The 57,671-nt window shown below is 67.2% G+C and carries 38 protein-coding genes and 1 pseudogene (2 of these 39 only partly in view); 26 read left to right on the top strand and 13 right to left on the bottom strand.

All coding sequences use genetic code 11. The annotated features are described in order from the left end of the window. Positions 1 to 1,543, top strand: partial view of a helix-turn-helix domain-containing protein gene (locus tag AB0H21_RS19165; protein WP_358517914.1) — the 3' portion only. It extends 122 nt beyond the left edge of the window; only the last 1,543 of its 1,665 coding nucleotides appear in the window; its start codon lies beyond the left edge, outside the window; it ends in the stop codon at positions 1,541 to 1,543. 266 nt (positions 1,544 to 1,809) lie between these two features. Here AB0H21_RS19165 and AB0H21_RS19170 read toward each other — a convergent pair whose 3' ends face one another. The 5 genes from AB0H21_RS19170 to AB0H21_RS19190 all read right to left on the bottom strand — a co-directional run bounded on the left by AB0H21_RS19170 (position 1,810) and on the right by AB0H21_RS19190 (position 5,874). After that, a complete protein-coding gene (locus AB0H21_RS19170) occupies positions 1,810 to 2,481 on the bottom strand; it encodes a DUF6879 family protein (protein ID WP_358517917.1) in 672 nt (223 codons plus the stop codon). A gap of 35 nt (positions 2,482 to 2,516) precedes the next feature. Beyond that, entirely contained in the window at positions 2,517 to 3,707 is a 1,191-nt protein-coding gene (locus AB0H21_RS19175; protein ID WP_358517920.1) for a hypothetical protein, read from the bottom strand. 71 nt (positions 3,708 to 3,778) lie between these two features. After that, the gene (locus AB0H21_RS19180; protein ID WP_358517923.1) at positions 3,779 to 3,901 is read right to left on the bottom strand and encodes a hypothetical protein; all 123 of its coding nucleotides are present in this window, start codon (positions 3,899 to 3,901) and stop codon (positions 3,779 to 3,781) included. A 62-nt stretch (positions 3,902 to 3,963) separates the two neighbouring features. Beyond that, positions 3,964 to 5,043: a ThiF family adenylyltransferase gene (locus tag AB0H21_RS19185; RefSeq protein ID WP_358517926.1), complete on the bottom strand. Its 1,080-nt coding sequence runs from the start codon at positions 5,041 to 5,043 to the stop codon at positions 3,964 to 3,966. Positions 5,044 to 5,256: 213 nt separating this feature from the next. Next, positions 5,257 to 5,874 (bottom strand): ATP-binding protein, encoded by a 618-nt coding sequence (locus tag AB0H21_RS19190; protein WP_358517929.1) that lies wholly within the window; start codon positions 5,872 to 5,874, stop codon positions 5,257 to 5,259. 218 nt (positions 5,875 to 6,092) lie between these two features. Here AB0H21_RS19190 and AB0H21_RS19195 point away from each other — a divergent pair, with 218 nt between their 5' ends. From AB0H21_RS19195 to AB0H21_RS19205, 3 genes are all read left to right on the top strand, one after another. Continuing rightward, entirely contained in the window at positions 6,093 to 7,469 is a 1,377-nt protein-coding gene (locus AB0H21_RS19195) for a helix-turn-helix transcriptional regulator (RefSeq protein ID WP_358517932.1), read from the top strand. Between the two features lie 556 nt (positions 7,470 to 8,025). Continuing rightward, on the top strand, positions 8,026 to 9,429 hold the full coding sequence (locus AB0H21_RS19200; protein WP_358517935.1) for an AAA family ATPase: 1,404 nt from the start codon (positions 8,026 to 8,028) through the stop codon (positions 9,427 to 9,429). Then, on the top strand, positions 9,426 to 10,064 hold the full coding sequence (locus tag AB0H21_RS19205; protein WP_358517938.1) for a DUF4276 family protein: 639 nt from the start codon (positions 9,426 to 9,428) through the stop codon (positions 10,062 to 10,064). Before AB0H21_RS19200 ends, AB0H21_RS19205 begins: the two co-directional genes overlap by 4 nt. A 347-nt stretch (positions 10,065 to 10,411) precedes the next feature. Here the strand turns inward: AB0H21_RS19205 and AB0H21_RS19210 are convergent, their stop codons facing one another. Then, positions 10,412 to 10,633, bottom strand: coding sequence for a hypothetical protein (locus tag AB0H21_RS19210; RefSeq protein ID WP_358517941.1), 222 nt, complete (start codon positions 10,631 to 10,633; stop codon positions 10,412 to 10,414). Positions 10,634 to 10,811: 178 nt separating this feature from the next. Here AB0H21_RS19210 and AB0H21_RS19215 point away from each other — a divergent pair, with 178 nt between their 5' ends. The 5 genes from AB0H21_RS19215 (at position 10,812) to AB0H21_RS19235 (ending at position 14,062) form a co-directional block, all read left to right on the top strand. After that, the gene (locus AB0H21_RS19215) at positions 10,812 to 11,579 is read left to right on the top strand and encodes a helix-turn-helix domain-containing protein (RefSeq protein WP_358517944.1); all 768 of its coding nucleotides are present in this window, start codon (positions 10,812 to 10,814) and stop codon (positions 11,577 to 11,579) included. Positions 11,580 to 11,658: 79 nt separating this feature from the next. Beyond that, a complete protein-coding gene (locus tag AB0H21_RS19220) occupies positions 11,659 to 11,919 on the top strand; it encodes a hypothetical protein (protein ID WP_358517947.1) in 261 nt (86 codons plus the stop codon). 169 nt (positions 11,920 to 12,088) lie between these two features. Then, positions 12,089 to 12,454, top strand: a complete 366-nt coding sequence (locus AB0H21_RS19225) for a hypothetical protein (RefSeq protein ID WP_358517951.1) — start codon at positions 12,089 to 12,091, stop codon at positions 12,452 to 12,454. 36 nt (positions 12,455 to 12,490) lie between these two features. Continuing rightward, positions 12,491 to 12,949 (top strand): DUF6294 family protein, encoded by a 459-nt coding sequence (locus AB0H21_RS19230; RefSeq protein WP_358517954.1) that lies wholly within the window; start codon positions 12,491 to 12,493, stop codon positions 12,947 to 12,949. A 372-nt stretch (positions 12,950 to 13,321) separates the two neighbouring features. After that, on the top strand, positions 13,322 to 14,062 hold the full coding sequence (locus tag AB0H21_RS19235) for a hypothetical protein (RefSeq protein ID WP_358517957.1): 741 nt from the start codon (positions 13,322 to 13,324) through the stop codon (positions 14,060 to 14,062). Here the strand turns inward: AB0H21_RS19235 and AB0H21_RS19240 are convergent. Next, on the bottom strand, positions 14,050 to 14,904 hold the full coding sequence (locus AB0H21_RS19240) for an aminoglycoside phosphotransferase (protein ID WP_358517960.1): 855 nt from the start codon (positions 14,902 to 14,904) through the stop codon (positions 14,050 to 14,052). The genes AB0H21_RS19235 and AB0H21_RS19240 overlap by 13 nt on opposite strands. Positions 14,905 to 15,440: 536 nt before the next feature. On the opposite strand from AB0H21_RS19240, the gene AB0H21_RS19245 reads away from it, so the two are divergent. The 9 genes from AB0H21_RS19245 (at position 15,441) to AB0H21_RS19285 (ending at position 42,426) form a co-directional block, all read left to right on the top strand. Next, entirely contained in the window at positions 15,441 to 17,249 is a 1,809-nt protein-coding gene (locus AB0H21_RS19245) for a DUF2075 domain-containing protein (RefSeq protein ID WP_358517963.1), read from the top strand. Positions 17,250 to 17,300: 51 nt separating this feature from the next. Next, a complete protein-coding gene (locus tag AB0H21_RS19250) occupies positions 17,301 to 18,893 on the top strand; it encodes a serine/threonine-protein kinase (protein WP_358518052.1) in 1,593 nt (530 codons plus the stop codon). Positions 18,894 to 19,363: 470 nt separating this feature from the next. Further along, entirely contained in the window at positions 19,364 to 22,879 is a 3,516-nt protein-coding gene (locus AB0H21_RS19255; RefSeq protein WP_358517966.1) for a helicase-related protein, read from the top strand. Next, positions 22,876 to 25,668, top strand: coding sequence for a DUF1156 domain-containing protein (locus AB0H21_RS19260; RefSeq protein WP_358517969.1), 2,793 nt, complete (start codon positions 22,876 to 22,878; stop codon positions 25,666 to 25,668). Before AB0H21_RS19255 ends, AB0H21_RS19260 begins: the two co-directional genes overlap by 4 nt. Before the next feature lie 10 nt (positions 25,669 to 25,678). Next, on the top strand, positions 25,679 to 29,056 hold the full coding sequence (locus AB0H21_RS19265) for a Swt1 family HEPN domain-containing protein (protein ID WP_358517972.1): 3,378 nt from the start codon (positions 25,679 to 25,681) through the stop codon (positions 29,054 to 29,056). A gap of 213 nt (positions 29,057 to 29,269) precedes the next feature. Continuing rightward, positions 29,270 to 31,270: a DUF262 domain-containing protein gene (locus AB0H21_RS19270; RefSeq protein ID WP_358517975.1), complete on the top strand. Its 2,001-nt coding sequence runs from the start codon at positions 29,270 to 29,272 to the stop codon at positions 31,268 to 31,270. A 48-nt stretch (positions 31,271 to 31,318) separates the two neighbouring features. Next, the gene (locus AB0H21_RS19275; RefSeq protein ID WP_358517978.1) at positions 31,319 to 34,660 is read left to right on the top strand and encodes a hypothetical protein; all 3,342 of its coding nucleotides are present in this window, start codon (positions 31,319 to 31,321) and stop codon (positions 34,658 to 34,660) included. Then, positions 34,657 to 39,312 carry a DEAD/DEAH box helicase gene (locus AB0H21_RS19280; protein ID WP_358517980.1) on the top strand — a complete coding sequence of 1,552 codons (4,656 nt, stop codon included), beginning with the start codon at positions 34,657 to 34,659 and terminating at the stop codon, positions 39,310 to 39,312. Before AB0H21_RS19275 ends, AB0H21_RS19280 begins: the two co-directional genes overlap by 4 nt. A 549-nt stretch (positions 39,313 to 39,861) precedes the next feature. Beyond that, entirely contained in the window at positions 39,862 to 42,426 is a 2,565-nt protein-coding gene (locus tag AB0H21_RS19285) for a hypothetical protein (RefSeq protein WP_358517983.1), read from the top strand. Between the two features lie 110 nt (positions 42,427 to 42,536). Here the strand turns inward: AB0H21_RS19285 and AB0H21_RS19290 are convergent, their stop codons facing one another. The 3 genes and pseudogenes from AB0H21_RS19290 to AB0H21_RS19300 form a co-directional block, all read right to left on the bottom strand. Continuing rightward, entirely contained in the window at positions 42,537 to 42,695 is a 159-nt protein-coding gene (locus AB0H21_RS19290) for a hypothetical protein (RefSeq protein WP_358517986.1), read from the bottom strand. A gap of 111 nt (positions 42,696 to 42,806) precedes the next feature. Continuing rightward, on the bottom strand, positions 42,807 to 44,174 hold the full coding sequence (locus AB0H21_RS19295; protein ID WP_358517988.1) for a helix-turn-helix transcriptional regulator: 1,368 nt from the start codon (positions 44,172 to 44,174) through the stop codon (positions 42,807 to 42,809). Between the two features lie 359 nt (positions 44,175 to 44,533). Next, positions 44,534 to 44,725: pseudogene (locus tag AB0H21_RS19300) on the bottom strand (transposase); the annotation flags it as partial. Between the two features lie 261 nt (positions 44,726 to 44,986). On the opposite strand from AB0H21_RS19300, the gene AB0H21_RS19305 reads away from it, so the two are divergent. Next, positions 44,987 to 46,282, top strand: coding sequence for a PP2C family protein-serine/threonine phosphatase (locus AB0H21_RS19305; protein ID WP_358518054.1), 1,296 nt, complete (start codon positions 44,987 to 44,989; stop codon positions 46,280 to 46,282). Continuing rightward, entirely contained in the window at positions 46,282 to 47,316 is a 1,035-nt protein-coding gene (locus AB0H21_RS19310) for a cobalamin-dependent protein (protein WP_358517991.1), read from the top strand. Before AB0H21_RS19305 ends, AB0H21_RS19310 begins: the two co-directional genes overlap by 1 nt. 459 nt (positions 47,317 to 47,775) lie before the next feature. Here the strand turns inward: AB0H21_RS19310 and AB0H21_RS19315 are convergent, their stop codons facing one another. The 3 genes from AB0H21_RS19315 to AB0H21_RS19325 all read right to left on the bottom strand — a co-directional run bounded on the left by AB0H21_RS19315 (position 47,776) and on the right by AB0H21_RS19325 (position 50,750). Then, complete coding sequence (locus tag AB0H21_RS19315) at positions 47,776 to 48,132, bottom strand: nucleotide pyrophosphohydrolase (RefSeq protein ID WP_358517993.1); 357 nt, start codon at positions 48,130 to 48,132, stop codon at positions 47,776 to 47,778. Between the two features lie 20 nt (positions 48,133 to 48,152). Further along, entirely contained in the window at positions 48,153 to 49,469 is a 1,317-nt protein-coding gene (locus AB0H21_RS19320; RefSeq protein ID WP_358517996.1) for an ADP-ribosylglycohydrolase family protein, read from the bottom strand. A gap of 246 nt (positions 49,470 to 49,715) precedes the next feature. After that, positions 49,716 to 50,750, bottom strand: coding sequence for a serine hydrolase domain-containing protein (locus AB0H21_RS19325; RefSeq protein WP_358517999.1), 1,035 nt, complete (start codon positions 50,748 to 50,750; stop codon positions 49,716 to 49,718). Positions 50,751 to 51,077: 327 nt separating this feature from the next. On the opposite strand from AB0H21_RS19325, the gene AB0H21_RS19330 reads away from it, so the two are divergent. From AB0H21_RS19330 to AB0H21_RS19355, 6 genes are all read left to right on the top strand, one after another. Beyond that, entirely contained in the window at positions 51,078 to 51,941 is an 864-nt protein-coding gene (locus AB0H21_RS19330) for a MurR/RpiR family transcriptional regulator (protein WP_358518002.1), read from the top strand. Positions 51,942 to 52,036: 95 nt separating this feature from the next. Further along, entirely contained in the window at positions 52,037 to 53,497 is a 1,461-nt protein-coding gene (locus tag AB0H21_RS19335) for an APC family permease (RefSeq protein ID WP_358518004.1), read from the top strand. Next, entirely contained in the window at positions 53,494 to 54,732 is a 1,239-nt protein-coding gene (locus AB0H21_RS19340; RefSeq protein ID WP_358518007.1) for an aspartate aminotransferase family protein, read from the top strand. Before AB0H21_RS19335 ends, AB0H21_RS19340 begins: the two co-directional genes overlap by 4 nt. A gap of 7 nt (positions 54,733 to 54,739) precedes the next feature. Beyond that, positions 54,740 to 56,026 (top strand): glutamine synthetase family protein, encoded by a 1,287-nt coding sequence (locus tag AB0H21_RS19345; RefSeq protein WP_358518009.1) that lies wholly within the window; start codon positions 54,740 to 54,742, stop codon positions 56,024 to 56,026. Further along, a complete protein-coding gene (locus AB0H21_RS19350) occupies positions 56,016 to 57,158 on the top strand; it encodes an amidohydrolase family protein (protein WP_358518012.1) in 1,143 nt (380 codons plus the stop codon). Before AB0H21_RS19345 ends, AB0H21_RS19350 begins: the two co-directional genes overlap by 11 nt. Next, on the top strand, positions 57,155 to 57,671 hold the beginning of the coding sequence (locus AB0H21_RS19355) for a M20 family metallopeptidase (protein WP_358518014.1). The gene runs 635 nt beyond the window's last position; 517 of the gene's 1,152 nt are visible here — the first part of the coding sequence; the start codon lies at positions 57,155 to 57,157; its stop codon lies off the right edge, out of view. Before AB0H21_RS19350 ends, AB0H21_RS19355 begins: the two co-directional genes overlap by 4 nt.

Genomic DNA, 57,671 nt, shown 5'->3' on the forward strand with positions numbered 1-57,671 from the left:
GGTCATTCACGACCCGCTGGATCAGCCGATGCTGCCGCCCCACGCGCTCGTGCTCGGCATCGGGGTGAACGCACCCGGCGAGATCGCGGCGCTGCTGCGCGCGCTCGGCGGGCGGCGGGCGGCGGCGCTGGTGCTCAGGGCGCCGGTCTCGCTCACCGACGAGGTGCGGGTCGCCGCCGACGAGGCGGGCGTGGCCGTGCTCGGGCTCAGCCGGGGCGCGCCGTGGGGCCACCTGAGTGAGATGCTGCGCTCCCTGCTCGTCGGCGTGGATCCGGCGGAGTCGCTCGGCGGGCTGCCCGCGGGCGACCTGTTCGCGGTCGCCAACGCGGTCGCGTCGCTGCTCGACGCGCCGATCACCATCGAGGACCGCGACTCCCGGGTGCTCGCCTTCTCCGTCCGCCAGGACGAGGCCGACCCGTCCCGGGTCGAGACAATCCTGGGCCGGCAGGTGCCGGAGCGGTACTTCCGGAATCTCCGCGAGCGCGGAGTCTTCCAAGACCTGCTTCGCGACGACCGGCCCATCTACATCGAGCCCGTCCCCGGCGACAACAGCGGCCTGACGATGCCCCGCGTGGCCATCGGGGTGCGCGCCGGCGACCAGATGCTGGGCTCGATCTGGGCGGCGGTGCCCGGGCCGCTGAGCGAGGAGCGCCACGAGGCGCTGCGGGAGTCGGCCAAGCTGGTCGCCCTGCACCTACTGCGGGTCCGGGCCGGCGCCGACGTGCAGCGGCGGCTGCGGGCCGACCTGCTGCGCTCGGCGCTGGAGGGCGGCGCGGGCGCGGGCGCGGCGCTGGAGCGGCTGGGGCTCGCGGGCCGCCCGCTGCTCGTGCTGGGGGTGGCCCTCGACGAGCGCGACCGGCACCGCGACGGCGACGGCGGCGCGGCCGTGGTCCACGACCGGCAGCGGCTCGGCGACGCGTTCGCCCTGCACCTGTCCGCCTTCCACCCGATCTCGGCGGTCGCCGAGATCGGCGAGGTCACCTACGGCCTGGTGCCGGTGGCCGGCACCGGGGACCGGGCCGGGACGCGCGCGGAGCGGACCCTGCAGGACTTCCTGGACCGAGTCGGCGACCGGCTGCCCGCGGTCGCCGCCGTGGGACCGGCCGCGCTGGACCTCTCGGGCGTGGCCCACAGCCGCTCCTGGGTGGACCGGGTCCTGCGAGTGCTGCGCGAGCGGCGCGGCCACCGGCGCATCGGCAGCCTCGACGAGCTGCAGGGCGAGGCCCTGATCATCGAGATGCGCGACCTCGCCGCCGCCCGCGGCGACGAACCGACCGGCGCCCTGGCCCGCCTGGTCGACTACGACCGCCGGCACCACGCCTGCCTGGTCCAGACGCTGCGCGCCTGGCTCGACGCCTTCGGCGACGTCGTCGCGGCCGCCGACTCGGTCTTCGTCCACCAGAACACCTTCCGCTACCGGCTGCGGCGGGTCGCCGAGGTCGGCCGGATCGACCTGGCCGACCCCGACCAGCGCTTCGCCGTGATGCTCCAGCTCCGGGTGCTCCGCGTCGGTTCCCTGCCCGACCCGGTCGCCGACGCGTGACGACCACCGCCGCCGATTCCGCATGCCGCCGCTGTCGCGCCCAGCGGACCCGCCCGGCCGTTCGTCGCCGTCGCGATCGTGCTGCCGCTCATCGTGGTCGGCGCCGAGGAAGACGCCCGGTTCAGCTTCACCGGCGTGGACGAGGGCTGCCGCGAGCGGATCCGGTCCTACGCCGACCGGCAGGAGGACCGGCGGCGTCTACCCCGGCCGTTCCACGAAGAAGATCGTCCACCACCTGTGGCGGTGACCGGTCAGCCGCCACGCGCTCAGTCGCCGAAGGCGCCCTTAGGGCGAGTGGGCGGAGGAGGAGCGGCCGGGCAGTGCGGCTGCTTCTCCTCGCTGATCGCCGGTGGTGCCAGCGGCATGATCTCCCGTTCGTGGTAAGCGATCAGGTCCTCCGCCTGGTCGTACAGGCGTATGAGCGCGTCCAGGCACGGCCCGATCACCTGGGGATCGCTCACCCTGCGCGCCCCGGTATGCGCGCCGGCCGCGTTGTAGAGCACTTCGTAGCAGAGCGAGCGAGAGAAGATGACAAGTTCCGGCAGCGGGGAACTCCGCTCGAAGTCGCGTACGGCGTCCGCGGGGAGGACTCTTACCCGCTCACCTGTCGACACCCGTATCGCCAGTCCATTGATCTCCCACTGCAGGTAAGGCGTGATCGGGCTCTCGACGATACGCAGCCGGCGGAACTCGGCATGGGTGGCGTACTGCTCCTCCAGCGGCAAGCGCCACTCTTCGAGCAGCGCCATGGAGCGTTCCCAGTCGCCGTCCATCATGGCCTGCCAGCTCTCGACGTCGGGCTCGTGGAACTCCTGGGCTCGCTCCAGCTTCCAGACGGTGTCGCCCGCCTCGGCGTAGACCTTGTCGAACTCCTCCTGATATTCGGCGACGGGCAGGTCCTCGCCCCCGGCGGTCCGAAGGTGGTGGAACGGGTCCAAGACTCCTCCGATTTCTGTCGTTATCACGGTCGATGTCACTTTCGTTGCGCGGTCGCCGGGCGCGAGATGGTGACGGCGCGCCGGACTCGCCGGCCATGCCGTCGCCACCAGGCCCTCGCCCAGAGCGACTGGAAGAACACGATGACGAACAGGGTCACCAGCGCGTCGGCGAACTGGGCGGGGCCAGGCGGACGTGACAGAGTTTCGAACGCCCGGGTCAGCAGGGCCAGGGTGGCGGGAAGCGTGATGAGGAGCGCGATCGAGAGGCATCCCGCCGTCCCCAGCGCGGCCAGGGGCGTGTACCAGCGCAGCGCGCGGCGTTCCGCCACGGGCAGAGCGGCGAGAGGGTTCGGCCGTCGGCGGCCTGAGACGAGATGGAGCAGGTAGGCGCCCGCGTCGCGGTACATGTTCCGGCAGCCGGTGAGGTCCTGCAGAACGAAGTACAGGTCGGTACGCATGAACACCAGGAACTGCGTCGCCACCATCGTCAGTGCCGTCAGCATGACGACCGCCAGGATGGGGTGCCTGCCGGTGGTGGCCGTCAGGATCACGCAGACCCCGCACACAGCGCAGTCCACGGCCATGCCGGCCAGATAGACCGTCATCCGGATCCGGCGTTCGGCCAGCCAGATGCCCGAGACGTCCGTCTGCGCCGCGAGGAACTGCAGCCGGGTCCCGAGCCGGATACGTCCCGGAACCCCCGCCGCCCGGGCGGTAGAGAGATGGGCCAGTTCATGAAGGAGGATGAGGGTCCAGCCCACCGCTATCTGGGTCAGCAGCACGGCCGTGCCATGGCTGCTCCACAGCAGATCTCGCCAGCCGGGCATGAGCTCCGGACGGTAGACGAGTGTGCCCGCCCCGACCAGAATGACCAACGCCACGGCTATGTGAAGGCTTGGGCTGAGGGCCCAGCGCACGTGCCGGGCCGTGAGGCGTGGCAGCGTAGGGGGAGGCGGCACCGGGGAGCCGGTCGCGCGGCCGTCGACTGCGGCGACCAGGCCCGCTTCGGTCAGCCCGGCGACGAAGCCCGCGACGTCGAGCCGTGTGCCGGTCTCCTCGAAGAGGCGACGCTCGGTCTCCTCGACCGATCCGTACTCCTGAAGCAACTGGATCGCCCGTAGTCCCGCGGACGGTACGGCCACGAAGTCACCGGAATCGACGCGGCCGACGATCCACTCGTCCCTGTCGCGGCGGAATCCGACCTCATGAAGTTCTACCAAGGTCATGCCGGCGCCGTTCCTCTACATGCGAGAGACCGGTAGGCGGATGTGCGCCTTGCCTACCGGTCAGCGCCTGATCAGTTGGAGTTGCCAGCGCTGTCAGCGGTGGTTTCGATCTTGTCGAGTCGGCGAATGGTGATCGTCGCCTTCGCCTCACCCTCGTTCTCGGAGGGCTGGAACTCGTTCTCCGCGTGAGACATGGCGCACCTTCCGTTAGAGGTTTCTGCGGACTTCCAGATCATCCAGTCAGTTGAGGAGGCGGTCAAGGTCTGTTGGGCGAATCTGTCTGGGCGCACACCGGGCATCCCTCGCGCGCGGGGTGGCGAATGTCGATGAGCTGGTCGGGCGCGATCAGATTCATGCCGCCGATGCGTCCCGGCGGGATGGCGGGAACACCGGTGAGCTGGGTGATCACTGCGTGGGCCACAAGATGCCCGGAGATTCCCGCCGAGGTGGCGATCACCCCTGGCCCACCCAGGTCGACGGGTGTTCCCGGGCGACGCCGGGCCTGCTCGCCCGCACTGACACACTCGTAGCACGGTCCGCCCGGTCCGTACACCCCCACCGTCACCAGCGGACCGCTGTAGCCGCCGCCCGCCCAGGGGATACCCGCCTGCGCGCACGCCCGGTTGGCCCAGACGCGCAGGCCGTGGCCGCGAGGTTCGTCGGCGCAGAGCGCGAGCATGTCGGCTCCGGAGACGAGTTCCGCGAGTTCCTCCTGGCTGGTGACTCGCCCGCGGTCACCGGTGATCGTCACATCGGAGTTGATCCCGCGTAGCCGGCGCACGGCCAGGTCCGCCTTGGACTGGCCGACATCCGCCTCGCTGTAGAGGACCTGACGGCTGAGGTTCGACAGCTCCACCACATCGGGGTCCACGCAGTGCAACCGGCCGACGCCCGCGGCGGCGAGCGCCCAGGCCGCGTGGCTGCCCGTGCCACCCAGCCCAAGCATCACCACCCTGGCGTTCCTCAGCCTGAGCTGCGCCTCCCAGCCATGCTCGCGGGGAGTCAGGTCGATCCGCCGGAAGAAGGCGCGATTCCTGCTGTAGCGGTCAAGCTCTCGGGGGCTGAGCTCGCCCGGGGGCGCCGACTCTGCGTCTTCGAGATAACCGGAGCCGATGAGCTGGGCGACCACCGACTCCGCCTGCCCCGCGGACAGTTCGGGGAAGGCTCCGCCCAGCCGCGACACGATCTCCTCCACCGGGCGGGTCCCATCCATGAGCGAGAGTGCCGCCCAAGCCCATCCGTTCGGATCGTCGATCTCGGCGGCGAGTCCGTAGATCTCGCCACCGACACGGACGGTACCGTCCGGATACCGGTGCGGACGATGCTCCGGCTTCACCCGGGGACAGCGCATGGACATCCTCCCGAAAGACCACGGATCGGACGAACGTGTCAACCCAGGGGTGGTCTCAGGTGATGGGAGCTCGATAGTAGGAGAGCCGTACTATCTGTGTTTGTTTTGCTGGGAATCCCGAGCAGGCGAACACGACGGCGAGGGCGGATGGCCTGGTCAGCCGCCGTTGACAACCGTCGGCCGCTGAGAGTGGTGGTGCTATGCCTGGGTGTCCGGAATGGGGCGGTGGAGCCGCCACTGGCGGAGGGGGGCGAGGCCGGGGCGGAGGTCGGGGAGGGCGGAGTAGGGCAGCCGGGTTCCGGAGGCGGTGGGGAGGGCGAAGGCGACGGCCTTGCCGGGGGAGTCGGTGGTGGTCGTGATCGTTCGGTACGCCTGGCAGTGGCCCTGCGACAGCTCGTAGGTCAGCAGCAGGCCGCGCCCGTTTTCGGCGAGGAGCGATAGGTCCGGCTCGGGGAGCGTCGCGAGCCGCTGGAAGGCGTCGCGGATCTTGTCCGGCTCGGGGTCGCCGTCGACCACCTCACACCAGGTGGGAACGCCGTCGATGCGGAAGATACGCAGCTCGTACGGCCGCCGACCGTGCCGCTCCGCGTTCGCGGCCAGCTCGGCGACGACGATCTCGGCATCGGTGATCGCGTCGTCGCTGACCCCCGCACGCTGGAGCACCTCTCGGACGACGGTACGCGCCCGACGCGCCGCCGAGCCGGGCTGCAGGGCCTTCACGAGCACTCGGACGTCCTGATGATGCTGCTCGGTGGCGGTCTGCTGCCCGTCCGGCTGCTGAGAAGAGGTGTGCGGGGTGGAGTCGGAGGGGGGCACGACGGTGCTCCGTTCGTTGTCGGTGACGGTGCACAGCAGGAAAGGCCGCCGGGCGAGAGAAGAGAACGGCGTCGTGTGCGCGTTGATCGCGGACGCGGGGTGTCGTACGCCGGAGCTGGTCGATCTCTGGTCGTTTGACCGGAAGGGCTTGGCGTGAGGCCGAGGTCGGTGTAATCGTCATCACAGTCAGTGGTCAGACGACTACCAAGGGGGTTCGTGTGGAGGTACGGGGACAGGAGGCCGGCCGTCCGGAGTTGGTCAGGGCGCGGCGGCGGAGAGGGCTGAGCCAGGAGGCGGCGGCCGAGGCGGTCGGGGTGTCGCCGACCACGTGGGCGCGCTGGGAGCGCGGCGAGCAGGGAGTTCGCGCGCGGCATCGGGCGCGGATGGCCGCAGTGTTCGGTGTCGAGGCGATCGAGGTGGAGCGGTGGGTGGAGGGCTGGGCCTTCGTGGAGACACCTTCCTGGCCGCTCGTGGACTGTGGAGGCGGCTCGCTGGCGGCTACGGTGAAGTCGGCCGACCTGCTGTGGAGGTTCGAGATGGATCCGTCCCGCCGTCACCTGCTGGCCACGCTGCCGTTCGTCCCGGCCGCGCTGGGGGAGTGGCTGTCGTCCTGGACGTACGACACCCCCGCCGCGACGACGGCGCATGCCGGGTCGGGCCGGGCGGTCGGGATGGCGGACGTGCAGCGGATCAACGAGGCCCGTCAGGCGTTCAGCCAGATGGACCACCAGTTCGGCGCCGGCCTGGTCCGCCCGGTCGTCCTGCGCTACCTCAACAGCAACGTCACCCCACTACTCCACGGCCGCTACGACGACAAAGTCGGCGCCGAACTAATGACTGCGGCTGCGGGCATGAGCAGGATGGCCGGTTGGACCGCATTCGACATGAGCATCCACGGCCAGGCTCAGCAGCACTTCGGTCAAGCTCTGCGGTTCGCCAAGGCGGCCGACGATCCCCTGACGGCCGCCTGGATCCTGACGGCCATGACCCGGCAGGCCATCCACATCGATCAGCCCCTCTGGGCCCTGCGGCTCTCGCGCTCCGCCGTGGACGCCGCACGACAGGCCCACGCATCGCCGCGCGTCATGGCCCTGATGGCCGTCAGGGAAGCCTGGACGACGGCATTGAACGCAAAGCCTGGCGAGTCGGGGGACAAGCACGGTGCCAAGCAGGTCGAACGTCTGCTCTCCGAAGCAGAGCGCGCCTACGAGCAGGGGCCCAGTAACCGCGACCCCGCCTGGATCGCCTCCTATGAGATTGCTGAGCTGGGCTCGGAGGCCGGACAATCCTGGGGCCTGCTCGGCGAACACCAGCGAGCGGCGGCCTGCGCCGAAGGCGCCGTGAACGCGTTCCAGGACCGCCTGCCGCGCTCCGCGCAGTTCAACCGGGTGCACGCCGCCGACGCCTACCTGAGCATGGGCGAGCTCGACCAGGCCCTCGACTCCGCCCGCGCCGCCATCCCCATGGCCAAGACGCTGAGCTCCGCCCGCTCGGTCGAGTTCGTCCAGGCGTTCGCCGACCGCCTCGAACCGTACGGCACCACCGTGGCCGTCCGCGAGTTCCGCGACCACCTGCGAAGCGAGCTGGCTGCTTGACGGCCTATCGGCCTACGCGTCGGGATTCTCCGCGCACTCGATGTCGCCGGAGACGTTGACACCGACCGGTGAGTCACCCACCCTTGCGCTGATTCCGCCATAGCCCTTGCGTTCGATGTAGGGCACGTATCATCTGCGGCCCCGGGGAGCAGTGCCATCATCGTGAGGAGACGGAGCTTCGCTGGGGGGTGCGCCCGGCGAGTCATGGCCTTCGCCAAGCTTGCTGAGGCGGGGAGCGGGGATCTGGTGACATGCCGGCATCGGGCGACGGGGCCGGTCCCGGGGCGCGGCGCAAGGTCGGCCGCCTTTGACCTGATCGCGACACCGCTCGGCGCCCTCGGGTTCGTCTTCGCCCTCCCCGCCGACCGTTCACGTCAGGTGAAAGTAGGGCGGCGGTGCCTGCAAGTACTGTGCGTGGTGCATGCACGACACACGATCTCCACATGGATTTTTGAAGGTTGGCCGACGTCCATATGGGTGTTCGAGAAGCGCAGGTGCGGGTGCGCGTACCATGGGTCATGCTCAGAACTCATGGCATCCTGGGGAGGGAGGACTTATGCTGACACGGCTTGAAGTCGATGGATTCAAGAACTTGCTTGATTTCCAGGTCGAGCTGGGGCCCTTCACCTGTATCGCGGGTGAGAACGGAACCGGGAAGTCAAACGTATTCGACGCCATTCAATTTCTCAGCCTGCTCGCGGACCGCTCTCTGATGGAGGCGGCTCAGGAAGTTCGTGGAGTGCACGGGGAGCGGCTTGGGGAGCCGCGCGACTTGTTCTGGAACGGTTATGCCCCCGGCGATCGGCGAATGCGTTTCGCCGCCGAGATGATCGTTCCCAAAGACGTCCAGGACGACTTCGGTCGTCCCGCAAAACCTACCACCTCCTATCTCCGGTATGAGCTTGAGCTGGGATATCTTCCACCGGCCGGAGCCGAGAAGATCGGTCGGCTGACACTGCTGGCAGAGAATCTCCGGCACATCAAGCTGGGAGACGCGGTGACCCGATTGCGGTTCCCGCACAGCGCGGCAAAGTTTCGCAAGTCAGTGCTTTCAGGTCATCGAGGCACGGCGTTCATCTCGACCACCGTTGAGGACGGCCAACCGGTGATCAGTATTCACCAGGACGGTGGTAGCCGGGGACAGCCGAAGAAATCCGCCGCGTCAAGGGCTCCTGCGACCGTGGTGAGTACGGTGACCAGCAGCGCGGAGCCGACGGTTCTGGCTGTGCGACGGGAAATGCAATCGTGGCGCAGGCTCGCCCTTGAGCCGTCGGCTCTGCGCACGGCGGACAGATATGTGGACCCACGTGAAATGGAGTCGAATGGTCGGCATCTACCGGCCACGTTGTTCCGGATCGCCAATAATGACTTCGAACAGGATCCGGCGCGCGTCTATTCGCGGGTGACAGGCCGGCTCGCCGACCTCGCGGGAGTGACCGTCCGTGACCTCAGCGTCCAGGAAGACGATGTGCGAGAACTGCTTACGGTGCAGCTTCGGGAAGCGAGTGGCCTCACGCTGCCTGCGAGGAGTTTGTCCGAGGGCACGCTGCGCTTCCTTGCGCTCTGTGTTCTTCTGGAGGATCCGGATGTACAGGGACTGCTCTGTATGGAGGAGCCGGAGAACGGAATCCACCCCGCCAACTTGGGGGCCATGGTGGATCTGGTCAAGGATCTCGCTGTCGATGTGACGGATGCTCCCGGGCGCGACAATCCCTTCCGGCAGGTCATCGTCAACACACATTCGCCTGCCATAGTTCAACTGGTCGACCCTGACGATCTGCTTTTCGCGGACACCGTGCTGCGCCGGGGGCCCGACGGCGAACTGACGCGCGCGCTCCAGTTGCATCCGCTTGCTGGCACGTGGCGGGCGAAGGGCGGCGGCATCTCGGTGACGAGGGCGGACATCCTTCCTTATCTCACCACCCCTCCAGGAGCTCAACTGAGTGTGGAGATCGCATGACTCTGCGGGTCCTGTTCCTCGGCGAGGGGACGAGTGACAGCGGAATCGTCTCGCATATCGAACGCCATGGCCTCCGCCGTGGAATCGATGTCGTGGTGACCGACCCTGCGGTGGAGCGGCTGGGCTTGAAAGGGGATGGGACGCTCCGCGGCAAGCTTCAGGCGGTTCTCCGCTTCGGCGGTGATTACGATGTGATCGTGATTCACCGTGATGCCGACAACCAGGGACGCCAGTGTCGCGTCGATGAGGTTCGCGCAGCGGTCCGTGACGCGAAGCCGACAGCAGCCTGCGTGCCAGTGATTCCCGTGCGCATGACAGAAGCATGGCTGCTGGTGGATGAGCGGCAGATTCGTGAAGTTGCGGGCAACCCCAATGGTAAGAAGGCGCTCGGCCTGCCGGACGCGGCCAAGGTGGAAATGGTCTCCGATCCGAAGGCTCTCCTCAAGGATGTTCTGGTGAGAGCGGCAGACGTCACCGGCCGTCGCCGGGAAAAGTTCAACCAGCGCTTCCCCCAGCATCGACATCAGCTCCTCGAAAGAATCGACCCTGATGGGCAAATCTGCAAGGTGCCATCGTGGAACGCGTTCGTCCAGGACCTCGATGCCGGACTTTCTGAAGCGTCGTCAGCGAAATGAGCTGATATCGCTGCTCCAGAAAGCCGCCCACCGGTTCATCGACTTCTTGTGCGTAGGGGCCGGTCGCGATACCTGTACACCGACACCACCCGTCCCTCTCTCATCGCGAGCATCACGATCGCTGACGCGTATCGTCTCAGCAAGGTAGGTCGCGGGCGATCAAGTCGCTTTGTCGTCTGCGAGGTCGGCGATGAGTCGGTCAACGACGGTTTCCTCGAAGACGGGCCGGTCACGGGTGACCATGGCATGTTGGAGCCCGTGGTCCCAAGGAGGCGATGATTCATGCCCACCGGGGATGTGCGGGGTGAACGGCTCCTGAGTTGAAGTTCCCGTTCCCGAGGTGCCCGTCAGTTGGGGACCGAGGCGCTGATGGCGGCGCGGTAGTCGCCGAGTGCGGGAAGGCCGGCTCGTTTCTCGACGGGAACCGTGTCGAGCACCATGCGGGCCGTGTGCAGAATCATGTGGGTGAGATAGGACGGGTCGAGCGTCGAGATCACCTGTGCGGCAAGTTTCAGCCCTTCGTTGTAACCACCTTCGTTGCTGACGTGAATGGCCTCGTGCAGTCGCACGCTTGCCGCGTTCCCCTCTTCCCACTCGCCTGCTACAGGATCGTGAGCAGCGGCGACTGGTCATCGGTACTTGGGTCCATATACTTCCCATCAGGTGTGGTCGCGCCGAGTGTTCTCGTTTGCGGGGTATTCGGCTTGTTTCTTGTCTGGGGCGGACGTGGTTGATGACGGGACTGTGGTGGGGCGGGTCGCTACGATCCTGGACGCGGTCGCCTCCGCAAGCGGACCCCTGCCGCTGGCGGAACTGACCCGGCGGACGGGCATTCCCAAGCCGACGGTACGGCGGATCGCCGCCAGCCTCGTGTCGCGCGGGCTACTGAACCGGGGCGACGACGGGTACATGCTGGGCGGGACGCTAGTGCGGTACGGGCTGCATGCCCTGGCGCGGCACCCGGCAGCGCTCGCGGCGCAGCCCATCCTCGCAGACCTGCGCCAGCGGGCGCCCGGCGAGATCGCCTGGTTGAGTACCGTGCACGGCGGGGCGCTCACCCTTACCGGAGCCACCTGCGGACGGGAGCACCACGCAGCGATCCGCGCCAGGTGGCCGACGGCGGAGTTGATCGGCCCCAGCGTCGTCCTCGTCGCCGGATGCCGCCTGGAGGTCGCGCATCAACCCGAGCGAGCCGACCGGATCCTGACCGCCGGATGGCGGCGGCTCACACCGTACTCCGTCACCGACCCGCGCCGGATGCGGTCCTTGCTCGCCGAGGCCCGCGACACCGGCGTCGCACAGGAAGACGAGCAGGCGCGGCTCGGCTGGAGTTGCCTCGCAGCGGTGCTCCGCGGCCCTGGAGGAGCCGTCACCGGCATCCTCGGGATTTCCGGGCGCACCGGTTCGCTGGCCGCCCCCGCCCTGCGCGCCGCTCTGGTACGGCTGGCGGCGAACCTGGAGGCCGAACTCCGCGTGACCGGCCTTCCGCAGGAAGCGCTGCCCGCGGGTCACTGAGTGACCCGGCCGCCTTGTCGGCGTGCGGTGCCCATCCCATCCTGAATCCGGCGATGCGGCAGGGCATGGGAGGTCGAGAGTGTTTCAGGATCCGGGTCAACGGGCGGCGCGGCAGGCCCAGCAGGAACATCAGCGACAGGTCAACCAGAGGTTCAGCGACACCCGGCCGGCCCGCCCGGGAGGGTGCCTGTCCTTCCTCGTCCTGGTCGCGTTGGCTCTCGCGGCACTTGGCTGGGCCGGCGCGCACGGCTACACCCCCTCCACGATCATCCGTGACATCCAGCACTTCGTCACGACGCCGCCGACCCCGGACGTGCCAGGGGACGGGAGCGGCGGCTAACCCGTGGAGGCGGTCTTCATCGCCCTCGCCCCTCATCATCGTCATCACCGCGCTCGGCGAGACCGACTCACGATAGCTCCGCGTTCGCCACCTCAACGCCCCACGCAACAAGCGTGTCGTCTATCACGGCATCTGAGCACCGGCCAAATCGCTGAGGGGGCATTCGCCGATGATCACGCGCAAGAAATCACGTCGTCAAACCGATCGGTCAGCTCCGAAAAGCGACTCAAGCCTGCCGGTGCTGCTGCACGTCATTGGTCAGCTCATCCCGGACTCTTCGCAGCGCCGGCTGAGCTATGAGGACGCCATCGGCTGGTTCGTTGACCACCGCCCGCCCCAGCAGTCCGCCGCCCAGGGCGCCATCCTGCGTACCCCCTGCCTGACGGAAGAACCGAGAGTCCAGGACTTCCTCGACGCACGGCACCAACTGGTCTGCGATCCGAACGGCACCCCGCACGGACGGCGATTCGTCGTCAAGGAACTGGGCGAGGAGCTGACCGAGGCGTTCCGTGGCACGCGACTTCCAGCCTCCTGAACCACCGTTAACCGAACACCACCGGAAGGAAAGACCATGCGCAAGATCCGCAAGATGACGAGTGTGGCCGTGGCCGTGGCCGCGATCACGACCCTGTCGCTCGCCACCGCCGGCGCCGCCCACGCGGAGGTGTCCAAGCCCTTCAGGCTGAACCATGCGATAAGGACGGGCAACTGCACGATGTTCGAGGGCGCGAGATGGACGCTGACCGTCGAGGTCGTGGGTGGCAAGAAGGTGGGCGTCGCCAAGTTTGACGGCACGGTCACCAGCAGCCACAACAACGACGCCTGGCTGATGTGGGCCTTCCTGAAGGACGCCAACGGCGCCGTGCTCGGCGCGGTGACCAACGACCTCATCCAGGACCCGACCGACCGGGCCAAGTTCGTCATGAACCTGCCCGACCGGAGACGGCCATACCGCTATTTCCACTCCGGCAAGTTCGACGCCAGTAAGTTCAACCTCATCAAGAAAATGGAACTGGGCAAGTACTGCTGAAGGCTACGGCCCCTGGTTTCAAGGGTGAGAAGTGGCCCCATCCACGCGTGAGTTTTGGCCCCACTTGGCGAGTGCGATAGGTGTCCGCCCGGTCAGGCGTCTGCTCATCAAGGTGATGGCCGCCATGGTGAGGTGGGCCTCGCTATGGGAGTGCAGGCGCTCGTAGTCGCGGACCCGTCCTGCTCACCGGCGCAGGTTCATCAGCCGTCGGCGCGCCGTGTTCATTCTGCTCGGCCACCAATTCCCGGCCGCACCGTGATCCAGATCGGCTCCACCCGCCACGTACGTCGGCAACGCACCCCGACGAACGACAGAACCCTCACGCTGTGCTACCCACTGGCGCAGGCGGGACGGAGGCGGGAAACTGTCTCGATGCCTGCTGAGTACGCCCAGAGTGACCAGTTCCGTGGTGCCCGCATCCACCTATGCGACCTTGCCGGCCTTGAGATTCGCGATTGCGAGGTCAGCGGCCTGAAGATCGTGGACTGTTATGGGGGCGACGTCTACCTCGGTGGCGACTTCGAGCGTCTCGTTGTTAACGACGTCGACGTGACCGTCTACGTCGAGGCCGAGCTCGACCGGCAGCATCCCACGCGGGTGCTGGCGCGGGAGCACTCCCACCCCGATTCCGAGATGCTGGCGCAGGCGTGCGCGGTCTTGGCCGACGCTGCGCAGATGGGGCTGTGCGGGGGGTGGGGTGTATCGAGCTGGGATCCACGCCCGCTTGTGGACCTCGACGCACCCCGTCCTGATGTCCTCATGGTCCGGTCAGGGCTGCTGGTGGGTGTCGACGTCCTCGGAGCGGCCGAGGCCCTGGTGACGCGGTGGCGGCCGGCGCAGGTGTGGGGCATGAGCCCCTTCGGTGGCAGCACCACACAGCCCGTGTGGGAACAGTTCGACCCGCGGACTTTCCTGCGGCATTCCCCACGGGCCACGAGGGTCCAGGCGGCGTTCCGCTCCGCCTACGTCCTGCCCCGGGTCGACGCGGTCGCGGTCGGTACGGACAATGTCGACCACCTGCGGGAGCTGATCGGCGCCCTGGCGTACGAGGTCGATGACCAGGTGGTCCGGGAGTACCGGCAGCTCCTCCAGGCTCGCCGTCAGTCCGTCTGAAGTTCCTTCACCACTCGCTCCGCCGTTTCCCGGGCGGCCCCCAGTCGGGGGTCGTCCGGGTCGGCGTAGGGGCCGAGGATCTTCGCGGCGACGAACAGCGTCATCAGCTTGCCGTCCCGGCTCTCCAGATCGTCACGTCGCTCGCTGCGGACGCGGTCGGCCAGAGCCGGGACGGCAAGGGAGGCGCCCCACAGATTTGCCGCGTCCAGGCCACACGGGGCCATGCCCCAGTCCTCCCAATCGAACACGCAGAACACCGGCGCCGTCATATTCGCCCAGTTGAAATCCGCATGGGCCAGACGCCATTCGACCACGACCGGATCGACGCCAGGGAAGACGCTGTGAATCGTTCCCGTGACCAGTTCCTGCGTGAGGGTCTCGGTATCCGGTGTCGCGACCCGGTTGCTGTGCTGCGCGGCGAGAGCATCCAGGGAGGCGTTCAGCGCGGCCCACCACTCCCCGGGCAGCTGCGGATCCTCCGCCACTACGGCGCTGCCCACCGGCGCCCCCGGCAGCAGCTCCGTCTCGTCCGCCCGCCACATCACCGGCTCCGTCTCGTCCCGCCACACGACGCCAGCGAACCAGGCAGGTTTCGCGATCCCGCGCAGGGCCTCAGCGGACGCGGTGCCGTCCCCGCCCTGGACCCCGATCCGGTCGAGCCCTCGCCTCTCGATACGTACCCACGTATCGCGGTCCGTCCGCGCGCCAATCGAACGGCGCTTGCGTACTACGGTGCCCCGATTCAGGCGTGTCTGAAGCGACCGCTCCACACGATCGAGAACCTCATCAACCGGTTCAACCCGCAAATCGACGGCACGAGTTGTATAAGCCGAGCGTGTCATAGGCGTGACCGTAGCAGCGTGCCAGCCCGCAGGGCCCCATCTTGGCCACAGTGGGAAGACTCCCCGCAGGGCTCCAGCTGTCAGCGGCTGGGCCCGCGAGGGGTGGTAATCCTGCCCGGGCATCGTTTTGCCCGACCCCCGCTTGGCGACCGTGGCGATCGGCGGGCGTTCGCCGACCGCCTCGAACCGTACGGCACCACCGTGGCCGTCCGCGAGTTCCGCGACCAACTGCGAAGTGAACTGGCCGCGTAACGATTCGCCTGGCGCGTAACAGGGTTCTTCACGCCCTTGACCCTCGATACGGCCGGGATTTGTCCGGTGCTCGCTGCTAATGTGCCTGCCACATAGGTGATGCGGCCCGACGGGCTTCCGCCGATCTGACGATCGCGGACATGCCCCCATACCGCACGAGATTTCGTGCTGCGTGGGGGTAGTCCGTGACGGCGTTTCGGCATTCCGCCGAAGGTCTGGCCAAGTTAGCGTCCCAGTCGCTTCCGGAACGGCGGTTAAGTGAGCTCCTTGCCGAGCATCTACGGATGACCGTAGGCCTCACGCCGTCCCAGTCCGAGCGCCGATCGTGGGACCGTAGCCTTCCGGTCCTCGCATCGGACCTGATCGACGCCGGGCTCGGTCAGGTCGAGGTGCTGGTCGAATACCAACTGCCACTGACGAGCAAGCGGGCTGACGTGGTTCTCGCGGGCGTGGACCGGCGTACTGGCGGTGACGCGTATGTGGTCGTCGAGTTGAAGCAGTGGAGCCAGGCGGACCTGTACGAAGAGGACCAGAAGCTGGTCCTGGTGGAAGGCATGCCGGGGCGCCCTCAACTCCACCCCCTGCTTCAGGTGAAGGGGTACTGCGACTACATCGCCGACTTCGCCGCCGTCCTCGGAGGGCACCACGACGCCGTCCGTGGCGTGGCCTACCTCCACAACGCCGCCGACCTGGACGTCCGCGACCTGTACGACTTCGTCCAGGATGAGCGCACCCGGATGTTCACCAAGACCCGGCGTGGGGCCTTCCTCGACTACCTTCGCGAGCAGTTCGCTCCGAAGGCGGGTGCCGGAGCCGCCGACAGGCTGCTGACAACTGCCGTGCGCCCGTCCAAGCAGCTGCTCAAGTTGGCGGCCGCTGAGATCAAGAACCGCGAGCAGTTCGTGCTGCTCGCGGAACAGCGGTTGGCGTACGAGATCGTCCTGCACCATGTCGAGAAGGCTCGCCGGGCCCATTCCAAGGAGGTCGTCATCGTCTCGGGCGGCCCGGGCAGCGGGAAGAGCGTCATCGCGCTGTCGCTGCTCGGCGAGTTGACCCGGCAGGGCCGGGCGGCGGTGCACGCCACCGGGTCCCGATCCTTCACCCATACCATGCGCCGTTACGTCGGCAAGGGCTCGACCCGGGTGCAGAGCTTCTTCAAGTACTTCAACAACTTCACCAAGGCGGACCCGAACGACCTGGATGTGCTGATCTGCGACGAGGCGCACCGGATCCGGGAGAACTCCTCCACGCGGTACACCAAGGCAAGCGACCGTACGGACCGCCCGCAGATGGATGAGCTGATGGCCGCGGCACGCGTTCCGGTGTTCCTGCTGGACGAGCACCAGGTCGTACGGCCCGGCGAACTCGGCACGGTGGCGGACATCAGGAGGCACGCCGAGTCGCTGGGGTTCCACGTGCACGAAGTGTCGCTCGATGCCCAGTTCCGCTGCGGGGGCAGTCGCACGTACGAGAACTGGGTGCTGCGCCTCCTCGGCCTGGACGGTGATTCGCCTGAGGTCTGGACCGGTGATGATCACTTCGATGTCACGCCGGCCGATTCCCCCCACGAACTGGAGGCTCTGCTCAAGAGCAAGCTGGAGGCAGGCTACTCCGCTCGGATGACCGCCGGATTCTGCTGGAAATGGAGCGAACCCGGCAAGGACGGCACGCTTGTCCCTGACGTGCGGATCGAGGAGTGGGGCTGGTCACGGCCGTGGAACGTCAAAGGGGACAGAGCCGTGGGCGAGGCGCCGTCCAGCGCGCTGTGGGCGACAGAGTCCGGCGGGTTCGGGCAGGTCGGCTGTGTCTTCACGGCTCAGGGCTTCGAGTACGACTGGAACGGCGTCATCATCGGCCCTGACCTCGTCGCACGCGATGGCAGGCTGGTGACCGTCCGGTCCGCGAGCAAGGACCCGGCGCTCAACAGAAGCGTCAGTGACCAGCAGGCGGACCGGTTGATCCGAAACAGCTACAAGGTGCTGCTCACCCGCGGAATGGTCGGCACCGCGATATACGCGGTCGATCCGGAGACGCAGGAATTTCTGTCCACGCTGATCGAGCGGGCTGCTGTTGGTCGGCCCCCGCAGGCATAGGCGGACCCGGTGTAGTTTTGCCGCATAATGCGGTTCCGGGGAGGGGTGGGGATGGCGGGGCGGATAGTCATTGATGGCCGCTACGAACTCGACGACCTCCCGTTGGGCCGGGGCGGGATGGGAGAGGTTTACGCGGGTTACGACCGAAACCTCGATCGCAGAGTGGCCGTAAAGCTCATTCGGTTCCCCTATGGGCAGTATGACGAGGCTCTGGTGAAACGCTTCGTCCACGAGACGCGGGTGATGGCGAAGCTCGATCACCCCGGCGCTCCAGCGATATACGACGCCAACGCCTACCAGGACCCACGGCTCGGCACCCGTCCCTTCCTGGTGATGCAGTACGTGGACGGTGTGACGATCGACCACTTGGTGAGCGAACAGGGCCCACTTCCTGCCGCCTGGGCCGCGCTGATCGCGGCACAGGCGGCGGCCGTGCTGCAGGCCGCTCACGAGCGGGGCATTTTTCACCGTGACCTGAAGCCGAGCAACCTCATGCTCTGCCGCGACGGCTCGGTCAAGGTGCTCGACTTCGGCCTGGCCATGTTCCACGACCCCGAGCTCACCAGGCTGACCCGCAGCGGCACGATCCTTGGCACGCCCTCCTACATGTCACCAGAGCAGATCCGCGGTGCGACGGTGGGCCCGCAAAGCGACATCTACTCCCTTGGGCTGGTCCTGTACGAGATGCTCACCGGACGTCGCCTGTTCGAGGGCGATACCGAGTACGACACCTTCGACAAGCAGGTGAACATCCCCGCCCCGCCTGTACGGCTGGAGCGGGCGGACGTGCCGCCGGGCCTGGACAAGTACCTGCTGGGCATGCTGCAGAAGCGCGCGGAGGACCGCCCGGCCCAGGCCGGCGCGGTGGTCGACGGCCTGCTTCCATTCGCCACAGGGCTGCACCCGATCACCGGTGTCGTCACGTCCGCCCCAAGCGCGCTGCGCATGTACGCCGGCGCGGTCGGCCGGATCGGCGCAGGCGTGGAGAGCATCGTGGCGTCCCAAATGCTCGACCGGGTGGCATCGGAACAGGGCGCGGAGCCCTCTGCCGAACGATCCGCATGGGTCCCAGAAAGCAATGAAGGGTTCAGCCGAGGGGACATCGCCCGGGCGCGGACCGAGGCCAGGGCATTGGCGGAGGACTCCCGCTACGGGCAGGCCGTGGAGGTGCTGTCCGCGGTTCTCGGAACCGCCGGCCGGATTTTCGGGGCCTTGGACAGCGAGGTGCTGGACCTGCGGATTCACCTGGCCGAGGTGCTGTTCGAGGGCGGTGACTACCGCCGGGCCGCTCCAGCATTCGCGGAGCTGAGCACTGATCTGGCGAAGAGGCATGGACCCGACGACGAAGTGGTGCTGCACTGCCGCAGGCAGGAGGCGACCTGCCGCGCACTCATGGGCAAGACGGGCACGGCGCTTCAGATGCTCGAACGCCTGTTGGCGGACGAGCGGCACCTATACGGGGACGAGGACCCGCGACCGCTGGAGTTGAGGCGTCAGATCGGGCTGCTCCAACTGGGTGCCGGTGACACCGAGCAGGCCCGGGTGACTCTGTCTGAGCTGCTGCGTGATCTCACCCGGCTGTACGGCGCGGAGCATCCCGAGTCGGTACGTGTTCGCGACAGCCTTACTCGATTGTCGATGTGACGGCCCAGCCAAAGCGGCTCTCCTTGCTCACCTGACGCTCATGGCCGAGCCGGACTCGCGGGTCCGGCCGACACAGGTGCGTACGGATGCCCTTCAGCCTGACGACTTCCGCGATCTCGGCGCACGCGTGACGCGTATCTGGCTGTGACTGGCATACACAGAAATTTGCTTGTGTCCTGGCGTCAACAGTGTTACTTTTATCTCGTCCACCTGATCTACCGTCCCCCCGGCAGGTCGCCATTCTCCCTCAGCAATCAGGAGCATTCCGCTTTTGTGGCGCGGAACGCAAGTTGTGACTTGTCTGTTGCCTGGATGAATAACGGCCCAACGGTAAATCGCCTTATTGTCCAAGTTTCGGTCATTCGGTGCCGGAGGCGGCGGATCATCACGTTTCACCATTAGTGTGCGGATGAGCCGGAAGGGCTAACAAGAGTGTGGTTTCGGACGGGCCGGTATCGGTGGGTCCTGCCATGACCGGTGTCAGGCTTGAAGATCTGACTCAAGGGGCCATCGTCGGCGGGGTCACGCCCAGCGGTGATGTGACCGTCGTGGCCGTCACGTGGTACGGATCCAACGCCCTCGAACTCACCTACCGCACCGAACCCGGGCAGATCGCTGCTCAACTGCTCGACCGCGATCGCGAAAGCCGCCTCACCTTGCGCCGGCCGTCCGCCGCCTACGCCTTCGATGGCGACGGCGCACAGTTCAAATTGGCGGCCGAGGCACTGCGCATCCGCATGGCGGCCCGGTTCGACCCCATGCTCGCCGTTACCACCAGCGACCTCGAACCGTTGCCACACCAGATACAGGCCGTGTACGGCGAACTGCTCGACCGCACACCTCTCCGTTTCGTCCTGGCCGACGATCCGGGCGCCGGAAAAACGATCATGGCTGGCTTGTACATCAAGGAGCTGATGCTCCGAGGTGACTTGGAACGATGCATGATCGTCGCGCCGGGCGGGCTGGTCGAGCAATGGCAGGAAGAGCTGCTGGAGAAGTTCGGCCTGCGCTTCGAGCTGCTCACCCGGCAGCTGATCGAGGCGCAACTGGAGCAGGGCGTCTTCGAACGCTATCCGCTGCTCATCGCCCGCATGGACCAGCTCTCCCGCAGCGAGGAGCTCCAGGCGCAGCTTCAGCGGAGCGACTGGGACCTGGTCGTGGTCGACGAGGCACACCGCATGTCGGCTCGCTACTTCGGTGACGAGCTGAAGAAGACCAAGCGCTACCTGCTCGGCGAGCTGCTGGGTAAGCACACCCGCCATCTGCTGCTGATGACCGCGACCCCGCACGCGGGCAGCGAGGCCGACTTCCAGCTGTTCATGGGACTGCTCGACTCGGATCGCTTCGAAGGAAAGTACCGCGAGGGGATCAGCTCCAACGACACCGACGGCCTGATGCGCCGGATGGTCAAGGAAGACCTGCTCACTTTCGAGGGCAAGCCCCTGTTCCCGGAGCGCCGCGCTTACACCGTCCCTTACGAGCTGTCGCACGCTGAGGGCGAGTTGTACGAGGTCGTCACCGAGTACGTCCGCGAGCAGATGGGCCGGGCCCAGGAGCTGGCGACCAAGGGAGAGGCGCGGCGCGGCAACACCGTCGGCTTCGCGCTCACCGTGCTTCAGCGCCGGCTCGCCTCCAGCCCCGAGGCGATCCTGAAGTCGCTCGAACGCCGTCACAAGCGCCTCCAGCAGCTCCGACACGAGCTGGCCACTGGCGGCCAGAGCGGCGTCGAGGGCCGGCTCCGCGAGCGGCTCGCCATTCTGGCCGGACGGGCTCCGGAGGATGTCGATGCCGACCTTGACGACCTGCCCGGCAATGAGGTCGAGGAGTTGGAGGACGACGTCGTCGACGCCGCCACCACCGCGCAGACGCTCGCCGAGCTGGACAAGGAGCTCGGACTGCTCGAAGATCTGGTCGAGGTCGCCCGCCGGGTACGCAACGCGGGGACCGACCGCAAGTGGACCGAGTTGTCCGAGCTGCTCCAGAGCCACGCACTGATCCGCGATGCCGATGGCGGCCCGCGCAAGCTGATCATTTTCACCGAGCACCGGGACACCCTCGAATACCTGGTGGAACGCATCCGTGGGCTGCTCGGCCGCGAGGAGGCCGTGGTCGCCATCCACGGCGGCGTCACCCGAGACCAACGGCGCCGGATCAAGGAACTGTTCACCCAGGACAAGGACTGCCGCATCCTGGTCGCCACGGACGCGGCGGGGGAGGGCCTGAACCTCCAGCGCGCCCACCTCATGGTGAACTACGACCTTCCGTGGAACCCCAACCGCATCGAGCAGCGTTTCGGCCGGATTCACCGCATCGGGCAGACCGAGGTCTGCCACCTGTGGAACCTCGTAGCCGAGGACACCCGGGAAGGGGCGGTGTTCCGTCGCCTGCTCGACAAGATCGACGAGCAGCGCCGTGCGTACAAGGGGAAGGTCTTCGACGTCCTCGGCGAGGCGTTCCAGGGGCAGCCGCTGCGCACCCTGCTCATGCAGGCCATTCAGTACGGCGACCGGCCGGAGGTCCGTGACCGGCTGAACCAGGTGATCGACGCCTCGGTGGGCCAGGGCCTGGACAAGCTGATGGCCGAGCGGGCACTGGCCCACCAGAAGCTGGACGAGACGGACGTCGCCGAGTGGCGGCTGCGCATGGAGGAGGCCCGGGCCCGGCGCCTTCAGCCGTACTACGTCAAGGCGTTCTTCCTCGCGGCGTTCCGGCAGCTCGGCGGGCGCATCTCGGAGAGGGAGTCCGGCCGGTACGAGATCACGCACGTGCCGGGCGACGTCGTTGACCACGATCGGCAGATCAGGGTGGGCGTCCCGGTGCTGCGCCGGTACGAGCGCGTGACCTTCGACCGCGAGCTGGTACGCCCGGCCGGCCTGCCGCGCGCGGATCTGCTCGCGCCCGGCCATCCGCTGCTGGACGCGGTCGTCTCCTTGGTCATCGAGCGGTACGGCACGCAGCTCAAGCAGGGCGCCGTGCTGGTAAACCGGCGCGACGAGAGTGAGGAGCCGCACGTGCTCGTCGCGATCACGCAGGAGATCGCCGACGGCCACGACAGGGTCATCAGCAAGCGCTTCGACTTCGTCGAGATCGGCAGCAGCTCTGCTCGGGCCGCGGGGGTCGCCCCCTATCTCGACTACGCGCCGGCCACCGAGGCGGAACGGCAACTCGTCGCGGGGGTTCTGGAGGAGGGCTGGCTGGCGAGTGGCATCGACCAGCTCGCCGTCGGCTGGGCGGTCGAGAACGGCCTGGCGTCGTATGTGGGGGAGATCCGCGCCCGGGTCGCCGCGCAGACCGAGCGCACCCGCAGGCTTGTCCGGCAACGACTGCTCCAGGAGATCAACTACTGGGACACCCGGCACGCCGACCTCCTCGACGCCGAGCAGACCGGCAAGACCCTCAAGGTCCGTCCGGAGACGGCAGCGCGCCGGGCCCGCGACCTGGAAGCGCGTCTCCAGCGCCGCATGGCGGACTTGAACCAAGGCGAACTGTTGCAGATCCGCCCTCCTCGCGTGGTCGGCGGTGCCCTCGTCATCCCCGAGGGCTTGCTGGACCGGCTCACCGGACTGCGGGACGGGCCGCCGGAGGCGTACGTGCGGGACACCGCGGGGGTTGAACGGCGTGCGGTCGACCGCGTCCTCCAGGAGGAGCGGCGGCTCGGCCGCATTCCGGAGGAAATGCCGCATAACAACCCAGGCTATGACATTCGGTCCAAAACCGTCGATGATCACTGGATTTTCATCGAAGTGAAGGGCCGGGTAAACGGCGCGGATCAGTTTCACGTCACACGTACAGAAGTTCTTACCGGCAAGAACACCGGACCGAATTACCGGCTGGCGCTCGTCAGTGTCCACCCGGACGGACCGGAACACGACGAGGTCCGCTACATCGTGAACCCCTTCCGCGATGTGGACTTCGGCGACTTCGCCGCCACCGACCTCGGTGGCGACTGGCACAAGGAATGGGCACGAGGAGGAGCACCGGTATGACCCCCGACATTGGAACCGGCACACCTGGATACCGCCGCAAGCTGATCGAGGTGGCGCTTCCTCTAGAGGAGATCAACAAGCAGTCGGCCAGAGAGAAGTCCATCCGCCACGGCCACCCGTCCACCCTCCACCTATGGTGGGCCCGCCGTCCTTTGGCCGCCTGCCGGGCTGTACTTTTCGCTCAGTTGGTGGATGACCCATCCTCGCGCCCGAAGGAATTTCCGACTGAGGAGGACCGCGTTCTTGAGCGGAAGCGCCTCTTCAACATCATCGAACGCTTAGTGGACTGGGACAACATCAATGACAAGGCCCTATACGAAGAGGCCCGCAAAGAGATCTGGAAGTCCTGCGACGGCAACCCACCCCCGATCCTCGACCCTTTCGCAGGTGGCGGTTCGATTCCCCTGGAGGCCCAGCGCCTTGGCCTGGAAGCGTATGCCTCCGACCTGAACCCGGTCCCGGTTCTCATCAACAAGGCTCTCATCGAGATTCCGCCCAAGTGGGCAGGAAAAGCTCCGGTGTTTCCCGGGGTCGCCGAGTCGAAATTTGGTGAGTGGCCCGGTGCGACGGGCCTGGCCGAGGATGTCCGGCGTTACGGCCACTGGATGCGCGAGGAGGCGGAGAAGCGCGTCGGCCGACTCTATCCCAAGGCCAAGTTGGGGGATGGCTCCGAGGCCAATGTCATCGCCTGGATCTGGGCTCGCACCGTTACCTGCCCGAACCCGGCTTGCGGGGGCATCATGCCGCTGGTGCGTTCCTTCTGGCTTAGCCAGAAGAAGGGTAAGCAGTGCTTCGTCGAGCCGATCGTCGATGGTAAGCGCGTCCGCTTCGAGATTCGTGGCCCCAAGGGGAAGCCCCAGGAAGGCACAGTTGGACGAACAGGTGCGACCTGTCTGCTTTGTGGAGATCCTGCTCCTCTGGAATATATTCGTGATGAGTCCAGGGAAGGACGAATGGGTGCTCAGCTTATGGCGACGGTGGCTGAGGGCTCGCGGACCCGTTACTACGTTGCCCCTACTGAAGAACATGAGCAAGCCGCTAATATCTCTCGGCCGGAGAATATGCCAGATGGGGAGTTGCCGGAGAGGGCACTTAGCTTCCGGGTTCAAGCGTATGGAATGACTCAGTGGGTTGATCTGTTTACCAATCGGCAACTCGTGGCGCTTACCGAAATCAGCGATCTGGTGGCCGAGGCTCGGAATAAGGCGCTTGCTGATGCTCGTGATGCTGGCTCGATCCAGGGAGATCCGCTCGCCAAGGGAGGAACTGGTGCGGCTGCTTATGCAGATTCAATCGCAATCTATCTAGCATTAGCATTTAGTCGGACTGTAGATCTTAACAATAGGATTGCGACATGGTCGAGTAGTCGTGATCAGGCGAGAAACCTATTCGCTCGGCAGGCTGTACCGATGGCTTGGGACTTCGTTGAAGTAAGCCCCTTTGCCGAAGCGGCGGGAGACCTTGGTGTCTCTGTTGAAACCGCCCGCAAGGTGCTGGATAATATCCCTAGCCAACCGTCGGGGTCATCGACTCAGGTCAGTGCCGCTGATCGTCCTTATAAAGGTGTCGTTGTCTCTACCGACCCGCCGTACTATGACAATATTGGGTACGCGGATCTGTCGGACTTTTTCTATATCTGGTTGCGTCGTTCGCTTGGGTGGGTTCTCCCAGATTTACTCGGGACGCTGTTGACACCTAAAAGCGATGAGCTGATTGCCAGTCCTTATCGTCATGGCGGCAAGGAAGGTGCTACCCGGTTTTTCGAGGAAGGCTTCCACCGAGTCTTTGCACGTATCCGAGAAGGTGCACCCGCAGCATACCCGATGACCGTTTTCTATGCCTTTAAGCAGTCCGAGGCTGATGATAATGGTGAGGCCTCGACAGGATGGGAAACTCTATTGGAGGGCATGATCCGCTCCGGGTGGACCATCACTGCCACCTGGCCGCTTCGCACAGAGCGGGGAGGGCGCATGCTCAGCGTTGGAACCAACGCGCTCGCCTCCTCGGTGGTGCTGGCGTGCAGACCACGAGCAGAGAGCGCAGAGGTAACTGACCGGCGAGGGTTGATCAACGCGCTTAAGGGGGAGCTCCCCGTCGCTCTCCGCGACCTGCAGCAGGGCGGTATCGCGCCCGTAGACCTGGCGCAGGCGGCGATCGGTCCGGGGATGGCTGTGTTTTCCCGGTATGCACAGGTGGCCGAGGCCGACGGTTCTCCGATGCGGGTTCGGGCGGCGCTCGTCCTGATCAACCAGATTCTCGCGGAGGTTCTGTCCGAGCAGGAGGGCGACTTCGACTCCGACACGCGGTTCTGCATTGAGTGGTTCAAGGGCCATGGCTTCGACGAGGGCAAGTTCGGGGATGCTGAAACGCTCTCTAAGGCCATGGACACCGCTGTCGCTGCTCTAGGTCGAGCGGGAGTACTTAGGGCACGTGCGGGGGTCGTCCAACTCTTCAGCCCAGGAGAGCTTCCGATGGCATACGACCCCCAGCTTGATGACCGGATTTCGGTCTGGGAGGTTGTCATGCACCTTGCTAAGCGTCTGGATGAGCAGGGCATCGAGGCAGCCGGGCAGTTGATGGCAGCGGCAAAGAGCCGAGTCGATCTCGACACCACCAAGGAGCTTGCCTACCTGCTCTTCTCAATATGCGAGCGGCGGAACTGGGCCAAGACCGCGCTGCTCTTCAACGCCCTCGGCTCATCCTGGACGGAGATCGAGAAGGCTTCTCGCAGCGCCGTACCGGCCGCAAGTGCCCAGGGAACGCTCGACTTCAGCGACGACGAGGACTGACGACATGGCGATGAGCAACAGGGACAGGATCGGCCGGGGACTCGAACTGCTCGGGACCGGGTTGCTGCCGTTCGTCGACATGATGATGGACATGGCGACCCCCGCCGGCAAGGACTGGGTGCAGGTCCTCGAAGCGCGGGACGCGGCCAAGCACGGCACCAACAAGACCTATAGCAAGACCGACGTGCGCTTCCTACTGCGCGTCATTGTCGAGGAGTGGCGGGTCTTCAAGGATCGGCTTTCCCGGGTGGAGCAGAACTTCGCCGGCGAGCTCAAGGAAGTCGGCAACAAGTGGGCGCACACGCAGCCCTTCTCTGGTGACGACACCTACCGTGCCCTCGACACTATGGAGCGCCTGCTAGTCGCGGTCGGTGCCATGGACCGGGCCGACGAGGTGCGCAAATTACGCCAGGACCACCAGCGCAGCCTCTACGACAGCGAAGCCCGCAAGGCGGCCCAGTCGGTCACCTCTTTGCCGAGCATCGAGGCCAACGGCCTGAAGCCCTGGCGTGACATCATCGCGCCGCACCCGGACGTACAGGCCGGCAAGCTGGCTGCCGCCGAATTCGCGGCCGACCTGCACATGGTCTCCATCGGCGAGAGCACCAGCGAGGAGTACTCCAACCCGATCCAGTTCTTCCGCCGCACCTACCTGACCGACGGTCTGAAGGATCTGCTTCAGCAGGCGGTCGCTCGCGTCGGCAAGGACTCCAACGCCACCCCGGTCTGGAACCTGCAGACCAACTTCGGCGGCGGCAAGACCCACTCGATGCTGGCCCTCTGGCACATCTTCTCCGGCACCGCGCTGCATCAGTTGCCCCAGGAAGTCGTGGACCTCTTCACGGACGCCGACGCCAGCGCCGTCGGTAGCCAGGTCCACCGCGCGGCCCTCGTGGGAAACCACATCGACCCGGCCGCGGGAAAACCCAAGGACGACGGCACCCGGGTACACACGCTCTGGGGTGAGCTGGCCTGGCAGCTCGGTGGGCGCAAGGCGTACGAGATCGTCCGCGAGGCCGACGAGGCTCACACGAACCCGGGCGACGCGCTTCGCGCGCTGGTCGCCGCCTACTCGCCCTGCCTCATCCTCATCGACGAGTGGGTCGCCTACGCTCGGCAGCTCTACGGCCGCGAAGACCTGGCGGCAGGGACATTCGACACCCAGTTCACGTTCGCGCAGACCATCACCGAAGCCGTCAAGGCCGTACCCGGGGCGCTGCTCGTCGTCTCGATCCCCGCGTCCAGCCACGCGGAGGCCGAGAACGGGATCATGGGCAGCGCCCTGGAGGTCGGCGGAGTCAACGGCCGTGCCGCACTGGACCGCCTGCAGAACGTGATCCGCCGCGTCGCCCGCCAGTGGCAGCCGGCTCGGGCCCACGAGTCGTTTGAGATCGTGCGCCGCCGCCTGTTCGAGGAGCCGGACGCGAAGGCCAAGGCCGAGATCGCCGCGATCGCCAAGCAGTTCTGGAAGTTCTACAACGACCACAAGGGCGAGTTTCCCCGCGAGTGCTCGGAGACGAGCTACGAGGAGCGGATCAGGAACGCCTATCCGATCCACCCGGAGCTGTTCGACCGGCTGTACGAGGACTGGTCGACGCTGGACCGTTTCCAGCGCACCCGAGGCGTACTGCGGCTGATGAGCACGGTGATTCACAAGCTGTGGCACGCCCAGGTGGCGGACCCGCTGATCATGCCCGGCTCGGTGCCGTTGAACGAGGCGGCCGTGGTGAGCGAGGTGGACCAGTACCTTGAGGACCGCTGGAAGGCGGTCATCGATACCGACGTCGATGGCGAGACGGCGACGCCCGTTCAGATCGACAAGGAGCGCAACGTCTTCGGCCGACGGGCCCTCACCCGGAGATTGTCCAGGACGATCTTCCTCGGCGCCGCCCCCACGCTGACCAAGCCGCACAAGGGGATCGAGCAGCAGAACATCTGGGCCGGTGTCGCCATCCCCGGTGACGTGGTCGGCAACTTCGGCTCCGCGCTGCACATGCTGACCGATCGCGCCACCTTCCTGTACGTGGACGGCGCTCGCTACTGGTTTGACACCCAGGCCTCCGTCACCCGGGCCGCTAAGGATTACGCGGAACGGCTGTACCCGGAGGACGTCTGGGCAGAGATCGTCAAGCGGCTGCGAGCCCATGAGCTGCGCATTCGCGGCGACTTCGCCGCCGTCCATGTCACCGACGACAGCTCCGAAGTGCCGGACACCGGTGACGCCCGGCTCGTGATCCTGCACCCAAAGTTCGTGCACGCCAAGGGGGACGACAAGTCCTCCGCGCGGATATTCGCCCAGGAAGTGCTCGACAAGCGGTCCAGCTCCCAGCGGATCAATCGCAACATGCTGGTCTTCCTGGCGGGCGACGCTCGGCGCATGGAAGAACTGGGCGAGGCGGTGCGCGAGTTCCTGGCCTGGGAGGACATCTTCGGGCGCAAGGAGGAGCTGGATCTGTCCGTCCAGCAGATCAAGCAGGTGGAGACCCGCCGCACCAACGCCAAGCAGGCCGTCGACCTGCGCATCCGTGAGACGTATTACTGGGCATTCGTGCCCGACCAGCAGCCCGGCGGGCACATCACCTGGCAGGTGGAGAAGGCCGACGGCAGCAAGGACAGGTTGGCCGAGCGGGTGAGCGCCAAGTTGCACCAGCGCGACGCGCTTCGCGTCATCCAGGCGGCGTCCGTCATCCGCGGGAACCTCGACCGAGAGCTGGGCAGCATCTGGAGCACTCGCGGTCACATCGCGGTCGAAGAGCTGTGGGGTTACTACTGCCGGTATCCGTACCTGCCCAGGCTCCGTGATCGGAGTGTGCTCGACTCCGGCATCACGGCAGGTCTGGACGAGTTCGACTGGGAGCGCACCGGGTTCGCCCTGGCCACTGGGTACGACGGTCAGCGGTTCGAGGGGCTGGCGGTTCCACCGAAGGACCACTTCGGTCAGATCACCGACAGCACGCTCCTGGTGCGTCCCGACCTGGCCCTGGCCCAGCGTGAAGCCGAGCTGAGGTCCGCCGCCGAAGCCGCCGCGGCGACCGCTCTGCAGGAGGAGGGCGCGGGGATCCCGGCCGTGACCGGTGGCGCCGGCAATGCCTCAGGAGCGACCGGGACGACCGGAATGGCGGGTCCCCCGGTCGCCGCGCAGCCGGGCCCGAAGAACACCAGGTTCTTCGGCGTGGCCAAGCTGGACCGGGAGTTCTACCAGAAGAGCTTCACCAAGATGGCGCAGGAGGTTATCCAGCACCTGGCGGCCGTCGAAGGGGTCGAGCTGGAGATCACCATCGAGATCAGCGCACGAAAGCCGGAGGGCTTCCCGGAGGACAAGGTGCGCATCGTCTCGGAAAACGCCCGTGTCCTGAAATTCGACCAGTTCGGGTTCGAGGACCGCTGACCTTATGACCGCTCCGTCGTGGCGACCCAGGCGGAGCGGTCATCCGCCCCAAAAATGCAAATGCTCCTGATTAACGCTCTATTTCGCCCGGGTTCCCTCCGGTGCTGCATAGAGTGTCACCGTTGGATATCGGCCTCTGGGAATGAGATATCCGCCTCACTAGGCTGATTATCGCGATGACATCAGGTCCCCCACTGATCGCACGGAGTTGGTATGCCGGTTGAGAAGGCAGAGCGCGACATCCAGACCCTCGTAGGCCAGATCTCCAGCGGCGAGATCAAGCTCCCGGAGATCCAGCGCGGTTACGTATGGAAGCCCACACAGGTCGCCAAGCTGGTCGAATCGCTGTACCGGGGTTACCCGACGGGGTCGCTGCTGTTCTGGCGTACCGAGGAGGACCCCACGACCCGGCGGGTCGCCATAGGCACCGCACAGGCGCAGCCGGCTGTGCAGCCGCTCTATCTGCTCGATGGGCAGCAACGTCTGACTTCTCTCCACCGTGTGCTGAACGATCATGCCGAGGCACAGATCGTTTTCAACGTCGAGACCGAGGCGTTCCAGAACCAGAGCGCGGCGACGGTCAAGGATCCCCGGTGGACGAAGGTGTATGAGGTGGCCCGCCCTGGGGCGAAGCAGTTTCCGCTCGTCACCAAAATCCACACCGCTGTGCCCTCGCTCGATCCCGATCTGATCGGCGAGCGGCTGGGGCTGCTCGCCGGGATCCGCAGCGGGCGATTCCACATGGAGATCTTGACCGAGTTCCCGTACGACGAGATCGCGCAGATCTTTGTCCGGGTCAACAGTGGGCGCCCGCTCAAAACCAGCGATCTCGCCCTGGCCACATTGTCGGCGCGCTGGACCGGCATCCTTGGCAAGCTGGAGGACGAGGCCGCGCACTGGGCGAAGAAGCACTACCAGGACCTCGACGTCACCTTCCTCACCCGCGCCCTGACCGGTACGGTCCTCGGCCGAGGTCTGTCCACCTGGTCCCACGGTCGGCTCATCGCCGCCAGCGACGAGGAACTGGAGAAGGGCTGGGCGACCGTCAAGCGCGGGCTGCGCCACCTGATCCCGTTGCTTCAGGAGAACCTGAAGGTCAGCAACAGCAACCTGATCTCATCCCACATCGCACTGCTTCCGCTCATCGTGCTGCTCGGTGAGCGTCCCGACGTGCCTCTGGACCCGGAGACGGCCAACGGCATCATCTATTGGTTTCTACTCGCCAACCTCCGCAACCGCTACAGCAGTTCGACGGACACGCGACTCGGCCAGGACATCCCCGCCGCCAGAGGTCCCGAGCCGGTGAAGCAGCTTCTCGCCAACCTCGGCGTTCGCGGCGCACACCTGGAGGTGACGCCGCAGGATCTTGTCGGCCGCACGGTGGGCAGCCCGTACTTCTTCCTCAGCTTCCTCGTTGCGAAGAACGCCGGGGCGCGGGACTGGTGGTACTCGACGGAGATCTCCGCAACAGCCGAAGCCGGGCAGAAATTGGAATACCACCACATCCACCCGCAGGCCACGCTCAAGAACCACGGGAACGGCTACAGCAAGACCGAGATCAATGACCTCGCTAACCTGGCCTTCATCTCGGCAAAGGCCAACCGGAAGATCAGCGATCGCTCGCCAAGCCTGTACTTCGTGGATCCGAACCTGCCGCCGCTGAGTGAGCAGGAGTTGGCTGCGCACTTTGTGCCTTACGACGAGCTGCTCCGGCACGCTGGCGCCTACCGGGACTATCTGAACGCGCGACGTGCGCGTCTTGCTGAGGCGATGACCGCGTTGCTCGACCGCTTCCGGCCCGCCTGGATGGACGACACGGCGGCGACCGCGGACCCGCTCGCCGGCTGCTCCCTGGAATTCGTCCTCTACCAAAGCGCCTGGGACACCGGCCGTGTCGTGGTCAAGGCCAAGGGTGAGAACTTCGAATGGGAGGGAACCTTCGGCTTCGCCGACCTCGAATCCGCCATCGAAGCGGCCGACGGTGGGCTCGACAGCGACCTCGAAATCGGCGGTGAGGCGCTGCCGGTCCGCGTGGAGAGCGACACGCTCACCATCCCCATCGGGCCCTTCCTGACCTCGGGGACGATCGACGCTTGGCGTAAAACGCTGGAGCGCGAGAAGGCCGACGCCCAGCCGCTCTCCCAGTGCCCGGTGATCTCGCCCAGGCTGTGGGACGGCGAGCGCATCCTGTTTCCCGTGACGAGCATCGAATGAACGGATCGAGGTATCGCCGGCCGGTCGTCATCCCTACGCCTAAGCGCGGTGAGTGAAATGGCAGGTACGGCCGGCGGAACGCCCGCCAGGAAAGTGAGCCCGGCCGAGTTGCTGGACATGCGGGAACGGGCCTGGGCGAAGCGCCTGCGTGGATGCTCTCTGGTGGCCGAGGCGGATATCAAGGACGCACACAGCCAGCAGGTGGCCAGTGTGCTCGGCCCCACGTACAAGAAGTGGGTCACTAGCAGGCGCCGACCCGACGAACTCTTCATGCGGTGGCCGGCCTGCTTCGCCGTCGCCATGACAGGCGTCGCCGCCCGCGGCTACCAGCACGGCACCTTCTGGCCGACGCTCTGGGAGAAGGTCAGGTACGACGGCCTTCCTGAGGAGCAGACGATCTGGGGCAAGGGTTTCGCTGTAGCGGTCGATGAACTTGGCATGCCGGCGTTCCCCGGCATGCCGATGCCGTACCTCGGTCCGATCCTCATGCACACCGGCATTCCGACCTTCTGCCTCGAGGACTACTTCCGGCTGCTGCTCCAGCGCCGCACTCAGGACCCGGGCCTGGACGCCGAAGGCTTTCTCGCCTGGGCCACGGCCGCCGGGCGCGAAAACCGCATCGACGTCCTCGATGTGCCGGTCCGACGGTTCCTGCAGCACGGCACCGAGTACGCGTTGGACTTCGTTGAGCGGAGCTTCGACCTGCTGGACCGACTGGACCGGCCCACCCCTGAGCTTGAAGCCGTCGGCCTTCCCGAACGCGTGCTGATGCGGGCACTCGATCTGTCCGCCCAGGGCAGGCTGGATCTCACGGCGCGCTCGCGGTCACGTGTTCCAGGGCACCGCCGATGGGAGCAGCCGCGCATCGCCCTCGACCCGTACGGCCGCGGGGTCGAGGTCGTCCTCCCCGCAGTGGGCGACACGCCGGACGGGGTCGCGGTATGGAACCTGACAGCGGACGGTTTGACCGTGACCGTCCGCAGCCGGGCACAGTGGGTCGGCCTCGCCGAGGCGGCACCGTCCACGACGTACCCGTTGCCCAGGCCGGTGCTGAGCGTCGCGGTGTCGCTCGCGGGTTGGCATCACCAGGTCGAGCGGTCCGTCGTGGACCCCAAGGCGCCGATGCTGGTCTTCGCCGAGGACGGCCGGCGGCTGGCGGACAACCTGCCGCTTCCGCCGGACGCGGTGTGGGTGGTGTACCCCGAGCAACACCAGTTGCGTGCTGACGGGGAGCTGCGGACGATCGTCGAAGGGGATTTGCCGCTCGGCTGGAACGGCTGGCGGCTGGAACAGGTCTCCCTGGAACATGCCCGCTCGCTCGGTCTGAGTGGCGTGCCGGACAGCGAGCGGCCCGTACGCGGGTACGCCCGGCCCCGGATCATCACGGGTGATCCCGTGCCCGGCGTCACGACGCCGTACGGATCCAGCGTCTTGGCCCGGCTTCCGGACGTATGGCTGCCCGGGCAGGCGAGCGCGGAGACCACCTGGGTGATAGACCTGCGCCGCAGCGCCACCGGCGAGACCGTCGGGTCCCGTACGCTCACGGTCAGCGTGCCCACGACCGTCAAGGATCTTTGGTCTGACCTGCCGAAACCCGTGCTCGGCGCCTTCGACATCATCGTCCGGGGCCCACTGGGCCGCGGCGCGGCCCGCACGGTGTTCGTGGCGGAGGGCCTGGACGTGAGCTACAGCCCCCGGTACCGCCTCTTCACCGCGCCTGGGCTCGCTCCGGCCCGTGCGGAGCTCAAGACCGTGGCGGGCGGCCAGGTTAGTCCCGGGCGGTTGTCTTTCGTCCCCGGGGAGCTCTCGCAGATCACCGAGTTTCGCGTGGACGGCGAGTCGGAGCCGCTGATCGTCACTCCTCCGCACGTCCAGGTACTGCGCCAGCGCACGAAGCAGTCGACCGCATGGTTGGCCGGGCCACTACGGATGGCCACCGAGTCCTTCGCCGATGACCCGGGAACCCTGCTCGTCCGCGTGCCGGGAGCCGGATCGCTGCCCGCTGTGCAGGTGGTCGTAGGTGGTCACGTGCTGCAGGAGGTGGAGCCCAGCGGTCAGGCGCGGGACGGCGTCGCCCGCTACGAGCTGGCCAGGATGGGTGGGACCGTCGAGGAGCACAAGTACGCCGATCTGGGCTTCGGCGCGGGGGAGACGTACGCGCCGCTGGCCTTTGTGCGGCCCCGTCAGCTCGCGTCGGGGGTGGTGCATGAGGGCGACCGCATCGTCCTGCGCGAGGCGGCCGACGTCGAGGGCTTGGCCGCCGCGGTCTACGCGCTCCGGGCGCCATGGCGGGAGCCCGCCATCGTACCTGTACAACAAGGGGCGGCCGTCTTGCCACGGGACCTGCAGAACGCGGGGCCGCTCCTCGTCACCCTGCAGATCGAGGACCCATGGACCTTCACCGAATGGCCGCGCTGGCCTGACCGCTTCCTGGTGGCGTCGGCCGAGGGGCATCTGGTCTCGGACGATCCCGAAGAGACGGCGCTGTCCCGATTCCTCGCGGACGCGGGCCCCTTCCCGGAGAAGGCCACCGATCTTGGCCGTCTCTGGTGGATCGTCGAGCTGGCGGGCCATCTCGGGGTGGCCATGGACGTGCGGAGATTGGTCGAGCAGTGCTGCCGGGCGCTGCGCGGCCGGCCGGCCGAGGCCCTGACCCGGCTGATCGGTCTTGGGCTGCCCTCCGACCGGATGATCTCGCTTGTCATTACGTCCGGCCTCGCGGCCACGGCCGAACCACGAGAGGAGAACACCGCGACGGCCCTTCGAGCCTGGCCTGTCCTGCCGCCTGCGGCCCTCCTGCTGGCCGGACTGCGAGATCCCGACTGCCTGGCTGCGGCGGAACGCCAGTGTGGTGAGGACTTGACGCTGATCTGGCGGGATGGGGTCGATCCGGACGCCGCGGTCGGGCGATTCGGACCCGAGGTGAAGCGTATGAAGCTGATGAGTCCCGAACAGCTGGAAGGCATATGGCGGGCTGCGAACATCATCCCGAAGGCTCTGCTGGATCCTGACACGCGGCTGGTGGCGGCCCGCAGGCTTTTCGACGCCCGGGACACGGCTGCGGTGGCGTCGGTGGGACGGATGGCCTCCCAAATGGTCAAGATGGCTCACCAACTCGTCGCCAAGAGTTCCCGTCCCGAACTGGCCGGGCAGATCCGCCGACGGGAGAACCCCGACGGCCTCGGCGGATGGTATGCGCTACCGGCCGCCTCGATCGCTCTGGCGTGCATCGCCCGGCTCGCGGCACACGGCGACGAGGCGTGCCGATCAGCGGAACAGGTGCTGCGGGCTGAGTGGGCCCGTCTCGCCTCCGCCGCTCCCGATCTCGTCACCATCGACCTCGTGCTGGCTGAGCTGCTCATGGCCGCACAGGACCCGGAGGACATGTGAGCACCACCCTAGACGCGCTCGCCACCAGCACCCTGATCATCGAGACCTATCGGCGGTATCTGCGCTCGCTGCTCCCCGTACGCGAACCCCGCATCTCCGCCGCGCTGGCCGAGGAGATCACGCGCAGCCCCATGCTGACCAAGGGGCCGCTGCTGGAGGCCACCCCTCCGTACCAGACGGGTGCCACCTTGGGCTCCCTGATCGACGAGGGCGTGCTGGGCCGGGAGTTCCGCATGCTCGCCGGTCCGGCTCTGCCGGTGGACCGGCCGCTGTACAAGCACCAGGAGAACGCACTTCGTAAGGCGACGAGCGGACGCAACCTCGTCGTGGCGACCGGTACCGGTTCCGGCAAGACGGAGAGCTTCCTGCTGCCGATCCTCGGGTCGTTGGCCGCCGAGCATGCCCGCGGGGCACTGGGGCCCGGGGTGCGGGCACTGCTGCTGTACCCGATGAACGCGCTGGCCAACGACCAGCTCAAGCGCCTGCGCCAGATGCTTTCCCACGTGCCGCAGATCACCTTCGGCCGGTACACCGGAGACACGCCGACGACCGCGCGAGAGGGCGCCGAGAACTTCGAGGCGCTCAACCCAGGCGAGCCGCGCCTGTCCAACGAACTGCTCAGCCGCGAGGAGATGCGGAATAACCCGCCGCACCTCCTGCTCACCAACTACGCGATGCTCGAGTACCTGCTGCTCCGCCCGGACGACCTGCACCTGTTCGAGCAGCAGAGCTGGCGGTTCGTCGCCCTCGACGAGGCGCACGTGTACGACGGGGCGAAGGCGGCCGAGCTCGCCATGCTGCTGCGCCGCCTGCATGACCGGGTCGCGCCAGGCCAGCCGCTGCAGTGCATCGCCACCAGCGCCACGGTGGGCGACGACCCGGCGGCTGTAACGGAGTTCGCCTCCAAACTCTTCGACGTGCCGTTCGAGTGGGTGCCTGGGGACGACTCGCGGCAGGATCTCGTCCGCGCGACCCGCGTCGCGATGCCGCAGGGTCCGTTCTGGGGGCCGCTGTCCGCCGACGCCTACCGCGCGCTGGCACAGCTTGACGACCCCGGAGCCGAGATCCTGATGCTGGCCAAGGAGCGCGGGTTCGCCGCCGACGACCCGGGGGCGGCCCTGGCTCATGAGCAGGGCATGGCCGAACTGCGCAGGCGACTCGCGGCCGGACCGGACCAGCTGGCGAACTTGGCCAGGCTGCTCTTCGACCCGCACGAGCGGCCGGAAGAGGCACTCGCGGCGCTGGTCGCCGTCGGCAGCAAGGTCACAGACAAGGCCGGCTCACCCGTGCTCTCGGCTCGCTACCACCTGTTCGCCCGGGCGACCGAAGGCGCTTTCACGTGCCTGACGGACGCGGGTCCACACGTGTCCCTGGGACGTCACGAGGTCTGCGAGACCTGTCGCGGCGCCGTGTTCGAGTTCGGGGCCTGCAAGAGATGCGGCGCCGTTCACCTGCTGGGAGCCGTGCGAGTTGAAGAGGGCGAGTACGTCTTCGCTCCAAGGATCAAGCGCGACGACCAGCGGGTCTGGCTGCTCCTCGGCGACGCTCCGGTCCTGACGGACGAGGACGATGAACTCGAGGACGTGCCGAACGTCACCGGTGATGAAGCCTTCCTCTGCGCCTCCTGCGGAGGTCTGCACCAATCGCCGCGGATGGTTTGCGGGCGCGGCGGATGCACGGCCACGGCACTGTGGCCGGTCCGCAGGCTGAACAGCCGGCAGGACTCCCCGTCCGGCTGCGTCGCCTGTGGCGCGCGTGGCCAGGGGATGGTGCGGCAGTTCGAGAGCGGCAACGACGCGGCGGTCGCCGTTCTCGCCAGTGCCCTCTACCAGGCGTTGCCACCTGCTGGGGACGATGTGCTAGCCGACCAGCCAGGGGAAGGGCGCAAGCTCCTGTCGTTCAGCGACAGCCGCCAGGCGGCCGCGTTCTTCGCGCCGTACTTCGAGTCCAGCTACGTAACCGTCCAGCACCGCCGACTGATCCTCGAAGGGCTCAAGGCCGCCACCCGCGACGACGAAGCTGTGAGCGTCGCCGACTTGACCTTCCACGTGGCCAAAGCGGCGGACCGCGCCCACGTGTTCACCCGCCGGATGTCCAGGCAGCAGCGTGAGCGCGAAGTGGCACTTTGGATCATGCAAGAACTCGTCGCCATGGACGACCGGCAGTCCTTGGAGGGGCTCGGTCTCATGCGCGTCGACCTGGACCGCGAACGAGGCTGGGCGATACCGCCGGCGCTACGGTCGCTCGGGCTGTCCGACCAGGAAAGCTGGGCCTTGCTCGCCGAGCTGCTCCGCACTGTACGCCAGCAGGGCGTGCTCACCATGCCGGACGATGTGGATCCGCGCGATGAGGCGTTCGACCCCCGACGCGGCCCCATCTATCTGCGCGAGGACGGCGCCCAACCCGCCAAGAAGGTCCTGAGCTGGCTTCCCACTCGTGGCATGAACCGGCGCCTGGACTACGTCGGGCGGGTGCTCGGCAAGCTCGGTTCTCCGGCCGACCCGAAGGACGTTCTTCGAGGCTGCTGGAAGGTGATCACAGCTCAGCGGGATGGCTGGCTGGCGACCGACACCGTCCGTATGCTCGGCACGCTGCGCCAGGTCGACCACACCTGGCTCCGCCTTGCACCCGCGACCGCTGATCGTCCGCTGCACCGCTGCGCCCTGTGCCGTCGCGTTACCGCGGTGTCGGTCCGCGGGGTCTGCCCGACGCTGGGCTGCCATGGAGCACTTGAGCCGTTCACCGTTCCGTCCGTCGAGCAGGACGACAACCACTACAGGTCCGTCTACCGGTCGATGACCCCGGTCCCGCTCGTCGCCCGGGAACACACTGCCCAGTGGACGAGCATTGAGGCCGCCACTATCCAGCAGCAGTTCCTGCGCGGTGAGGTCAACGTCCTCTCGTGCTCGACGACGTTCGAACTGGGCGTTGACGTCGGCGAGTTGCAGTCCGTCGTCCTACGCAACATGCCGCCGACCACGGCCAACTACGTACAGCGCGCCGGCCGTGCGGGTCGCCGTACCGACTCGGCGGCGCTCGTGGTCACCTACGCCCAGCGGCGGTCGCACGACCTGTCCCGCTACCAGGACCCGATCTCGATGATCGCGGGGGAGGTGCGGGCACCATACGTGCCGCTCGGGAACGAGCGCATTGACCGACGACATGCGCATTCGATCGCCCTGGCCGCCTTCTTCCGGCACGCCAAAGAGACCACGGGGGAGACCTGGGCGACGGCGGGGGAGTTCTTCCTCGACGGTGGCGGAGGCGTGCCGGCATCCCGAGTGCGGACCTTCCTGACGCCGGTCCCTCGGGATGTCACGGAGTCCCTGCTCCGGGTCCTTCCTCCGGAGGTGCAACAGGAGATCGGTGTCAACACCGGCGCGTGGGTAGAGCAGCTTTGCGACCTGCTGGAAGAGGTCAGACAGCAACTCGCTCTCGACGTGGACATTTTCACGCAGCGCCGACGTGAGGCGTTCGAGGCGCACAAGGACCACCTCGTCACCCGGTACTCCAAGACCATCAACACGCTGACCAGGCGTAACCTACTCGGTTACCTGGCCAATCGGAACGTGCTGCCAAAGTACGGATTCCCGGTCGACACCGTGGAACTGCGCACCGCCTACTCCGGCGAGCCGGTCGGCGCGAAGCTGGAACTCACTCGCGACCTGTCCGCGGCGATCTACGAGTACGCCCCGGGCTCTGAGGTCGTGGCCGGCGGGCTGCTGTGGCGATCTGGCGGCGTCTACCGGATACCGGACCGCGAACTGGTCGGCAAGCACTACCTGATCTGCGAGCACTGCCAGCACTACTGGGAGGGAGACGACCAGCTCGACCCGGTGTGCCCGTCTTGCTCCACCGTGGCACGCAACGCACCCCGGCAGTACTACGTCCCCGAGTTCGGGTTCGTCGCCGAGTCCAAGCCGACTAAAACCAGCACGACCCCGCCCAAGCGCAGTTGGAACGGCACGACGCACGTCCTCTCGCTGGCCGCGGAGGTGGAGGAGGCCATGTGGCACGCACCGGGCGGCGCGATGATCAGGAGCAGGGCCGGCACCCGAGGCCGCTTGATCGCCCTCTCCGAAGGACCCACGGGAGCCGGTTACCTGATCTGCGACTACTGCGGGGCCGGGGTGCCGTTGAGCAGCCGTGTCACCAAGTCGCACACCCACCTGCTGCGAGGCACCGACTGCACCGGTCCGCTCCGTCGCAGGTCCCTCGCCCACCCTTACGAGACGGACATCCTGGACCTAACCTTTAACCATCTAGCCATGCCCCTGGCCGCAACCACGGCAAGTTGGCGCTCGGTGCTGTACGCGATGCTGGAGGGCGCCGCGGAACGGCTCGAGCTCAGCCGCGACGACATCGGCGGCACCCTGTACTCCCGCCCCGGCGGCCGGATCGGCCTGGTCCTGTTCGACGCGGTCCCCGGCGGCGCGGGCAGCGTCCTGCGCATCGCCCGCTCCCTCGACGGTGTCGTCCAGGCCGCCTACAAGAGAGTGTCCGACTGCGACTGCGGCGAAGAAACCTCCTGCTACGGCTGCCTACGAAGCTTCCGAAACCAGACGTACCACGAAGATCTCAGCCGCGCGGCCGCCATCAGCGCCTTGCACCCACTTGTGGAAGGGGACGGGCTTGCGGCGCAACACCACTGATCTGGGAGGCTGCCGTAGAAGCTGTGGTCAACGGAGCTCCTCGTGTGAATATCTATGGAGGCATCCGTGACGGCATTCAGCGGCGGAAATCGGTGGGTCGGTGTCGTCGCCCTAGCCTCGCCGCCCGTACCGACTCCTCTGCACAAGATGGCAGCATTCCGTCAAGTAATCCAGCGGCTGGAGCGAATCAGGATCTCCCCTCGGGTGGAGGTTTCCAAGCGGCGATTTTGTCAGGCCCTTCAGCAGTTGGCCGAAGGTTACGCTCTCGCTGACAACATCGGACGAGCGGCCTACTACTTCAGCCTGGCGAAGATCGTGAACCGTCAAGGAGCCGGGCAGGGGGACATCCCCAACTGGATCCTCCGCGAGGTTGCGGACTATCTGAATAGCAGTCCAGCGAACAGGTCGCGACCTACTTTTCAGGGTAGAATCAGACCCAAAGCGGCTAAACCGATGGGACGTCCTGTTCGCGTGGTGACCAGGGCGCACACAGAGCTACCCAGTCCCGGCGTCTCATGGCGACAGGTGCCTCCGCCTGCGCGAGAACTCGTGGTAATCGACAATTCCGATCGCCCTCGGTTGGGTGATCCGGGTGAGTGGGCCGATGCCATCCCGTTAAGTGAGAGCCTTATCGAATTCTTGGTCGAGCTCGGCTGGGATCCGCGCGCCGACACGGTCCGATTACGGTGGCTCCGAATTGCCTGCATGCATGGCAGCTTCATCTACGAGAATCAACGTTCACTCTCTATAGCTGTAAATGCCAAGCTTCTGAAGTCATTTGAAGAGGTGGGAAAACGCTGGGTCGCCCTTGCTGTGCTTGATAGCTACGTGGCCGACCGGGAGCCGAAAACACGGGGCGAGCAGAGCGCTGCGCTCAACAGCCTCAAACAGGAAGTGAACAAGGTTATCGACAGCATTCTTCTCCCGTTGGGAGCAGTGCTCCTTGGCAAGGGCGAGTCCGGTGTCAGTGAGAGCCAGTCCAGCAGATCAAGATCAATTGCGATTCGCCAAATTCTTGGTCTTGTTGCTCTGATGGGCGGGCTAGATGCTATCCAGCGCCTTTGCCGATCCAGCTACAGGAAGTTAGTATCTACTCAATCCGAACAGCGCGACTGGCGAACGCTCCTGGAACAGCAGGCTCGTAATGAAGGACTCAGCTGGCGATTCGTCGAGGAAGGGCCAGATCACAGCAAGACATTCAGAGCCTTCATCCAGGATAGACGTGGTCGAGGTGCCGAAGGCGGTGGCCGCGGGAAGAAGGAAGCGGCAAGAAGCGCTGCGGAGCAATTTCTGCGCAGACATCTTCCTGCGGTCGTCGCGCGGGAGACATCCAGGGTGTCGGCTGCACCAGCGCTGTCCCCGACTGTGTATCGGAACCCTCCGGCTCAGCACTGGCAGGTGCTTTGTGACCTGCGACGTGTCTTTGAACTCCCATCGGAGAGTGAACCATGGCTGTGTCAGGCAATGACGCACAGTTCCTGGACACACGAGAACAGGTCCTTGGTTTCCGATGCGCAGCAGCGAGATAATGGACTGTTAGCACACTACGGATCCTTCGTCATGGACGCGCTCTGTACCCATGAGTATGTCCTGAGGCTTGCAGCCACGAATCTTCGCCCCAACGAAGATGAAGCACGAATGGGGACGCCTGACAGATACTTCTGCGAAAAGCTGTTCGGCAAACTCGCCATCGGCGGTGCTGTTCTTCTGAGTAGAGGGCAGGTCACTAATCCCGATATCTCCAAGGCCGATGTAGCTCAGGCGGTATTGGCTGTGGCGTGGCGCTACAGGCACGTTGGGCTTATAGAGAGACGTCCAAAGGAGTTACACGACCAGCTTGGTAGCTTTGCGCCCATCCACGACGGCTATACAAAGCTCGTTAGTATGAGCGCACCATACAACATCGAGATCGACGCGGTCATATATGAATCCGGCCTCGAACATGACCGCTACCATGCTGTCGACCTTTTATTTGATTCCCGTGGTCACAAATTCACTCTTGAGTGTGACTACTATCCAGCAAGTAAGACCGGGGCGAAAACAAGATCTGCGGCCGCAGTGGCGAGTCTCTTGCACGCCTATCATAAGTATCCCGGTGAACTCAGTGATGATGAAAAGAAGTTGATCGCATATTATGTGGGCAGGCAGATAGCCAACTCGTCCGAGGTGGCGGAGCGCAACCTTCAGCGCTGCATCCTTCAAGGCCACCTCGGTCTTACCATGCTAGTCGCTGACCAAGTGAAGGCCTTCCAGCAGTGGGCAAAGGCCACAAGTCACCTTATTGGTACTATCACTGAAGCGGATCAGAGGAGTCTTCAACGTTTCTACGAACGGTGCATATTGCGATCTCGTGATGGTTCACTTTCTGTGACCGCATCTCATGTAGCCTCGTTTGTAGCGTGGCTGGAGACCCTGGATCCAGAGGTAGAAGTGCGCGATCCTGCACCGCTCTTGAGCTTCGTTCAATTTTCCGATCACTCCGTCCTGGACAAGCCGCTTGACCTCTTCGCCGTAGTGGCTACGAGTGCTGACAAGAACTTGATGTCCCTCAATATCGAGGACGGATTCGATGCGGACACCATACTCCTCGGTCCCAGCCAAGCTGCAGCTATAACAATGCTGGTGGACACGACGGCGAAATGGTCCAGACCTGCCACTGCTATCGACCTGGGGAATGCTGAAGACGGAGCGCTAGTCCTCGTCCACGGTCTGCAGGAAGGCTTCGAGACGAGCGCCGGGCCCCTCGCTGAGTTCCTCGCAGAACTTGCGCCGTCGGTGACGTGTTACCTGGACCGTGGCGATTTGCTGATCAAGATAGCGGTGCAGGAAACGCGCATGTCAACGGACACCTCACCTATCGAGCAGGCTGCTCTTGCTGCCCTGCGCTCCGTATCCGAGGCACACCCCGTGATGGTGGACCTGCATCGACACGTTCCACCACTGGTTCAGCAAGTTCGACGCTTCGAAGAGGCTCAGGCCGCCAGCAAGACGACCAACCGGACTGATCGTTATCGGTCCATGGCGGAGGCCAGCGAGGCACTCGACGCCATGTCTCCCCATTTGGGGGCACTGAAACGCATCGTAAACACACTGTCTAGGAGTGAGCCCGGATAAGGCTGTTGGTCAGCTTTTCTCAACAAGCGACTGGACCACCTGCCTGCTGCCCTAGGTGCTCAAGGAATAAGCCGGTAGCAGAGCTGGTACCCGGCCGATGGTGCCTGGCTTTACGGATGGTGACTTTTGAAGAAGAAGGGCTCGCCAGGGCTGAGAACCCGGAACTCGCGGGACCCGGAGGGCCGCCAGAAGTTCACTTCGGCCAACGCCGGGCGAGCAGCAAGGAAGCGGTACCAGTCGCCATCGGTCACCCCGACGTATGCCTTCATGCAGGGAATTGTCCATCTCAGTGATCGTTCCCGCCACTGGATCGCTCTAAATGGCCACGCCCTTCTTCCCCGTTTCTGTTGTGGCTGCCCTTTCTGGTTGCTCGTATTCGGTCAGGCCAGAACCGAGGCGCTGATGGCGGTGCGGTAGTCGCCGAGCGCAGGGAGGGCGGCGCGTTTTTCGATGGGGACGGTATCGAGAGTCATGCGAGCGGTATGCAAGATCATCTGTGAGCGGTAGGCGGGGTCGAGATGGGTGATGACCTGCGTGGCGAGCTGCAGGGCTTCGTTGTGGCCGCCCTGCTTGCCAATGGCGATGGCTTCGTGCAGTCGGACGTTGGTTCCGTTCTGGTAGCAGGGAGAGGTGGCGAGAAGGCGGTCGCGGGCCTCGCGTCCGGCCTCCGTGGCGCCGTCGTAGGAGAGCACCCAGGAAGTGGTGAACCAAACTCCTGATGGCTGCCAGCCGTACTTCTCGCCCACGACATCGTGAGCGGCCAGTTCATGGAGGTGACGCAGCCGATCGCGGGCCTCCTGCCGTCTGCCGAGCACTGCGAGCGCTTGGGCTTCGGCGGAAACGGCCTTGATGTGGCCGGCGGTCACCCGGTCACCGGCAAGAGATCGCGCGCTGTGTGCCAGGGGCAGGATGGCCTCGGGTGCACGCGGTGAGTAGAGAGCGAACACGGCCTCGGTCCCGCGCACCCAGACCCTCAAGTCCGTGTCGCCGGATGCGTCGGCGGCGTTGCGGGCGGTGGTCCACCAGCGGCGGGCCGCCCCGCACTCGCCGAGCCGGGTGAGCACGTTGGCGTGCAGCGCGGACAGCCATGCCGCGGCCCGCTGCAACTCGGCGGCCCGTTCCGGTGGCACCCTCGCGATCACTTGCTGCAGAGCCGCCAGGTCCAGCACGAGGTCGTCGCGGACCGTCGCGGGGGGACGAGTCAGCACCGCGTGCAGATAATCCGCACAAGTGCGTTGCCAGTCATCGACGGTGAGACTGTCGGCTGTGTTCAGGACTCGTTCGAGCATCTGGCGGACGGGCTCCCCCGCGTTGAACAGGGGGCTTTGCGCGAACAGGCCGAGGCCGGCCAACTGGAAGAGCTGTCGGCGTTCCATATCATCTCCCTGGGGGAGTGCGCTGCTGCCGTATTCACGGTAACCGGCGATAGTGCGATTTGTCGCGGCGGCCAGTTCGTCGAGGGTGCAATGACCGAGCCGTTGTACCACCGGCCACAACATTTTCAGGTGCCCTTCCGCATGGAGGGCGTCGTCGATGGCTTGGACGCGCAGGCCCGACTCCGGGAGATTTTGGCCGCGCTCGATGGCCCCCAGCATCGAGGGTGAATAGCCCGTCTTGGCCGAGAGCTGGGCGACGGTCAGCGGCTCACCGACCCGCAGTTCGTACGAATCGCGGAGATCGCGGATGAGCGCCCCGAAATAGTGGGCCATCGACTTGTACCGGTCGATGCTCTTGCGTGGTGCGGGCATGCCTTGCTCACCTCCGGGGGTGACCGAATCGCCAGCCGATCAGCGAAGTGGATCGGCTCTTGCTCCGGGTCCTGACGGGATACCAGCCTGTTGGTAACTCTAAATGATGGGGCGATTACAGAGTGCCAGTTCTGAAAGTTCGCCTCGATCCGATCAGGAGTGCGATCCATGCCGCATTCCGTGGGCGCTGGCGCATGCCACAGTCCCGATGAAGTGGGTTATGAGGCATATTCGTCCTATATGAAGTATGCGTAACTCTGAAGGGCAAGCGCGTTCATGACCGCGGCGAGGTGGGGTGACAGACGTGTCGGCATGAGCGGAAGACAAATTGCCGGTCGGCGCATGCGAGCTCTTCGAACTTAGGCGCGGCTGAGGTGTTCGCGTCCGCGTCGGGTGGTGGCGCAGCGTGTGCGTAGTCGCTGGTTTTCGGGGTTGCGGAAGCCGTAGGCGTTGCGGGCGGTGGTCTTGATGACGCGGTTGGTGCCTTCGGAGCCGGCGTTGGCGATGCCGGTGCGGATGAAGGCGAGGATTTCCGGCCACCAAAAGGCGGATCTGCACGGTGGCGCGGCGGCGGACCTCGGTGAGCGCCTGGTTGGCCAGTCGTACGACGTGGCTTCTCTGATGTGATCTTCTTGCGGCGACAACAAGAAGGATCACCGAGAGCCACGAGCCCTCTCAAGTGGGGGACGGCGGGTGGAGGAGTAGAGCGACCACCGCTGGTTGGGCAAGTCTCGGCAAACTGCTTCTATTTCCGTAATAGCCGGCAAAGGGCGGCGGGTAGCGTAGGTGGAGGCCACACGGAGGGCCTGGTGATGGTAGAAGCACAGGCCGAGCGTTGCCGTACCCAATTCCTGCTGGAGATCGGCTCCCGGCTGTCGGCCTCACTGAACACCCGCCGGTGCGCTCATGCCACGGCGGAACTCGCCACGTCGTTCCTCGCCGATGCCGCCATCGTGGTGCTGTCGCCGGACGACCGCCGCAGGGCGAGGTGGCTACGTGCCGTCGCCGAGCGGGCCGCGCCGGAGGAGGGTGAGGTCCCGGCCGCGGCCGCCGCCGTGGTGCCCGGTCTTGGGGAGGCGCTGGCGGGCCTGCCGGGGTCCATCCGGTGGCTGGACCCCCAAGACGCGCCTGAGTGGCTGCTGCCCGGCGAATTCGGCCCGCCCCACCGTCTGCTGGTGGCGGCGCTGCCGGGGAACGCGATGGGCACCGGGGCCCTGGTGCTCGCCCGCCGTGCCGACGGCCGCGCGTTCGACGCGGACGCGGAGATGCTGGCCTGCGCCCTCGCCGTGCGTGCCGGCGCCGCTATCTCCGCAGCCATGCTGTACGAGAAGCAGAGCTCGATCAATGCGATCCTTACCGCCGACCTGCTGCCGCGGCCCCTGCCGGAGCTGGAAGGGATGGAGCTGGCTGGATCGCTGCGCGCGTCCCAGCAGGCCGGCCAGATCGGCGGCGACTTCTATGATGCCTACCTGCCCGAGCCGGGAGGCGGGCCGGAGCGCGCGGCGATGCTGATCCTTGGTGATGTGTGCGGCAAGGGCGCGCAGGCCGCCGTGTTCGCCGGTAGGGTGCGCCATTGCCTGCGCGCGCTGTTGCTGCTGGAGAGTCGCCCGGAACGACTGGTCGACCTGCTCAACCGGTCCCTGCTGGACTCTCCCGTGCCCTACTCCCACGTCACGCTGGTCTTGGGTGCGCTGCGCCGTGCCGCTCGGGGGCACTTGTGCATCGACCTGGCGGTGGCCGGACATCTGCCGCCGCTGATCCTGCGCCAGGACGGCACCGTGGACGAGGTCGCCTCCACCGGCTGCCTGCTCGGTGTGCTGGAGGAGACCGGCGTGCGCCCGGTCACCGTCGATCTCGCCCCTGGTGAGGTGTGCCTGCTCTACAGCGACGGCATCACCGAGGCCTTCGGCGGCCCCGTCGGCCGGGAGATGTACGGCGAGGACCGGCTGAAGAACGCCCTTGCCAGCTGCGCGGGGATGCCGGCCTCGGCGCTGGTGGAGCGGCTGGAGCAGCTCAGCACCGACTGGCTGGCCGGCGGCAACCAGGACGACCGGGCGCTGCTGGCCATCCGGTCCAGTCCGCCCTCCGGCAGGAAAGATCCGATCTGATGAGCGGCCTGATCGGCGTCGCCCTGGACCTGTACCTGGAACGGATCGGCGAGGCCGACGATCAGGGCGCCGTGGACCTGGTCTTCGGCCTTTTGGACGACGGTGTCCCCGCCGAGGACCTGCTGCTGCGGCTGATCGCCCCTGCCCAGCACCGGGTCGGCGACCTATGGGCGGCCAACCAGTGGTCTGTCGCCCGGGAGCACGCCGCCACTGCCGTCAGTGAGGCGACCGTCGCCGCCGTCGCCGCCCGAGCGTGCCCCCGGCCCACCCGAGGCCGGGTCACGGTGGCCTGCGCCTACGGGGAGTACCACGCGCTGCCCGCCCGGCTCCTGGTCGAGGTACTGCGCCTGCGCGGGTGGCAGGTGGACTTCCTCGGCGCCAGCGTGCCCGGGCCGCATCTGATGACCTACCTGCACCAGACCGGTCCCGACCTGGTCGCCCTGAGCTGCACTCTGCCTACACGCCTGCCCCGCGCGCACTCCGTCCTCACCGCCTGCCGGTCCGCCGGGATGCCCGTACTGGCCGGCGGGGCCGGCTTCGGGCTCGACGGGCGTTACGCCCGGCTGCTGGGCGCCGACGTGTGGGCGCCCACCGCGGACGCGGCCGCCGACAACCTCGAGGCCGGCCCCCTGCCGTTGTTCCCCGTCTCTCCGGACGCCCCGGCCCACGTGACCGACGAGGAGTACACCCAGCTGCTCCAGCGCCGCCCCGAGTTGCTGGCCGGCGTGCTGGACGCCCTCACCCGCACCTACCCGCCGATGGCGTCCTACGATGCCCGGCAGATGGAGCGCACCGCCGAGGACCTGGGCCACATCGCCGACTTCCTCTGCGCCGCGCTCTACGTGGACGACGCGGCGGTGTTCGGTGAGTTCATCGCCTGGACCTGTGCCGTGTTGCGGGCGCGCGGGGTGCCGGCCGAGGCCGTCGTGACCGGGCTGCGGATCCTGCACGACCGGCTGCGCGACCTGCCCCGCGCCTGCCGGTCACTGACGGAGGGAATCCAGGCGGCGCAGGCCGCCGCCTGCTCCGGCTGAAAGTCAGCGGGTGTCGGATTGCGGATCCACCACCGGCCGGCGTCTTCGCCAACCGGTACGGCAGGGCGTGGGCCGCGCCCGACTCGCGCTTGCCGCTTGAGGAGGAGGTCCTGTCGCGGGCACTCGCCCTCCTGGACGAAGAGATCTCGCGTCGCCTCCCCGATCCCGGGGAGTTGATCGTGGATCCCGATGTGCTGGACGTCGCCTTGCCGCAGTCGGGCAAGGCCGTCTCGCCCGGACCGGGGATGCTGCCTCGCGGCTCGCTTTCGCGGGTGGACGGCGAGTTGCTCAGGTTCTTCGTCCACTGGCGCCAGGCCGAGCGGCGCACCGACTGTGACCTCTTGGCGCTCATGCTTGACGACTCGTTCGAGAATCCGACGCACATCTCGTGGACGAACTACGCCAACGGTTTCGCGCAGTACTCCGGTGACCTCACAACGGCGCTCCCGGAATGGGGGCTCAGGGCAGTGGTGGGGCCTTTCGGGCTGAGCCTCGGTAGTGTTCGACTGTGTAGCGTTTCTCGCTCTCGTCCAGTTTCGTGTGTGCTGCTTGGACGAGGTCGATCTGGAGGGTGTCGGACAGGCGGAGCAGGAAGATCATTACGTCGCCGACTTCCGAGCGGACGCGCGCGGACGCCTCAGGATCCTCCATGACCGCGGAGGATTCCGCGGGCGTCAGCCACTGGAACTCGGCGAGCAGTTCCCCGACCTCCCCGGCCAGCGCCATCGCCAGGTTCTTCGGCGTATGGAACTGCTCCCAGTCCCGGGCCTGGGCGAAGCGCCGCAGCCGTTCGGCCAGTTCGTCGAGCTCGCTCATGGCAGCAAACTACCCAGTCGTCAGGAACCGGGGTACTTGCCCCGGGGGAGGTGGTCGCCCGAGAACCAGGTGGTGAAATCGTCGGCGAGTTCGGTGATGGTGTCGCGGCCTTCCAGTCGCGAGAGCCAGCGCCGAGGGAGGGCCGTCTCGCCGTGCCTGGCTCCGAGGATGTTGCCGCAGATGGCACCGGTCGAGTCGCTGTCGCCGGAGTGATTGACGGCCAGCAGCAGCGCGCGCTCGACATCGTGTACGTGGACCAGGGCGCAGTAGACGGCGATCGCGAGCGCCTCCTCGGCGACCCAGGCACCGCCGAGCGTTTCCACCGCCTCGGGCGTCGGGTCATTCTCCGAGGCCAGGGCGACCGCGGCCTGGATCGCGGCGGTGGTCTCTTCGTGACCGGAGTGCTCGGAAAGCAGGGAAAGGGCCTCCTGGACGGCGTCCGCCGGCGTGTGGCCCTGAACGAGGAAGAACACGAGCGCCGCGAAGGCCCCAGCGGCGAGGTAGCCGGTCGGATGGCCGTGGGTGATCTGGGCGCAGGCCGCCGCCAGACGGAAGGCGTCGCGTGGTTCGCGGCACGCCAGGCCGAACGGGGCCGAGCGCATGACCGTGCCGCACCCCTTGGAATCGGGGTTGACCGTGCCGGCCGCGCCCGCCACGGCCGGAGGGCCGGGCTCGTGGCGCAGGCCGGACAGGCAGGCGTTGCCCGGCGCACGGCGGTCGTAGAGCCAGGTCTGCCCGCGCAGCCAGCCGCTGCGGACGAGCCCGTCCTCAGGCGGCGGGGACGTGTGCTGCTGGGTGTCGAGCCAGCGAAGGTACGCGTTGCGTACGACTTCCACCTCGGCGCAGAAGCCTCGTTCCCGTGCACGGACACCCGCGCGGATCAGGCCCTCGGCGGTGAACAGTGTCATCTGGGTGTCGTCGGTGATCAGGCCGATCTCGCCGCGCCAGTCGGGAGCGAGGTCGCTCAGCCCCGCATCCCCGTGCCGGTGACGGATGGCGGCGATGGAGTCGAACTCGATGGGCGCCCCGAGCGCGTCACCGATCGCCCCGCCGAGAAGGCAGCCGCGTACCCTGCTCCTGAACGTCACATCGCTGTACCCGGCCTCGCGCATGATGGTGATCTCCTTCGCACGGATGACCCTGACCGTACCGGCAGCAGCCGTCACGTCGCGCTCGATCTCTGCTGATTCACGGGCTTTTGCGTAGCACCGTTCTGCCTCTTGGAGGGGCCCGTCGAAGCCGAAATCCCTGGCCAGACCGTCCCAAGGGAGGCGGCGCGGTTCGGCGGTGGCTTCGGGGTGGATGAGCGTGTCGCTGTAGTCCTGGAACCAGATCACGACCAGGCGCGAGGACTCGGCGTTGGGAGCTCCCGTGGCGGGCCTGCGCTCGTGCCCGTACGGAGTGTCGCTCGCCCGGTGGGTCTGTGCCGGTCGTCGTCCGCTGAGCGTGAGGGGCGCTCACGGAGCCCTGAAGCCGTAAGGTAAGCGCTTGTGCGACGACGACCGCACCCCCCGGATTTCTATCCGAGAGGAGGGTTTCTCGCCGCAGGGCCCGCGGCTGCGGTCGGGATCTACGGCCGGGGTTCAGGCCCGGCTGTAGGCTGCATTTCGCAGCGTGTTGTCGAGCGCGTTGCGCGCGGCGTCCGTCAGGTTTCGGTCGTAGGTGACGACCACTGATATCCCGTTGTCCCACATGGCGAAGAACGCGCTGAAGGCGTTCGGGGTCGTCGCCGTCGAACGCCAATTTCCGTGATGGAACAGGTTGCGCCCTGACGCCGTGCGCACGACGTACATTCCCAGCGAAGCGGTCGGCTTACCAGCGCTCGCGGAAGCGTTGATGAAGTTGTGCGCGGCCGGGCTCAGGAGCCGGGAGCGAGGGTCGTACGCGCGCGCGAACATCGCGTAGTCGACCGCCGAGATCTCCCAGCCGCCGAACGCCCCCATGGCCCGTGTGCCCGGGCCGATCCTGCCATTCGCGCCACGGGGTGCCAGAGCCATCCGCCGGCAATAGCTCTCGTAGGGCTCCCGGGTGATCGTTTGGATGACGAGACCCAGTATCGCGTAGTTGATGTTGTTGTAGACCTCGCCCGCGGGCTTCGTGGCCAGAGGCCGGGCCAGGGCGCGGCGGATGAGGATCCTGTCTGAGGAACCGGCATTGGGAATCCCGGCGAGCCCGCTCTGAGTAGGGTCGAAGGTGATCCCGCTCGTGTGACGGAGAAGCTGCTCGATGCTGATGTCGCCGACCGCTCTGCTCGACCACGGTCCGGTGGCTCTCCGGAAACTCGGCGGCAGCGAGGACAGACGAGTGGTGAACCGGAGCCGCCCGTTGTCGATGAGCGACATCAGGCACACGGCCGTGATCGCTTTCGACAGTGAGGCGACGTTGGCTGGTGTCTCCGCGGAGATCTGGTTGTAGCCGTATGAGCCGACGAGTTCGTTGTCGCGCATGACGGCGAGGCCGGCGTCGCCGACCCCGTTCGCGTACATCCACTGTCTGAGAGCGGCGTTGATCCGATCCTGCACGCCGGCCTGGGCGTGGGCGGGGACGGGCACCGAAGCGGTCACCGCCGTCGCCGCCACGAGGGCGAGCACGACGACGCGCTTGAGCTTTGCGATCACGGACGACCTCCGGGGGAGGAGCTGTCGGGCGGGGAGGTGGGGGTGCGGAAACCCGTGGGCAGGACGTGGTTCCCCGATGTTCCACACAGCGATGATGGAGACGCGTCGCCGAGGCTATGAAACGTTGTACCAGGCGGGGCGGCCTCGGGAATCACCGCGGTGGTGACGTTTTCCTCGCCCTGGGAGCGATGTGGCGATGGGGTGGGGCGCCCGGCGCGGGTGAACGATTGTCTCGCCCGACTACGTTGAGGGAGGCGGATCGTCAAGCGGCGTGCCGGTCGGTGAAGCTTTACCTTGCACCGGGCGTGATGTGAGGAGAGCGGGCACATGAGTGTTGCAGGTGGCGCGGCCACGAGTTCCAGCGTCGCCGAGCGGATCCGCGGCCGCATGGGACAGCTGTCGGCCGGGGAGCGCAAGGTCGCGCGGGCTCTGCTGGCGCACTATCCGTCGGCGGGTCTGGGGTCCACCCACGAGCTGGCGCAACGTGCCGGCGTCAGCGCCCCGACCGTCGTGAGGTTCGTCGCCCACCTGGAGTTCGACGGCTACAGGGAGTTCCAGCAGGCACTGCGTGACGAGGTCCAGGAGCGCAGGGCCTCGCCGCTGACCATCCCGCAGCGCATCACCAAGGACGACCTTCGCGCCGTCTCCGCCCGGGTCTTCACCGAGGCGGTCGAGCAGACCTACGCGTCGCTCCCCGATGAGGAGCTGGACAAGGCCGTCGACCTGCTCGCCGACACCAGCAGGCACATCACCTGCTTCGGCGGCCGTTACTCGCACCTGCTCGCCGCCTACTTGGACCTGCATCTGCGCCAGATGCGCCCGGGGACGACCGTGCATCCGCAGACGCCCACGCACCACGCGGGCTTCCTGCTGGACGTCGGCAAGCGTGATGTCTGCGTGGTCTTCGACTTCCGCCGGTACCAGCGTGACGTGGTCGATCTGGCCGTCCACGCGCATGACAGGGGCGCCAAGATCTTACTCATCACCGACCCGTGGCTCTCGCCGGCCGCCGAGGTGGCCGACCTCGTCCTGCCGGTCAGGGTCGACGGTCCGAGCCCCTTCGACTCGATCGTCCCGGCCACGGCCATCGTCGAGTCGATCGTGGCGGGCGTGCTCGCCAAGCTCGGGGAGCGCGCCGAAACGAGGATCAGGGAGGCGGACGAGCTGGCCGGGAACATCACGTTCGACTGAGATGTTTCTTTGGCGATTCATTGACATCCCGATGAAATGAATGTTTCATGGCGGGCACCCCGCGCCCGAACTCCGCGTCACCTGGAGCCCGCCTCATGGCCGACAACGCACCACGCAAACTGCGCCTGTGGGAGGCGCTCGCCCTATCCGTCGGGCTGATGGGCCCGACCCTGGCCATGGGCCTCAACGGTCCCGGCGTCGCCGCCGCCGTCGGCAAGGCCGTCCCGCTGGTCTTCGTGCTCGGCCTCATCGGGGTCGGGCTCGTCGGCTATGGCTTCTGGCGCCTGACGCAGCACTTCAACCACGCCGGATCCGTGTACGCCCTGGCCGGTGCCACCATCGGGCCGCGTGCCGGGTTCTTCGGCGGCTTCGCGCTCCTCGGCACCTACCTGTTCTTTCTGACGTGCACGCAGGCCGCCACCGGGGTGTTCGCGCACGCGTTCCTGGAGGCGCTCGGCGTCCACAACAGCGGCCCGTGGATCATCGTCGCCATCGTCACCGCGCTCGGCGTCACGGTCCTCAACTCGCGCGACACCAGGCTCACCGCGCGGACGCTGCTGATCATCGAGGGTTTCGGCATCCTCGCCATGCTCGTACTGGCCGCCGTCGTCGTCGGAGGCTCGGTCGTCGGGTCGGGCGGCGCCACCGAGAGCGGGGGAGCGCCCACCTTGGACCTCTCCACGTTCACCTCCGGCGGCACGACCTACGGCGCGGTCATGACCGCCACCGTCTTCGCGTTCCTGTCCTGGGCGGGTTTCGAGGCCTGCGCCTCGCTCGGCGAGGAGACCGACGACCCCAGGCGCAACATCCCCCGCGCCCTGGTCGGCAGCGTCGTGCTCACCGGCCTGCTCTTCGTCCTCATGATGTTCACCGAGACGATCGGCTTCGGCACGGACAAGGCGGGCGTCGACGCCTTCGTCGGTGCCGAGTCGCCGCTGTCCACGTTGTCCGCCCGCTACATCGGCACGTGGTTCGCCCTCGTGGTCGCCTTCACCGCGGTGGCGTCGGCGTTCGCGAGCTCGCTGTCCTCCTCCGCGGCCGCCGCCCGCATGCTCTTCGCCCTCTCCCGTGACGGTTTCGGGCCGAAGGCCCTCTCCCGCGTCGACCCCCGCACCGGGTCTCCCCGCGCCGCCCTGGTCGCCGTCGCCCTCGTCACGCTCGTCCTCGACGTCGTCGTCTGGGCGGCCGGGGCCGGTGCCTTCGACGCCTACTACTGGTTCGCCACGCTCGGCGTGCTGTGCATCCTCGTCGCGTACGCCGTGGCGGGCGTCGGCGTCATCGCCTTCACCTTCTCCGGCCGCTCCGCCATCCGTCGCTGGGAGGTGGTGCTGCCGGTGGCCGGCATCGCCTACCTTCTGTTCGTCTTCTACAAGCAGTCGTCCGGCCAGGACGCGCCGTACTCCTACTTCCCGTGGATCGCGGGCGCCTGGTGCCTGCTCGGCGTCGTGGTGGTCCTCTCCGCACCCGCCCTCGCCCGGCGCATCGGCGAGCGGCTGACCTCCGAGCTCACCGGTACGGGGAGCGTCGTGGAAGAGCTGGTGGAGCAGCCTCGATGACCTCGCTCTACGACGCCGATCTCGCCGTCGTGGCCGGGGCGCAACGGCTGCGGTTCTTCCCGCTCGCCCCGGTCTCCGGGCACGGGGCCCGCCTGGTGGAGGCGGACGGCCGCGAGCTGATCGACCTCTCCGGCGCCTGGAGCGCGGCCGGTGTCGGCTACGCGCATCCGCGGGTCGTCGAGGCCGTGGAGCGGGCGGTACGGCGGATGCCGGGGGTCGGCGTGCTGTCGGCCACCAATCCCGAGGCGGTCGCGCTCGCCGAGGAGCTGCTGGCCATCACCCCTGGCGGACCCGCCCGCCGCGTGTACCTGGGTCACGCCGGCTCCGACGCCAATGCCGCGATCATCAGGAGCGTCCGCGCCGCGGGCGACCGCCCGCGCATCATGACGTTCGAGGGCTCGTACCACGGCGGGCTCGGCCCCGCCCAGCACGTCTCCGGCCTCCATGTCGCGGCGGGCGTCGAACGCGACCCCGGTCTGGTGCTCGTGCGCTACCCGGACCTCGGCGGCGTGGGCGCGCGGCTCGCCGAAGGCGACGTCGCCGCGGTGATCGTCGAGCCGATTCTCAGCGACGGGGGAGTGGTGATCCCACCGGCCGGTTTCCTCACCGGACTCGCCGACCTGTGCCACCGGCACGGCACATGGCTGGTCGCCGACGAGGTCAAGGTCGGTCTCGGCAGGACCGGCCGGCTGCATGCCTTCGAGTACGACGGCATCACCCCTGACCTCGTCGCGCTCGGCAAGTCGCTCGGCGGAGGGCTGCCGCTCTCCGCGGCGATCGGCCCGGCCGGCATCCTCGACGCCGCCGAGGGATCGTCGCTGCTCACGACCACCGGCAACCCGGTGGCGGCCGCGGCCGGGCGCGCCGTGCTGCGCATCCTGGCCGAGGAGGAGCTGCCCGCCCGCGCGGCCCGGCTCGGTGTGGGGCTGAGCGCCGGGCTCGGCGAGCTCCGGGCCCGTCACGACCAGGTGGCGGACGTGCGCAGCCGCGGGCTGATGGGCGGTATCGAGCTGACCGGCGCCTCGACCGCGGCGAAGGTCGTCTTCCGCGCATACCAGCTCGGAGCGGTGCTCTACTACGTAGGACCGAAGTCGAACGTCCTGGAGCTCACCCCTCCGCTGGTGATCGACGAGGCCGATCTCGACCGGGCGCTGGACATCCTCGACACGGCCATCGCCGATGTCGCGGCAGGCAGAGTGGACGACGCGGCCGTCGCGCCGTACAGAGGCTGGTGACGTGCACATGACATCGATGATCTTCGTTGCGACCTGCGACCTCGCGGGGCAGACCCGCGGCCGGGCCGTCCCGGCGGCCGACCACGAAAAGGTGCTGCGCACCGGGGTCGGCTGGGTGCCCGCCGACCTCGCGATCAGCTGCTTCGGCCCGATCGCCGAGGACAACGTGTTCGGCTCGACCGGTGACCTGCGGCTGGTGCCCGACGCGTCGACCGGCGTCGACATCCCGGCGGACGGCACGCACCCGGGCGTGCGCCTCTACCTCGCCGACCAGGTGCTGCCCGACGGGTCGCCGTGGCCGTGCTGCCCGCGCGCCTTCGCCCGCACGGCGCTCGCCGAGTTCCGCGCGCTGACGGGCCTGGAGGTCGTGGCGTCGTTCGAGCACGAGTTCGTCATCGAGGGGCTCCCGGACTCCCCGCCGTTCTCGTTCGGGCGCTTCCGCGACGCCGAGCCGTTCGGGTCGCGGCTCGTCGAGCTGATGATCCAGGCCGGCCTCGAACCGGAGACCTGGCTCCCGGAGTACGGCGACGGCCAGTTCGAGGTGACCATGCGGCCGAGCGACGCCATGGTGGCGGCGGACCGCGCGGTGCTGCTGCGCGAGCTGGTCCGCGACCTCGGCCGCCGCCACGGCCACCGGCCGACCTTCGCGCCGCTGCTCAGTCCCGAGGGCTCCGGCAACGGCGTGCACGTGCACCTCTCACTGCGTGACGCCGAGACCGGGGCGCCGGTGCTCTTCGATCACGCGAGACCGGGGCGGCTGTCGGAGATCGGCGGCCGGTTCGCGGCCGGCGTCCTCCGGCACGCCCGCGCGATCACCGCCATCACCGCGCCCAGCCCCGTCTCGTTCCTGCGGCTCACCCCGCACCGCTGGAGCGCCGGCGGCGTCTTCCTGGCCGAGCACAACCGTGAGGCGTTGCTGCGCATCTGCCCCACCACGGCGGACGGCGACGTGGCGCGGCAGCTCAACCTGGAGTTCCGCGCCGCCGACGCGACCGCGAACCCATGGCTGGTGATCGGCACGCTGGTACGGGCCGGACTGCGGGGCATCACCGCCGGGTACCCCGAGCCGAAGGTGTGGCCGGAGAACAGCACCGAGGCCGAGCTGTCGGGCGTGCCCCGCCTGCCCGGGTCGCTGGACGAGGCGCTCGTCGAGCTGGCCAAGGACGATGTCGCGCGGGGCTGGTTCGACGATGACCTGCTGCAGACGCACCTCGACGTGAAGCGGACCGAGCTGGCGCTGGTCGAGGGGCTGGAGCCCGAGGAGAAGTGCCGGAGGATCGCCGATGCCTACTGATCTCAAGACGAAGATCGACGAGATCGGGCTGGTCGACCACCACGTACACGGCGCGCTGCGCCGGCCGGTGGAGCGGCCGGTGTTCGAGGAGCTGATCACCGAGTCCGACCGGCCGATCCCGCCGTGGATGACCCAGTTCGACTCGCAGGTGGGCTTCGCGATCCGCCGGCACTGCGCGCCGCTGCTCGGGCTGGAGCCGTCGGCGAGCGCGGACGACTACTGGGCCGCGCGGTCCGCGGTGGCCCCGGACGAGCTGGCCCGCACCTTCCTGCGCGCCGGCGGGACCGACCACTGGCTGGTGGAGACGGGTTACAAGGGCGACCAGATCCTCAGCCCGGCCGAGATGGCGTCCGCCGGTGGCGCCCGGGCCGACGAGGTGGTGCGGCTGGAGGCGGTGCTGGAAGAGCTGGCCGGTACGGGCACCTCCGCCGCCGGCCTGCGCGACGGCTTCCGCGCGGCACTGGAGGAGCGGACGCGCGGCGCCGTCGGGTTGAAGAGCATCGTGGCCTACCGCTACGGCTTCGACTTCGACCCGGCGCCTCCGACCGACGCCGAGGTGCGGAGGGCCGCCGGCGACTGGCTGCGGGAGATCGGCAAGGGGGCGGTGCCGCGCGCCGACGACCCGGTGCTGCTGCGGATGCTGCTGTGGGCGGGGGTCGAAACGGGTCTGCCGCTGCAACTCCACACCGGTTACGGCGATCCGGACGTCGAGCTGCACCGCTGCGACCCCCTGCTGCTGACCCGCTGGCTGAAGTCCGTGGAGCCCACCGGGTCCGCCATCCTGCTGCTGCACTGCTACCCCTTCCAGCGCAACGCCGGCTATCTCGCCCAGGTCTTCCCGCACGTCTACTTCGACGTGGGGTTGGCGATCAACTACACCGGCGCGCGCTCCGACGCGATCGTGGCCGAGAGCCTGGAGCTCGCGCCGTTCGCCAAGGTCCTCTACTCCTCCGACGCGTGGGGCCCGCCGGAGTTGCACTACCTCGGCGCGCTGCTGTGGCGCCGCGGCATGACGCGTGCCCTGTCGGCGTGGGTGGAGGAGGGCGAGTGGGCCGCGGCGGACGCCGTACGGGTCGCGACGATGATCGGGCGCTCCAACGCGGCCCGCGTCTACGGATTGGACCTCGGATGAGCGAGTACGCCGAGCTGTGGGCGGCCCTCGAGCAGGAACTGCCCGCGGCGCTGTCGTTGCGCCGCCGGCTGCACGCCTCGCCGGACCTCTCCGGCGAGGAGTCGGCGACACGCGACGCCGTACTCGCGTCGCTGCCCGACGGGCTGCCGCTGACCAAGGTCGCGGAGACCGGGGCGGTGGTGCGTGTCGGCGGGCCGGGGCCGGCCGTCGGAGTGCGCGGCGAACTGGACGCGCTCGCGGTGACGGAGGCGACCGGCGTCGAGTGGAGCTCGCGGAACCGCGGAGTCATGCACGCCTGCGGCCACGACGTGCACCTGGCCGCGCTGGTGGCGATGGCCCGCGCCGTGCACAGGGTGGGAGGGCCCAAGCCGTTGCTGCTGGTCCTGCAACCACGCGAGGAGACCTATCCCTCGGGGGCGCAGGACATCGTCGAGAGCGGCGTGCTCGGCGCCGAGCGGTGCGAGGCGATGATCGGCGCGCACGTACAGCCGGTGCTGGGGCCGGACGTCGTCG

It is taken from the genome of Sphaerisporangium sp. NPDC051011 (genome assembly GCF_040653595.1).
GTDB lineage: Bacteria > Actinomycetota > Actinomycetes > Streptosporangiales > Streptosporangiaceae > Sphaerisporangium.

Excerpts from the sequence above, each read along its gene's own strand:
- AB0H21_RS19175 (WP_358517920.1), bottom strand. The coding sequence starts at position 3,707 with ATGACCTTGGTAGAACTTCATGAGGTCGGATTCCGCCGCGACAGGGAC.
- AB0H21_RS19180 (WP_358517923.1), bottom strand. The coding sequence starts at position 3,901 with ATGTCTCACGCGGAGAACGAGTTCCAGCCCTCCGAGAACGAGGGTGAG.
- AB0H21_RS19200 (WP_358517935.1), top strand. The coding sequence starts at position 8,026 with ATGCTGACACGGCTTGAAGTCGATGGATTCAAGAACTTGCTTGATTTC.
- AB0H21_RS19205 (WP_358517938.1), top strand. The coding sequence starts at position 9,426 with ATGACTCTGCGGGTCCTGTTCCTCGGCGAGGGGACGAGTGACAGCGGA.
- AB0H21_RS19225 (WP_358517951.1), top strand. The coding sequence starts at position 12,089 with ATGATCACGCGCAAGAAATCACGTCGTCAAACCGATCGGTCAGCTCCG.
- AB0H21_RS19230 (WP_358517954.1), top strand. The coding sequence starts at position 12,491 with ATGCGCAAGATCCGCAAGATGACGAGTGTGGCCGTGGCCGTGGCCGCG.
- AB0H21_RS19235 (WP_358517957.1), top strand. The coding sequence starts at position 13,322 with ATGCCTGCTGAGTACGCCCAGAGTGACCAGTTCCGTGGTGCCCGCATC.
- AB0H21_RS19240 (WP_358517960.1), bottom strand. The coding sequence starts at position 14,904 with ATGACACGCTCGGCTTATACAACTCGTGCCGTCGATTTGCGGGTTGAA.
- AB0H21_RS19245 (WP_358517963.1), top strand. The coding sequence starts at position 15,441 with ATGACCGTAGGCCTCACGCCGTCCCAGTCCGAGCGCCGATCGTGGGAC.
- AB0H21_RS19250 (WP_358518052.1), top strand. The coding sequence starts at position 17,301 with ATGGCGGGGCGGATAGTCATTGATGGCCGCTACGAACTCGACGACCTC.
- AB0H21_RS19255 (WP_358517966.1), top strand. The coding sequence starts at position 19,364 with ATGACCGGTGTCAGGCTTGAAGATCTGACTCAAGGGGCCATCGTCGGC.
- AB0H21_RS19260 (WP_358517969.1), top strand. The coding sequence starts at position 22,876 with ATGACCCCCGACATTGGAACCGGCACACCTGGATACCGCCGCAAGCTG.
- AB0H21_RS19265 (WP_358517972.1), top strand. The coding sequence starts at position 25,679 with ATGAGCAACAGGGACAGGATCGGCCGGGGACTCGAACTGCTCGGGACC.
- AB0H21_RS19270 (WP_358517975.1), top strand. The coding sequence starts at position 29,270 with ATGCCGGTTGAGAAGGCAGAGCGCGACATCCAGACCCTCGTAGGCCAG.
- AB0H21_RS19290 (WP_358517986.1), bottom strand. The coding sequence starts at position 42,695 with ATGAAGGCATACGTCGGGGTGACCGATGGCGACTGGTACCGCTTCCTT.
- AB0H21_RS19295 (WP_358517988.1), bottom strand. The coding sequence starts at position 44,174 with ATGCCCGCACCACGCAAGAGCATCGACCGGTACAAGTCGATGGCCCAC.
- AB0H21_RS19305 (WP_358518054.1), top strand. The coding sequence starts at position 44,987 with ATGGTAGAAGCACAGGCCGAGCGTTGCCGTACCCAATTCCTGCTGGAG.
- AB0H21_RS19310 (WP_358517991.1), top strand. The coding sequence starts at position 46,282 with ATGAGCGGCCTGATCGGCGTCGCCCTGGACCTGTACCTGGAACGGATC.
- AB0H21_RS19315 (WP_358517993.1), bottom strand. The coding sequence starts at position 48,132 with ATGAGCGAGCTCGACGAACTGGCCGAACGGCTGCGGCGCTTCGCCCAG.
- AB0H21_RS19330 (WP_358518002.1), top strand. The coding sequence starts at position 51,078 with ATGAGTGTTGCAGGTGGCGCGGCCACGAGTTCCAGCGTCGCCGAGCGG.
- AB0H21_RS19335 (WP_358518004.1), top strand. The coding sequence starts at position 52,037 with ATGGCCGACAACGCACCACGCAAACTGCGCCTGTGGGAGGCGCTCGCC.
- AB0H21_RS19340 (WP_358518007.1), top strand. The coding sequence starts at position 53,494 with ATGACCTCGCTCTACGACGCCGATCTCGCCGTCGTGGCCGGGGCGCAA.
- AB0H21_RS19345 (WP_358518009.1), top strand. The coding sequence starts at position 54,740 with ATGACATCGATGATCTTCGTTGCGACCTGCGACCTCGCGGGGCAGACC.
- AB0H21_RS19350 (WP_358518012.1), top strand. The coding sequence starts at position 56,016 with ATGCCTACTGATCTCAAGACGAAGATCGACGAGATCGGGCTGGTCGAC.